45 protein-coding genes are annotated in these 52,806 nt (G+C 62.9%); 28 read left to right on the plus strand and 17 right to left on the minus strand.

What is annotated here, in order from left to right; all coding sequences use genetic code 11:
- Window positions 1-839: 839 nt before the first annotated feature.
- The 4 genes from rpsT to NKI66_RS27095 all read right to left on the minus strand — a co-directional run bounded on the left by rpsT (window position 840) and on the right by NKI66_RS27095 (window position 4,321).
- The gene (rpsT, locus tag NKI66_RS27080; RefSeq protein WP_013533694.1) at window positions 840-1,106 is read right to left on the minus strand and encodes a 30S ribosomal protein S20; all 267 of its coding nucleotides are present in this window, start codon (window positions 1,104-1,106) and stop codon (window positions 840-842) included.
- A 182-nt stretch (window positions 1,107-1,288) separates the two neighbouring features.
- On the minus strand, window positions 1,289-2,062 hold the full coding sequence (locus NKI66_RS27085) for an enoyl-CoA hydratase (RefSeq protein ID WP_023811385.1): 774 nt from the start codon (window positions 2,060-2,062) through the stop codon (window positions 1,289-1,291).
- A gap of 134 nt (window positions 2,063-2,196) precedes the next feature.
- Window positions 2,197-3,087, minus strand: a complete 891-nt coding sequence (mutM, locus tag NKI66_RS27090) for a bifunctional DNA-formamidopyrimidine glycosylase/DNA-(apurinic or apyrimidinic site) lyase (RefSeq protein ID WP_023811384.1) — start codon at window positions 3,085-3,087, stop codon at window positions 2,197-2,199.
- Window positions 3,080-4,321, minus strand: a complete 1,242-nt coding sequence (locus tag NKI66_RS27095) for a phosphopentomutase (protein ID WP_023811383.1) — start codon at window positions 4,319-4,321, stop codon at window positions 3,080-3,082. Before NKI66_RS27095 ends, mutM begins: the two co-directional genes overlap by 8 nt.
- 232 nt (window positions 4,322-4,553) lie before the next feature.
- Here NKI66_RS27095 and NKI66_RS27100 point away from each other — a divergent pair, with 232 nt between their 5' ends.
- Window positions 4,554-5,483 carry a phosphate/phosphite/phosphonate ABC transporter substrate-binding protein gene (locus NKI66_RS27100; protein ID WP_023811382.1) on the plus strand — a complete coding sequence of 310 codons (930 nt, stop codon included), beginning with the start codon at window positions 4,554-4,556 and terminating at the stop codon, window positions 5,481-5,483.
- 30 nt (window positions 5,484-5,513) lie between these two features.
- Here the strand turns inward: NKI66_RS27100 and NKI66_RS27105 are convergent, their stop codons facing one another.
- From NKI66_RS27105 to NKI66_RS27115, 3 genes are all read right to left on the minus strand, one after another.
- Window positions 5,514-6,131 (minus strand): TadE/TadG family type IV pilus assembly protein, encoded by a 618-nt coding sequence (locus NKI66_RS27105; protein WP_023811381.1) that lies wholly within the window; start codon window positions 6,129-6,131, stop codon window positions 5,514-5,516.
- 37 nt (window positions 6,132-6,168) lie between these two features.
- Window positions 6,169-6,750, minus strand: a complete 582-nt coding sequence (locus tag NKI66_RS27110; protein WP_023811380.1) for a TadE/TadG family type IV pilus assembly protein — start codon at window positions 6,748-6,750, stop codon at window positions 6,169-6,171.
- A gap of 137 nt (window positions 6,751-6,887) precedes the next feature.
- On the minus strand, window positions 6,888-7,310 hold the full coding sequence (locus NKI66_RS27115; protein WP_013533687.1) for a pilus assembly protein N-terminal domain-containing protein: 423 nt from the start codon (window positions 7,308-7,310) through the stop codon (window positions 6,888-6,890).
- Between the two features lie 323 nt (window positions 7,311-7,633).
- Here NKI66_RS27115 and NKI66_RS27120 point away from each other — a divergent pair, with 323 nt between their 5' ends.
- The 9 genes from NKI66_RS27120 to NKI66_RS27160 all read left to right on the plus strand — a co-directional run bounded on the left by NKI66_RS27120 (window position 7,634) and on the right by NKI66_RS27160 (window position 16,738).
- Window positions 7,634-7,816 carry a Flp family type IVb pilin gene (locus NKI66_RS27120; protein WP_023811379.1) on the plus strand — a complete coding sequence of 61 codons (183 nt, stop codon included), beginning with the start codon at window positions 7,634-7,636 and terminating at the stop codon, window positions 7,814-7,816.
- Window positions 7,817-7,988: 172 nt separating this feature from the next.
- Window positions 7,989-8,507: an A24 family peptidase gene (locus NKI66_RS27125; RefSeq protein WP_023811378.1), complete on the plus strand. Its 519-nt coding sequence runs from the start codon at window positions 7,989-7,991 to the stop codon at window positions 8,505-8,507.
- Window positions 8,508-8,721: 214 nt separating this feature from the next.
- Window positions 8,722-9,534 carry a Flp pilus assembly protein CpaB gene (gene cpaB / locus NKI66_RS27130; RefSeq protein ID WP_023811377.1) on the plus strand — a complete coding sequence of 271 codons (813 nt, stop codon included), beginning with the start codon at window positions 8,722-8,724 and terminating at the stop codon, window positions 9,532-9,534.
- A complete protein-coding gene (locus NKI66_RS27135) occupies window positions 9,531-11,051 on the plus strand; it encodes a type II and III secretion system protein family protein (protein WP_023811376.1) in 1,521 nt (506 codons plus the stop codon). The genes cpaB and NKI66_RS27135 overlap by 4 nt, the downstream gene beginning before the upstream one ends.
- 14 nt (window positions 11,052-11,065) lie before the next feature.
- Window positions 11,066-11,803, plus strand: coding sequence for a CpaD family pilus assembly protein (locus NKI66_RS27140; RefSeq protein ID WP_023811375.1), 738 nt, complete (start codon window positions 11,066-11,068; stop codon window positions 11,801-11,803).
- Window positions 11,804-11,841: 38 nt separating this feature from the next.
- Window positions 11,842-13,131, plus strand: a complete 1,290-nt coding sequence (locus NKI66_RS27145; protein ID WP_032909185.1) for a CpaE/TadZ family protein — start codon at window positions 11,842-11,844, stop codon at window positions 13,129-13,131.
- A gap of 29 nt (window positions 13,132-13,160) precedes the next feature.
- Complete coding sequence (locus NKI66_RS27150; protein WP_352439645.1) at window positions 13,161-14,663, plus strand: TadA family conjugal transfer-associated ATPase; 1,503 nt, start codon at window positions 13,161-13,163, stop codon at window positions 14,661-14,663.
- 29 nt (window positions 14,664-14,692) lie between these two features.
- The gene (locus NKI66_RS27155) at window positions 14,693-15,706 is read left to right on the plus strand and encodes a type II secretion system F family protein (protein WP_352439644.1); all 1,014 of its coding nucleotides are present in this window, start codon (window positions 14,693-14,695) and stop codon (window positions 15,704-15,706) included.
- A 9-nt stretch (window positions 15,707-15,715) separates the two neighbouring features.
- The gene (locus tag NKI66_RS27160; RefSeq protein WP_023811371.1) at window positions 15,716-16,738 is read left to right on the plus strand and encodes a type II secretion system F family protein; all 1,023 of its coding nucleotides are present in this window, start codon (window positions 15,716-15,718) and stop codon (window positions 16,736-16,738) included.
- An 84-nt stretch (window positions 16,739-16,822) separates the two neighbouring features.
- On the opposite strand, the gene NKI66_RS27165 is transcribed toward NKI66_RS27160, so the two are convergent.
- Window positions 16,823-17,644 (minus strand): tetratricopeptide repeat protein, encoded by an 822-nt coding sequence (locus NKI66_RS27165; protein ID WP_023811370.1) that lies wholly within the window; start codon window positions 17,642-17,644, stop codon window positions 16,823-16,825.
- Window positions 17,645-17,760: 116 nt separating this feature from the next.
- On the opposite strand from NKI66_RS27165, the gene NKI66_RS27170 reads away from it, so the two are divergent.
- From NKI66_RS27170 to pdeM, 5 genes are all read left to right on the plus strand, one after another.
- A complete protein-coding gene (locus NKI66_RS27170) occupies window positions 17,761-19,125 on the plus strand; it encodes a leucyl aminopeptidase family protein (protein ID WP_352719722.1) in 1,365 nt (454 codons plus the stop codon).
- A gap of 72 nt (window positions 19,126-19,197) precedes the next feature.
- Window positions 19,198-19,548, plus strand: a complete 351-nt coding sequence (locus NKI66_RS27175) for a MarR family winged helix-turn-helix transcriptional regulator (protein WP_013533675.1) — start codon at window positions 19,198-19,200, stop codon at window positions 19,546-19,548.
- Between the two features lie 31 nt (window positions 19,549-19,579).
- Complete coding sequence (locus NKI66_RS27180; protein WP_023811368.1) at window positions 19,580-20,440, plus strand: C40 family peptidase; 861 nt, start codon at window positions 19,580-19,582, stop codon at window positions 20,438-20,440.
- Between the two features lie 67 nt (window positions 20,441-20,507).
- On the plus strand, window positions 20,508-23,057 hold the full coding sequence (locus tag NKI66_RS27185; RefSeq protein WP_023811367.1) for a ligase-associated DNA damage response DEXH box helicase: 2,550 nt from the start codon (window positions 20,508-20,510) through the stop codon (window positions 23,055-23,057).
- Entirely contained in the window at window positions 23,054-23,770 is a 717-nt protein-coding gene (gene pdeM / locus NKI66_RS27190; protein WP_023811366.1) for a ligase-associated DNA damage response endonuclease PdeM, read from the plus strand. The genes NKI66_RS27185 and pdeM overlap by 4 nt, the downstream gene beginning before the upstream one ends.
- Window positions 23,771-23,777: 7 nt before the next feature.
- Here pdeM and NKI66_RS27195 read toward each other — a convergent pair whose 3' ends face one another.
- Genes NKI66_RS27195 through NKI66_RS27205 form a run of 3 tightly spaced genes read right to left on the minus strand, consistent with a single transcriptional unit; the run spans window position 23,778 to window position 28,378 of the window.
- Window positions 23,778-24,713, minus strand: coding sequence for a dimethyl sulfoxide reductase anchor subunit family protein (locus NKI66_RS27195; protein WP_023811365.1), 936 nt, complete (start codon window positions 24,711-24,713; stop codon window positions 23,778-23,780).
- A gap of 3 nt (window positions 24,714-24,716) precedes the next feature.
- On the minus strand, window positions 24,717-25,451 hold the full coding sequence (locus NKI66_RS27200; protein ID WP_023811364.1) for a 4Fe-4S dicluster domain-containing protein: 735 nt from the start codon (window positions 25,449-25,451) through the stop codon (window positions 24,717-24,719).
- On the minus strand, window positions 25,448-28,378 hold the full coding sequence (locus NKI66_RS27205) for a molybdopterin oxidoreductase family protein (protein ID WP_031213297.1): 2,931 nt from the start codon (window positions 28,376-28,378) through the stop codon (window positions 25,448-25,450). Before NKI66_RS27205 ends, NKI66_RS27200 begins: the two co-directional genes overlap by 4 nt.
- 278 nt (window positions 28,379-28,656) lie before the next feature.
- Between NKI66_RS27205 and NKI66_RS27210 the strand changes: the two genes are divergently transcribed.
- On the plus strand, window positions 28,657-29,550 hold the full coding sequence (locus NKI66_RS27210) for a LysR substrate-binding domain-containing protein (RefSeq protein WP_023811362.1): 894 nt from the start codon (window positions 28,657-28,659) through the stop codon (window positions 29,548-29,550).
- Between the two features lie 11 nt (window positions 29,551-29,561).
- On the opposite strand, the gene NKI66_RS27215 is transcribed toward NKI66_RS27210, so the two are convergent.
- From NKI66_RS27215 to NKI66_RS27230, 4 genes are all read right to left on the minus strand, one after another.
- Window positions 29,562-30,818: an Hsp70 family protein gene (locus tag NKI66_RS27215; protein WP_023811361.1), complete on the minus strand. Its 1,257-nt coding sequence runs from the start codon at window positions 30,816-30,818 to the stop codon at window positions 29,562-29,564.
- Window positions 30,819-31,088: 270 nt separating this feature from the next.
- The gene (locus tag NKI66_RS27220) at window positions 31,089-31,880 is read right to left on the minus strand and encodes a TIGR02186 family protein (RefSeq protein WP_352719726.1); all 792 of its coding nucleotides are present in this window, start codon (window positions 31,878-31,880) and stop codon (window positions 31,089-31,091) included.
- Window positions 31,880-32,803, minus strand: coding sequence for a sulfite exporter TauE/SafE family protein (locus NKI66_RS27225; RefSeq protein ID WP_023811359.1), 924 nt, complete (start codon window positions 32,801-32,803; stop codon window positions 31,880-31,882). Before NKI66_RS27225 ends, NKI66_RS27220 begins: the two co-directional genes overlap by 1 nt.
- A 192-nt stretch (window positions 32,804-32,995) precedes the next feature.
- Complete coding sequence (locus tag NKI66_RS27230) at window positions 32,996-37,039, minus strand: peptidoglycan-binding protein (RefSeq protein WP_352753542.1); 4,044 nt, start codon at window positions 37,037-37,039, stop codon at window positions 32,996-32,998.
- A gap of 454 nt (window positions 37,040-37,493) precedes the next feature.
- On the opposite strand from NKI66_RS27230, the gene NKI66_RS27235 reads away from it, so the two are divergent.
- From NKI66_RS27235 to NKI66_RS27270, 8 genes are all read left to right on the plus strand, one after another.
- Window positions 37,494-37,952, plus strand: a complete 459-nt coding sequence (locus NKI66_RS27235; RefSeq protein ID WP_013533661.1) for a MerR family transcriptional regulator — start codon at window positions 37,494-37,496, stop codon at window positions 37,950-37,952.
- A 306-nt stretch (window positions 37,953-38,258) separates the two neighbouring features.
- A complete protein-coding gene (locus NKI66_RS27240; RefSeq protein WP_023811356.1) occupies window positions 38,259-40,070 on the plus strand; it encodes an acyl-CoA dehydrogenase in 1,812 nt (603 codons plus the stop codon).
- A 121-nt stretch (window positions 40,071-40,191) separates the two neighbouring features.
- Window positions 40,192-41,361, plus strand: a complete 1,170-nt coding sequence (locus NKI66_RS27245; protein ID WP_023811355.1) for an acyl-CoA dehydrogenase family protein — start codon at window positions 40,192-40,194, stop codon at window positions 41,359-41,361.
- Between the two features lie 33 nt (window positions 41,362-41,394).
- A complete protein-coding gene (locus NKI66_RS27250) occupies window positions 41,395-42,603 on the plus strand; it encodes an acetyl-CoA C-acetyltransferase (RefSeq protein ID WP_127295300.1) in 1,209 nt (402 codons plus the stop codon).
- A 14-nt stretch (window positions 42,604-42,617) separates the two neighbouring features.
- Window positions 42,618-44,837: a 3-hydroxyacyl-CoA dehydrogenase NAD-binding domain-containing protein gene (locus NKI66_RS27255; RefSeq protein WP_352753545.1), complete on the plus strand. Its 2,220-nt coding sequence runs from the start codon at window positions 42,618-42,620 to the stop codon at window positions 44,835-44,837.
- 65 nt (window positions 44,838-44,902) lie between these two features.
- Window positions 44,903-45,457, plus strand: a complete 555-nt coding sequence (locus tag NKI66_RS27260; RefSeq protein ID WP_023811352.1) for a thioesterase family protein — start codon at window positions 44,903-44,905, stop codon at window positions 45,455-45,457.
- A 115-nt stretch (window positions 45,458-45,572) separates the two neighbouring features.
- Entirely contained in the window at window positions 45,573-46,241 is a 669-nt protein-coding gene (locus NKI66_RS27265; protein ID WP_023811351.1) for a S24 family peptidase, read from the plus strand.
- 9 nt (window positions 46,242-46,250) lie between these two features.
- Entirely contained in the window at window positions 46,251-47,096 is an 846-nt protein-coding gene (locus NKI66_RS27270) for a hypothetical protein (protein ID WP_031213292.1), read from the plus strand.
- Here NKI66_RS27270 and NKI66_RS27275 read toward each other — a convergent pair.
- Window positions 47,062-48,708 (minus strand): lysine--tRNA ligase, encoded by a 1,647-nt coding sequence (locus tag NKI66_RS27275; protein WP_023811349.1) that lies wholly within the window; start codon window positions 48,706-48,708, stop codon window positions 47,062-47,064. The genes NKI66_RS27270 and NKI66_RS27275 overlap by 35 nt on opposite strands.
- A gap of 123 nt (window positions 48,709-48,831) precedes the next feature.
- Here NKI66_RS27275 and NKI66_RS27280 point away from each other — a divergent pair, with 123 nt between their 5' ends.
- Window positions 48,832-49,281 carry a tellurite resistance TerB family protein gene (locus NKI66_RS27280; RefSeq protein ID WP_352719733.1) on the plus strand — a complete coding sequence of 150 codons (450 nt, stop codon included), beginning with the start codon at window positions 48,832-48,834 and terminating at the stop codon, window positions 49,279-49,281.
- A 60-nt stretch (window positions 49,282-49,341) separates the two neighbouring features.
- Here NKI66_RS27280 and NKI66_RS27285 read toward each other — a convergent pair whose 3' ends face one another.
- The gene (locus NKI66_RS27285; RefSeq protein WP_023811348.1) at window positions 49,342-50,190 is read right to left on the minus strand and encodes an ABC transporter substrate-binding protein; all 849 of its coding nucleotides are present in this window, start codon (window positions 50,188-50,190) and stop codon (window positions 49,342-49,344) included.
- A 248-nt stretch (window positions 50,191-50,438) separates the two neighbouring features.
- Between NKI66_RS27285 and NKI66_RS27290 the strand changes: the two genes are divergently transcribed.
- From NKI66_RS27290 to NKI66_RS27300, 3 genes are all read left to right on the plus strand, one after another.
- The gene (locus NKI66_RS27290; RefSeq protein ID WP_023811347.1) at window positions 50,439-51,170 is read left to right on the plus strand and encodes a helix-turn-helix transcriptional regulator; all 732 of its coding nucleotides are present in this window, start codon (window positions 50,439-50,441) and stop codon (window positions 51,168-51,170) included.
- Between the two features lie 96 nt (window positions 51,171-51,266).
- Window positions 51,267-51,905 carry an acyl-homoserine-lactone synthase gene (locus NKI66_RS27295; protein ID WP_013533650.1) on the plus strand — a complete coding sequence of 213 codons (639 nt, stop codon included), beginning with the start codon at window positions 51,267-51,269 and terminating at the stop codon, window positions 51,903-51,905.
- Between the two features lie 14 nt (window positions 51,906-51,919).
- Window positions 51,920-52,669: an enoyl-CoA hydratase-related protein gene (locus NKI66_RS27300; protein ID WP_013533649.1), complete on the plus strand. Its 750-nt coding sequence runs from the start codon at window positions 51,920-51,922 to the stop codon at window positions 52,667-52,669.
- Window positions 52,670-52,806: the final 137 nt, after the last annotated feature.

Consider the following 52,806-nt stretch of genomic DNA (forward strand, 5'->3'; position numbering starts at 1 on the left):
TTCTTCCGTACCTGTTTCCACCGGGGATGCGCCTCCTGCATCCGGTTCCGGCGACCTAAGTCTTTGCTACGATGTCCGCTGCCGCCGCCGGCAGATGAACGTCGCCCATTATCTGCGGGAACCGGTGCCGGCCCATGGAAGCCAGTCCGCGTTGGGTATGTCAGGGCAATACAACACCGTCCGGCGAAAGGAGCGCCGGCGCGCCGTCTACCTGCCATGTCTAGTTACGCCAGTCCCCTACCGTATCGAAAAAGACAAACCAAACCCGTCCGCGGACTTGATCCGCGTTGCAAATCCCGCCAATTTAAGCTGGCCGATTCAGGCTTGGGTTAAGAGCCAGAGCCCGTCCCTTTCGATAGATCGACACTACCGAAATCGCTGTGGATAGGGCAAGGCCACGTCTAACGGATTTTTAAGGAATCTGGTTACTGGAGGCGGGTTCGAGTGGCGTGCCGTGACGGCACATTTTAACAAAGCCATTGTGATTCAAACCCTTTTCCGGCGAATATGAAAAACCGGACGCTGAGAGAAATATTCTGAAATAATTCGCTTGACAGCGACTTGTCCCCGATCGGGTCGGCCCGGTGTGGACAAGCTGTGGATCACCATCAGTAAGTGTCTGAAAATTATAAGCTATTTCTGACAGTTAAGAATCATTAAGCTGGCCCTTTTCAAGCATGCCGATCAACAGCAGGCATGCATATGCCGGCAAACTATTCCCAATTGTGAAATCCGCCTAAGACGCCGTTTCCGGACATTCTTTTTAAGTGCTTGCCGGCAAACGAAAAAACCCGGCACAAACGGCCGGGTTCGAAGAACGTCAGTCTAGGCAAGTAATGTCAGGCCGACAGTACCTTGACCCGCTGAGCCAGTCGCGACACCTTGCGGGACGCCGTGTTCTTGTGAATCACGCCCTTGGTCGCGGCGCGCATCAATTCCGGCTCCGCGATCTTGAAGGCAGCCTGTGCGGCAGCCTTGTCGCCGGAGGCAAGCGCCTCTTCGACCTGGCGGATATAGGTGCGGACGCGCGAGCGGCGGTTCTTGTTGATCGCTGCGCGGCGGACGATCTTGCGCGTTGCCTTTTTGGCCGAGGATGTATTGGCCATGATGCCTCTCTTCTGATCTGGTCGGCGCATGCGGAATGCCGCAGGGCGCAAAAAACAAACGGGCAGCCACGGGGCCGCCTCGGTTGGTGCGGCTTATAGTTCAGCTTTTCCGGCGCGTCAACGCTGCCCGGTCTTCTTTTTGGCGGCCAACAGCCATCTTCTTCGCGGCCAAGGGATTGGCGTCAGCGGTTGGTGAAATTCGGCTTCCGCTTCTCGGCAAAGGCCGCCATGCCTTCCTTCTGATCGTCCAGTGCAAACAGCGAGTGAAACAGCCGGCGCTCGAACCGCAATCCCTCGGCAAGCGTCGTCTCGAAGGCGCGGTTGACAGCCTCCTTCGCCATCATCACCGATGGTAGTGAGAAAGCGGCGATCTTGGCTGCGGCCTTCAGCGCCTCCTCGACAAGCTCGCCGGCAGGCACGACCCGCGACACCAGACCAGAACGCTCGGCCTCGGCGGCATCCATCATCCGCCCGGTCAGGCACATGTCCATCGCTTTCGACTTGCCGACGAAGCGGGTCAGCCTTTGTGACCCGCCCATGCCTGGAATGACGCCGAGGGTGATCTCGGGCTGGCCGAATTTTGCCGTGTCGGCGGCGATAATGAAATCGCACATCATCGCCAGCTCGCAGCCGCCGCCGAGTGCATAGCCCGCCACCGCCGCGATAATAGGCTTTCGCGCCCGCGTCAGTTCCTCCCAGCCGACGAAGAAGTCTTGAGCGTAGGCGTCCGCGTAGGAGATGGACTGCATCTCCTTGATATCGGCGCCGGCGGCGAAAGCCTTTTCGGAACCCGTGATGACCATGGCGCCGATATCTGGATCGGCGCTGAACCCGTTCACGGCTGCCACCACTTCGGTCAGAATCTGCGAATTCAGCGCGTTGAGCGCCTGCGGCCTGTTCAGCGTGATCAGCCCAACCTTGCCGTGCGTCTCGGTGATGATCGTCTCATAGGCCATGGCTGCTTCTCCTTGCTCACGCTCGTCTAGAGCGGTTCATCGTTTCACGGAAACGCAGAACCGCTCCCATCTCCTTGTCTCGACGCAATTCTCGACGGAAAACCGTTTCACACTTTTCCTGGAATTGCTCAAACTCACCGCTGACATGTCCGGCAATAAAAGGTCGATCGGCCGCTCTGCACGATCCGTTCGATGTGGCCGCCGCAGCCGGGCTTGGAGCAGGCCTCGCCTTCGCGGTCGTAGACGGCGAAGGCGTGCTGGAAATAGCCCAGCGACCCATCGGTCTGCATATAGTCCCGCAGTGAGGAGCCGCCGGCTGCGATCGCATCCGATATCACCGAACGAATGGCTTGCGCGAGGTGTTCGCTTTGGGCTTGGGCTTTCTTTCCGGGCCTGGCGATCGTGCCCGCCTCGCGCAGCGGCGACAGGCCGGCACGCCACAACGCCTCCGACACATAGATGTTGCCGAGCCCGGCGATCAGCCTCTGGTCGAGAAGCGCTGCCTTCAGTGGTGATCGCCGCCCCTTCATCAATGAGGCGAGCAGCGCACCGTCCAATGTGTTGCCCGTAGGCTCGACGCCAAGTCCAGCCAGCATCGGGTGAACGTCCGGCAGTCCCTCCGCAAACAACATGAAGCCGAAGCGGCGCGGATCATTGAAGATCACGCGGGACCGGGCACCGGTTGGAGACTCGACATGGAAGACGACGTGGTCGTGATTGGAGCTTTTCGAGCGGTCGTGCCGGAAGATGCCGGGCATGTCGCTGCCATCGGCCGTCTCGACGCGGAATGAGCCCGACATGCCGAGATGGCAGATCAGCACGGGCCCGCCTTCCAGGTCCATCGTCAGATACTTGGCCCGGCGGCCGAGTGCCGTGATCGTCTTGCCGGTCAGCCGCTGCGCGAATTTCTCGGGAAATGGAAAGCGCAGATCCGGTCGGCGCGCCTCGACGCGGGCGATGGTGGCGCCTTCCAGAACCGGCTGAAGTCCGCGCCGGACGGTTTCGACTTCCGGCAATTCAGGCATGACCGCCGATCGCCGTATAGAAAGAAGTGCCGTAGCGTCCGGGCGCCAGCCCGAGATGCTCGGCCAGGGTCTCGCCAATGTCGGCGAATGTCGTTCTCAGTCCGATGTCGCCGCCCTTGAGACCCGGTCCAGTGCCGATCACCGGAATGCGCTCGCGCGTGTGATCGGTCCCGCCCCAGGTCGGGTCGTTGCCGTGGTCGGCCGTCAGGATGAGAAGATCGCCCTGCCGCAGCCTCGCAAATGCTTCCGGCAGCCGCAGGTCGAAGGCCTCGAGCGCGGCAGCATAGCCTGCGACATCGCGGCGGTGACCGAATTCGGTGTCGAAGTCGACGAAATTGGCGAAGACGAGGTCACCGTCGCCGGCATCATCGATCGCACCCAGCGCCTCGTCGAACATCGCCATGTTGCCTGCCGCCTTGCGCACTTGCGAAATTCCGCGATGGGCGAAGATGTCGCCGATCTTGCCGACGGCGATGACACGGCTGCCACGCGCCGTCAGCCGGTCGAGCAGGGTCGGTTCCGGCGGAGGCACGGCGTAGTCATGACGGTTGTATGTCCGCTCGAAAGTGGCGGTGGTTTCGCCGACGAACGGCCGCGCGATCACCCGTCCAATCCTCAGCGGGTCAACCAGCCTGCGCACCACCTGGCAGAATTCATAAAGCCGGTCGAGGCCGAAATGGACTTCATGCGCGGCGATTTGCAGGACCGAGTCGACCGACGTGTAGCAGATCGGCTTGCCGGTCCGGATGTGCTCCTCACCGAAGCGCTCGATGATCTCGGTGCCCGGCGCATGGCAATTGCCGAGAATGCCCGGCACCTTGCCTTCACGGATGATCGCCTCGGTCAGTTCGGCCGGAAAGGCCGGAACCGTATCCGGGAAATAGCCCCAGTCGAGGCGCACCGGCAGGCCGGCGATTTCCCAATGGCCGGATGGCGTATCCTTGCCGCTCGAAACCTCCTGTGCGGCGCCGTGAAAGGCAGTTGGGAGCATATCCGCCCCGCTGTTGGCAAATCCCAGTCCCGTCGCGGTTTCGGCAGCCTTGCCAAGCCCGAGTGAGGCCATATGAGGGACAAACAGCGGTCCACTACGAGACCCTTCGCGATCCGCACGGCCCTCCGCACAGGCCTCTGCGATGTGCGCGAATGTGTTGGCGCCGGCGTCACCGTAGCGGTCGGCGTCGGCCGCGCCGCCGATGCCGAAGGAATCCAGGACGAAGAGGAAAGCGCGCGCCATCAAGTTGTTGCCAGTTTGACCGACCAGACATAGGGTTCCGCGACTTCATTGGCAATTCGGAAACCAAACGGCAACGGGCAGGCGTGACAATCAGTGCATATCGCCCAAAAGTGCGCAGCGGTTTTGGGGGCAACGACTTGCCCAAAGCAAGCAGTGCGTCGCCCAAAAGTGCGCAGCGGTTTGGGAATGACGATCTGAGCATCGATCCGGGAAAACAGACGGCGGTTCTGTCATGAGGGTTGCGTTAAAGACATATGCCGCTCTGTTGCTGGGGCCGGGCGCGCTCGTCGGGCTCTGGTCCAACCCGGCGCATGCCGACTGGCGCGATGATATCGGCACGTTTCGCATAGGCATCGTTGCCGAGCCAGGTGCCGGCAACGCCGTTCCGGGGCTGGCTGTGTTGACCGACGCCTACACCAAAGCATTGGGCATGAAGGTCGAGTTTGTCGTTGCCCGCAATTATGCCGCGCTGATCGAGGCGCAGGCCGATTCCCGCATCGAATATGCGATCTATTCGGCCACCGCCTATGCAACGGCCTCGCAGCGCTGCTTATGTATCGAACCGCTTGTCGCTCCGGTCGATTCAGACGGCGCGATCGGCATCCGCTCCGTTCTGCTGACGCGGGACGGCAAGCTGCCCGACCTTGCGGCGATGGACCGCCATCGTATCGCCATGGCGCCTTCGGACAGCGTCGGCGGTTCTCTCCTGCCATTGGCGGCGTTGGCCGCGGAAGGCCGCAAGATCGCGGAAGATGCACCGTTTCTGGCCCGTGCCGATTCGGCCGCGGCGGCCGAGACGATGCTGGTCGACGGCAAGGCTGATGGCCTGTTTGGCTGGGTGACGGCCGCTGCCGACGGCCCGCGAGAACCGTCGGGCACGCAGGCCAGGTTGGAGGCGGCAGGGCTCTCGGTGACGGCGCTTCGTGTCGTGTGGACGTCGGGTCTGCTGAGATACGGCCCGCACGCGGTCCGCAGCGATCTCGACCCGGAAGCCAAGCGTCGACTTGCCGTGTTCCTCACCAACCTCAAGTCGACGACGCCCGATATCTACGCCCTCCTGGAATCGGGACATTCCGGCGGCTTCGCTCGCGTGGCGCCAAAAGACTACGAGATGGCCGCTGCTATCGTGCGCTTCGTTTCGGACCGTGAGCCGCAGCAGTAGCGGCCCTGCGCAGGGCCTAGCTGGTTCTGTTCAACAGTCGCTGCAAGGGATCGTCACGCTTCTGCGGGGGCGCAGATAATAGGTTTCGCCCATGGTTATGTTGCTGAAAGCCGAGGTCAGTCCAAGCTTCTGTTGACTGCTCGCGCTCCACGCGATGGCTGGCGTATAGCCGAGGTTGCTTTCGACGCGAATGAGAAACGTGTTGGCGACTCTGAGCGACGTCGGGATCGTTGTCTCGGTGGTGGCGCCGGCGCCACGGCTGGCGACGCCGGCGACCAATTTGCGTGACCAAACCACCAGTGCCCTCGTCGCATCGGGCGTAACCTGTATCGCCGTGATGGTGATGCTAGGGGGCGAGCGGTTGTAGGGCTGAAGGGTGACGCTGCCGATCTGCATGATGGCGTCGACATCCGCCTTGAGGACGCTTGTCTGCTGGGTGACGAGATCGGCCACCATGCTGCCGATACGGCTGACCTTCTTGCTGGTCTCGATGGCTTGCGACGCTTCCATTGTGAGGAAATACATGATCAGCAGAATTGGCATAATCAACGCGAATTCAACCGCCGCGATGCCACGGCGATCGGACCAGAATCGACTTGCTTTCCGCCAAACTCCCGTAATCATAAGATGTGCCCCCGCACGCATCATGCCCTTGCCCTTTTCTTATACTGCTCGTGCATTCCGCTCAGTTGTCGAACGGCTCGTTCTGCCAGGTCACCGATGCGAAATGCAGGGTCTTGTTGCCGCCCATCGACTGCGCCAGCAGATCGGTCATAACAGGCCACTTGTAGAAGACCCGAAGCATGTTCCTCGACTCCGCCGCACCCGCTGTCACTGAGAACGATTGGGTTGCGGTGCCTTTCGTCAGTACGACATCGCCGTTCTGGATCTTGAAGCCAGCCGTGGCCGCATCGGCGAACGACGTATATTGGCGAAGATCCACCAGCAGTTGATTGGGACAATCCTGGGAAACGATGATCTGCAGTTTCGTGCAGATCATGTCCCTCAAATTGGTTCCGGCAACGTCAGCCGCCCTCAACTGGCCGGTGCGCAGCTTGCGCGCCACATCGTCGGTGACGTTGGCCATCACCTCCTGGCCGGCAAACGAGATGCAGCTTTCCAGAATGGCAAAGACAAGCAGCGCGAAGGGGACTGAAAGGATCGCGAATTCGATTGCCGTGGCGCCGTGCCGGTCACGAAGGAAGCGGGCGAAAAACCTTCGGCGTCCCGCTCTGTGGTCGCCTGCGCAGCCGAATTCCGTGCTCATGTCCAATCCTGCCGATCTCTATGCGGTCTCGGAAGGAGCATTAGCGCAAACCGATTGAGGTCCGGTTTGGATGATCGTTAAAGTCGGCGCAGGCCTCTTAACCAGCCAATAACCGGAACGGCAGTCGGCAACGCCACCTATCGGCTGACGCTCATCTCCGCTTCCGAAGACTTCTCCGCTTCGCTCTTGTACGAGCTTTCGCAATAGGGTGTGCACGACATCGTCTGGATTTCGGCGCGCCGATAGATGCGCACGGACGAGGCGGCTTGCCGCACCACGGTAACCTGCTCGTCGACGATGGGGCTGCCGTCCGTATCGAGCACAACCAGATTGGTGACCCCAAAGCCTTTGCCGGTGAGCACGATCGTTGAAGCGTCCTGCACCGAAGCGTCGGCGATTGCCGGGTTGCCGACCACGATGGTGTCGGCGGGACGCGACAGTTTGACGATCTTGGCCTGGTTCATCGTGACCTCGATGCCGGCGCCGGCCATGGCGGGCGCGACGAAGCTCGAGACGGCAAGAAGCGCGGCAATCAGGATTGACGATCTCGGCTGGGCCATTGAGGCGCTCCACGCAGGCGGACTGATCAACGGAACATGAACGAGATTGGTGAACCAACGGTTAAGCATGCGGTGTCGCCAATGATGCGATGGCAGACAAGGACGCCCGCCGGGCGCTGTCCGGAAGTCCACAAACCCGGGGCGAGAAGGCTCAGTGGTATATTAGCCCCAGGTTAACCACGCAATATGTTCGAACCGGGAAAGGAATCGGTAAGGCTGTTTCTTAAGCCGATCGAAAGAGCTTCTCCCTAGATTGGCAGCATCCGATCAACCATCACAGAAGTTGACGGAAGTGCTGTAACACGTGGAGTAGGAGCTCTCGAATGTCTAATCTCATCGCACGTTTTGTGAAGGACGAATCCGGCGCGACCGCTATCGAATATGGTCTGATCGCCGCTCTCATCGCGCTCGCCATCATCACTGGCGCCGGCACGCTCGGCAATGCGCTCAATGCTAAGTTCACCAACATCGGAACCACCTTGAACGGCACGCCGAGCGGCAGCTGATCGGCCTTATCGCCGAGCATTTGGATTGCGTTCTGGAAAAGGGCCGCCACGTGGTGGCCCTTTTTCTATGCCGCCGCCAGTATAGGTCGTCTTTTCGTTCCTGGCCTCATCAATCGTTAATCGAACATACTTAGATTGAGCCCCGTGAAATCGGACAATAGGCATAGCGCCGATGCTTGAAGCCCTGATCTTCGTCGTCTTTCCGTTCTGCATGCTGTTTGCCGCGATCTCCGACATGCTGTCGATGACGATCGCCAATCGCGTGCCGGTGCTGCTCGTCGTCGTTTTCGCGCTGGTCGCGCCGCTGACGGGTATGGACTGGGCGGTCTATGGCGGACATTTCGCCGCCGGCGCCCTGGTCCTGGCTGTGACGTTCGGCCTGTTTGCAATGGGCGGCATGGGCGGCGGCGACGCCAAGCTTCTGGCCGCCAGCGCGATGTGGATGGGCCTCAATATCAATCTCGTCGAATATTTTGTCGCCTCGACAATCATCGGCGGCCTGCTGACGCTCGCCATCATCCTCTACCGGAAGTCGCTGCTTGCGGCCGTTACCGGCCAAAATCCGTTTCTGCGCCATTTCGCCGACGAGGCAAAAGGTGTCCCCTATGGCGTCGCGCTCGGCCTTGGCGGGTTGCTGACCTATCCGGATTCGCCTTTGATGGTATGGGCGCTTGCCAGGCTGGCGGCTTGAGCACGATCTTATTTTTATTGTCTGTCAGCATTGCCGAAACCCCGTTCTCAACAGGGCCGGCCCGGCCATTTTGGCCGTCCAGACCACATTCCGGCTAATTTATGTAAACCTTAAATTAATCACGATCGTAAGCATTACATTAACCTTGTTTTGACGATTGCCGCTGCAAAGTCCGGCTTGGCTACGTGGTTTGCCAGGGCAAGGGTTCGGACAAATGCCAGCATCGCGATTGATAATTCTGAGCGTGGCGGTGGCCGCGGCGGGTGGCGCTGGCTATGTCGCGAAGAACATGGTGGCACCGCCGCCCCAGGTCGTCGTCGATTCCGGTCCCCAGGCCCCGGCAGTGGCACTCCAGGATGTGCTTGTGCTTTCAGGCGACGTTCCGATGGGCAGCCCGATCCAAAACAACATCGCCTGGCAATCCTGGCCCGCCGACGGCGTCAACGCGAATTTCATCACCCGCACCGCCGAGCCCGAGGCACTGGACAAGCTGAAGAGTTCCGTTGCCCGTGTGGCGATGTATGCCGGAGAACCGCTGCGGCGGTCCAAGCTGATCGGCGAGGGGCAGAGCTTCATGTCGTCGATCCTGCCTTCCGGCATGCGGGCGGTCGCCACGGCCATCTCGGCCGATACGTCGGCCGGCGGCTTCATTCTTCCCAACGATTTCGTCGACGTCATCATGACCCGCAGGGCCGATGCCGCCAGCGGCGCCGCCGGCTTCAACACCGAGACCATCCTCAAGAACATCCGCGTCCTGGCCATCGACCAGACCATTCAGGAGGACGAGGAAGGCAAGAAGACCAGGGTAGGTCAGACTGCAACGCTGGAACTGACGCCCAAGCAGGCGGAGATCATCACCGTCGCCCAACAGATGGCGGATCGCCTGACCCTGGCGCTGCGGGCAGTCGCGGACACGCAGGAAAAGAATCTGGGTGAGGCCGACTATCTCGTTTCCGGCAATGGCCGCAGGGGAACGGTGAGGCTGATCAAGTCGGGCGAAGTTTCCGAAGTGGGAGCAAGGAAATGAGGCTAAGCGGTAAACTGCCGGCAATTGTAGCCGCGGCGTTCGGCCTGCTGCTCGTCGGATCGAATTTGCAAGGCAGCGTCGTCGAGGCAAAGAACGCGCAGGTCACGGCATCGACGGCCACCCAGCGCGTCAAGCTCGGCCTCAACAAGTCTGTGGTCATCGACCTGCCGAGCGATGCCTACGACATTCTCGTTGCCAACCCGGCAGTTGCCGATGCGGTGACCCGCACCGCGCGGCGCATCTATCTGTTCGGCAAGGCGGTCGGCGAGACGAACATTTTTGTCTTCGGCCCGAATGGCGAGCAGATCGTCAGCCTGGACCTGGCTGTCGAACGCGATGTTGCCGGCCTTGAGGATTATATCAGGCGCTTCCTGCCGACGTCCACCATCAAGGTGGAACTGCTCAACGACAACGTCGTCCTGACCGGAACGGTCGACACGCCGCTGGACGCAAAACGCGCGGTCGACCTGGCGACGATCTTCGTTTCGGGTGGTGAAGCGACGACGGGACAATATTCGCAGACGGCGGCCGGCGGTTCGGCCCAGAGCGGTGTCGACATCAACAACCCGGACCAGGAGCGCCGCACCAGCAAGATCGTCAACCTGCTGCAGATCATTGGCGACGACCAGGTCACGCTGAAGGTCACGGTCGCCGAAGTCAGCCGTTCGGTGATGAAGCAACTTGGCGTCAACATGGTCGGCAGCGGTGGCAGCAACGGCATCAGCTACGGCTCGATCAGCGACAACTTCACCGGCCTTGGCAAGCAGCTGTCGAATTCGGGCTTCCAGATCGGCGCGTCGGGGCTGCAGGCCTATATCAACGCCATGGAGCAGTCCGGGGTCATGAAGACCTTGGCCGAGCCGACCCTGACCGCCGTATCAGGCGAGAAGGCGACCTTCAAGGTCGGCGGTGAATACAATATGGTGAGCAGCGTCTCCCAGAACGTATCCTCCGACAACCAGACTGGCCTGAAAACCTACACCCTCGACAAGATCGAGTACGGCATCGGCCTGGAATTCCAGCCGGTGGTGTTGTCTCCCGGCCGCATAAGCCTGAAGGTCAGGACGTCGGTTTCCGAGCCGACAACCGAGGGATCCGTATCGCTCTCCTCGGGCGTGACCAGTCCCGGAATGAATGCCCTGTCGCTGCGCAAGCGTCTTGCCGATACGACGGTGGAACTGCCCTCAGGCGGCTCCATGATGATCGCCGGCCTGGTTCGCGACGATGTCAGGCAAGCCGTCAATGGGTTGCCCGGACTGACAAAGATACCGGTGCTCGGCGCGCTCTTCCGCAGCAGGGACTTCGTGCGCAACGAGACCGAGCTCGTGATCATCATCACGCCCTATCTGGTGAAGCCGGTAGCACGCAACGACCTTGCCAAGCCGGACGACAATTTCAACGCCGCCAGCGATGGCGCCGGCATGTTCCTTGGCCGCGTCAATCGCGTCTACGGCACCATGCAGACAGACAAGCCCAACGGCCGCTACCACGGCGTTGTCGGCTTCATCTACAAGTGAGCGGGGAAGCGGACATGTCTCAGTCAGCATTGAAGGCAAGCACCATCGCGGCAGCGATGCGCTTTGGCCGCTCGCGGGTCTGCCGGGGAGCCGTTCCTGTCCTGGCGGTTGCGGTGGCGGCTCTGCTGGCCGGCTGCGCCCAGCGCGACAGCATCACGGTCGGCGCCATTCCGGACGATTACCGCACCAACCATCCGATCGTGATCGCCGAGAAGAATCAAAAGATCGACCTCCCGGTTGGTGCCGGTGACCGCGGCATGACCGGCTCTCAGCGCGATACACTTCTTGGCTTCCTCGATGGCTATGACAGAAGTGCCGCCCCGACGCTGACGATCCAGGTCCCGAGCGGATCGGCCAACGAGGTCGCCGCGACCGCGGCGGCCCGTGATTTCGCCCGGCTCGCGATCGCCAGCGGCGTCAAGCGCAACCGGCTTGTCGTCACCTCTTACCAGGCCGCCTCGAGCGAGATATCCTCGCCGGTCCGCGTCGCTTATGTTGCGGTGAGGGCGCAGACCGACAAATGCGGACGCTGGCCAGCCGACCTCGTCGATACGTCGGAGAATAAGCACTATGCCGACTTCGGCTGCTCCTATCAGAACAATCTTGCCGCCCAGATGGCCAACCCGGCCGATCTGCTCGGCCCGCGCAAGCCGTCCACAATCGATGCTGAAAATCGCGGCGCGGTGATCGATGTCTACCGTGCAAGAGGCCTTTCGGATGAGTTCCTGGGCAATTCGGAAGTAGACTACTAAGCCGCCAGTCTCGGATAGAACAGGCCACGGGAAAGAGCATGACGATGAGCAACCTTGCCTACGACGCCCCGGTGGATGGCAGCGATACCTCGCAGCAGGACATCGCCGCGATGCAGGCGTTGCGGCCGATCCCGCGCATCTCGATCCAGGCATTCTGCGAGACCGAGGGTGTCGCCAACCCGGTCGAGCGCGCCGGCGAGGACCGCCGCATGACGAAGGCGCATCTCAAGGTCCATATGGGCGGCGTCCCCACCGCCATCGAATTCTACCAATCGGCGCCGACGCCCAACCTGATCCTGCTGGAATCGCGCAGCGAGCCCAAGCAATTGCTGGAACAACTCGCCCAGCTTTCGGAATATTGCGATCCGACGTCGAAGGTGGTGGTGATCGGCCACTACAATGATGTCGGCCTTTACCGCGAGCTCATCCGCAACGGCATTTCCGAATATGTGATCGCGCCGGTCTCGATGGCCGACATCGTCAGCGTGGTGTCGTCGATTTTTATCGATCCGGAAGCCGAGCCGCTCGGCCGCTCGATCGCCTTCGTCGGCGCCAAGGGCGGTGTCGGCTCCTCGACGATCGCCCACAATGTGGCTTGGGCGATGTCCTCCCTGTTCAAATCCGAAGTGGTCGTCGCCGATCTCGATCTGGCTTTCGGCACCGCCAACATGAATTTCGACCAGGATCCGGCGCAAGGCATCGCCGAGGCGGTGTTTTCACCGGAACGCATCGATGAAGTCTATCTCGACCGGCTGCTGACCCAGTGCGCCGAGCATCTGTCGCTGCTGGCAGCACCTTCGACGCTCGAACGGGTCTATGATTTCGATCCCGAGGCCTTCGTTCAGCTCATCGACACCGCCCAGCGCAGCGTGCCGCTTCTGGTGCTAGACGTCCCCCATGCCTGGACGGGCTGGACCAAGAACACCCTGGTCAAGGCCGACGAGATCGTCATCACCGCGACACCGGAACTTGCCAATCTGCGCAACACCAAGAACCTCGTCGATATGCTCAAGCGGCTTCGTCCCAATGATCCGCCGCCCAAGCTGATCATCAACCAGGCCGGCGTGCCGAAGCGCCCGGAGATTTCGCCGTCCGACTTCGCCGAGCCGCTCGGCTTGTCGCCAATGTCGGTCATTGCTTTTGATCCGTTGCTGTTCGGCAATGCCGCCAACAACGGACGCATGCTTGGCGAAATGGATGCCAAGAACCCGGTCGTCGCGATGATCAACGAAATGGCGCATGTGCTGACCGGGCGCAGCGAAATCAAGATCAAGAAGAAGGCCGGGCTCGGCAGCCTGCTCGGCAAGCTCTCGCGCAACAAGAAGTGACGCTTCAGCAGTGGAATCGGTAGTCGATCATGTTTGGTAAAAGAGGCAGCGACGACGGCAACCGGTTCACGCCGGAATTTCGCCAGCCAGCACCGGCGCCCGTTGCGCCGCCGGCTGCAGGTTCCATGGACACGGCGGTTCTGACCCGGCCCGCGGCGGCGCCAAGCGCGCCTGTCGCACCGCCGGCGCGCCGTGCGGTCGAGGCACCGCCATTGGCGCCTGAGCCGAAGCGGGCACAGCGCGAAAAGAGCGAAACTTATTACGATACCAAGAGCCAGGTCTTCTCCGCGCTCATCGACACCATCGATCTGTCGCAGCTTTCCAAGCTTGATCCTGAAAGCGCGCGCGAGGAAATCCGCGATATCGTCAACGACATCATCGCGATCAAGAACTTCGCAATGACGATCGCCGAGCAGGAAGAGCTGCTCGAGGACATCTGCAACGACGTGCTCGGTTATGGGCCGCTCGAGCCGCTGCTCGCCCGCGACGACATCGCAGACATCATGGTCAACGGCTCCAGGAACGTCTACATCGAAGTCAACGGCAAGGTCGAACAGACCGGCATCCGCTTTCGTGACAACCAGCAGCTCCTCAACATCTGCCAGCGCATCGTCAGCCAGGTTGGCCGCCGCGTCGACGAATCCAGCCCGATCTGCGACGCGCGCCTTCCCGACGGCTCCCGCGTCAACGTCATCGCGCCGCCACTCTCCATCGATGGCGCCACGCTCACCATCCGCAAATTCAAGAAGGACAAGCTGACGCTCGATCAATTGGTCAAGTTCGGCGCCATCTCGCCGCAGGGCGCCGAAGTCCTCAAGATCATCAGCCGTGTTCGCTGCAACATCGTGATCTCGGGCGGCACCGGTTCGGGCAAGACGACGCTGCTCAATTGCTTGACCAACTATATCGACCGCGAGGAGCGCGTCATCACCTGCGAAGACTCGGCCGAGCTGCAATTGCAGCAGCCGCATGTGGTACGCCTCGAAACCCGCCCGCCCAATCTGGAGGGCGAGGGTGAGGTGACGATGCGTGACCTGGTCAAGAACTGTCTGCGCATGCGGCCCGAGCGCATCATCGTCGGCGAAGTGCGTGGACCCGAAGTGTTCGATCTGCTGCAGGCGATGAACACCGGCCATGACGGCTCGATGGGCACGATCCACTCGAACAGCCCGCGCGAATGCCTGAACCGTATCGAATCCATGATTGCCATGGGCGGTTATTCGCTGCCGCAAAAGACAGTGCGCGAAATCGTCGTCGGCTCCATCGACGTGATCATCCAGGCGGCGCGCTTGCGCGACGGATCGCGCCGCATCACCCACATCACCGAGGTGATCGGGATGGAAGGCGACGTCATCATCACGCAGGACATCGTCCTCTACAACATCAAGGGCGAGGACGCCAACGGCCGGCTGCTGGGTGAGCACGTATCGACCGGCATCGGCCGTCCGCATTTCTGGGAGCGTGCACGCTATTACGGCGAGGAGCAGCGTCTCGCCATTGCGCTCGAGGCGATGGAGAAACGCGCTGACTGACGTATGCTGGGGTGTAAGGGTTCGGGCCAATGTTTGGAATTGACGGCACAGTACTGGCGTTTGTCGTGCTCGCCGGCTTCAGCGCCGGCGCCGTCGCCTATGCATTTCTGTTCACCCGGATCAGCAACGAGAAACAGGCCGGCAAGCGGCTCGAAACGATCAGGACCGCCGAGACGGATCGCTCCGTCGTCAAGGCCTCGCGCGACCGCGTGGCGGAAGCCACCAAGCGGCGCAAATCGGTTCAGGATTCTCTCAACGAACTCGACGCCAAGCAGAAAACCAAGGACAGCCGCGTCAAGAAACCGCCGCTGAAAGCCCAGCTTCGTCAGGCCGGCCTCAAGACCACCATCGAGCGTTTCTATATATATTCCGCAATATGCGGCATCGTTTTGACGATGGTCGCCTTTGTGGCCGGAGCCCCGCTGATCGCCTTGCCGGGCGTGCTGTTGGCCGGGGGGCTGGGCCTGCCGCGCTGGTTCGTCACGTTTCGTCGCGCCCGCCGGGTCAAGGCATTCCTCAACGAATTTCCAAACGCGCTCGACATCATCGTGCGCGCGGTCAAATCCGGCCTGCCGCTGAACGACGCCGTGCGCTTGATCGCCAACGAATCGCCCGAACCCGTGAAGACCGAGTTTCGCCGCATCGTCGATTCACAGCAGATGGGCCTCTCTATCCCCGACGCGACCTTGCGCATGCCCGAAACCATGCCTTGCACCGAGGCAAGCTTCTTCGGCATCGTTATCCAGATTCAATCGCAGGCCGGCGGCAATCTCTCCGAGGCGCTGGGCAATCTTTCGCGCGTGCTTCGCGATCGCAAGAAGATGAAAGCCAAGGTCGCGGCGCTGTCGATGGAAGCGAAGGCGTCCGCCGCGATCATCGGTGCGCTGCCCTTCATCGTCGCCTTTCTCGTCTACCTGTCGAGCCCGGCCTACCTGATGCCGCTCTTCAACACCAGCGTCGGAAACCTGATCCTTGGTTGCTCTGCGGTCTGGATGTCGATCGGCATCCTGGTGATGCGCAAGATGATGAACTTCGAAGTCTAGGATGCTGGCATGACCGAGCAAGTCATCAAGACCCTGACGGATCCGAGCTTCCTGATCGCGATGCTGGTCGCGATAGCGGTGTTTGCGACCGTCCTCACCTTGCTGCCGGCGTTTGGCGGAAACCAGCTCAAGTCACGCATGAAATCCGTTGCGCTGGAACGCGACGAACTGCGTGCGCAACAGCGCGCCCGGCTTGCGGTCGAGGCCGACCGCCGTCGCAAGGGCTTGCGCGAGGAACAGTCGATCGGCATGCGCAACATTGTCGACCGGCTGGATCTGAGACGCGCGCTCGCCGATGAGAGCACATTGCAGAAACTCAAGGTGGCCGGTTTTCGTGGACAGAATCCGCTGACGCGGTTCCTTTTCTTCCGTCTCGTGCTTCCTTTTGTCGGTTTCGCGCTGGCCGCAATCTACATCTTCGTGCTCGGAGGGCTGCCCGACAAGCCACTGGTCATCAGGCTGTTCGTCTGCGTCCTCGTTGCTTACGGCGGCTTCTACGCACCGGTCATCTACGTCAACAACCGCGCCACCAAGCGCAAGCAGTCGATCCAGATGGCATGGCCGGATGGGCTCGATCTGATGCTGATCTGCGTCGAATCGGGCATGTCGGTGGAAGCGGCACTGCGCAAGGTCGCCGACGAGATCGGTGCGCAATCGGTGGCGCTGGCGGAAGAATTCATCCTCACCAACGCCGAGCTTTCCTATCTGCCGGAGCGCAAGCAGGCCTACGAGAACCTGGCAAGCCGCACCGGCCTGGATTCGGTCAAGTCGGTGTCGCAGGCGCTCGTCCAGGCCGAGCGTTACGGCACGCCGGTGGCGCATGCACTGCGCGTGCTTGCCGCCGAAAGCCGCGACATGCGCATGAATGCGGCCGAGAAGAAGGCGGCCGCCCTGCCGCCAAAACTTACCGTGCCGATGATCCTGTTTTTCCTGCCGGTGCTCTTCGCCATCATTTTGGGTCCCGCCGGCATTCAGGTCAGCCAACGCGGTATCTTCGGCGATCATGCGGCGCCGGCAACAAACGCCCAGTAGCGGCGAGGTAAATTCCTGCATTCCCTCAAACGAAGAAGCCGCGCATGCAGCGCGGCTTCTTCGTTGGGCATCGGGATTGTGGTCTCAGTTGGTCGCGGATTTCGGCTTGTCCTGGTCCTTGAGCTGGCTCCAGGCATTCTGCTGGGCCAACATCTGCCTGAGATAGGCGACGTTTGCCTGCGCCTGTTCGGGCGAGAGCTCCTGCGAGGCGATCTTCTCGGCCTCGTCGAACCGGCCTTGCAGGCCGACGACCAGTGCCAGGTTCTGGCGGACGCGGCTGTCCGCGTTCGGCTGTTGCGCGGCCGAGCGCATGTAGGTTTCGGCGGTGCGCAGGTCACCTTCCAGCACATACGACATGCCAAGATTGGAGAGCACGGAAGGCTCGTTCGGCTTGAGGTCGAGCGCCTTGCGGTAAAGCCTGCGCGCATCGTCCTTCTGACCGGTCTGGTCGAGAATGGCCGCTTCGGCCGACACCAGCTTCCAGTCGGGATATTCCGGTGTCTGAGCGCGGCGCACGGCGTCGAGCGCCGCCTCGAACTGGCCATTGGCGGCCAGCGCCTTGCCATAGGAGGCAAGCACGTCACGATCCTTGGGCAAAGCGATGGCGAGCTTGCGCATCACGGCCAGCGACTGATCGGCGTCGCCATCCATCTGCAATGCCGCCGCATAGTTCGTCGCTATCCGCTTGTCGTTGGGGTTCTTCGCGTAGGATTGGCCAAGTGCGCCGGTGGCATTGTGCAGTTCGCCGGCCGACATGCTTTCCAGCGGTTTGCCGCTGGTGCGTGCGATAGAGCCGGTGGAGAGCTTGTCGGTTCCGCAACCGGCGACGCCCGCCGTCAGCGCCAGCACAAGAGCCGTGGTGATGAGCCGTTTTCCCCTGGCATTCATCCTGCGGTTGGTCGGCATGGCACCCTAAGCCTCCATTCATGCGCGGCCATTGCGTGGCCGTCTTCCCTCCCGCAGAAATATTCTGTTAACCCTAACGGACGGTTAAGAACGGCGACTCACACGGAGAACATCGCATGCCTGTCGAACTCGTCGGGAAGACATTGCCGGGCGCGCTGCCGGTCCATCTGGTCGCCAGGGACGGTCTGGACGCGGCCGGCCTTGCGCCGGCCGCTGTCGCCTGGGCCAGGGCCAACGGCTTTTCCGGCGAGGCAGGCAGGACGCTGGTCGTGCCCAGCGAAAACGGGGCGCTCGGCGGCGCCTTGTTCGGCGTCGGCGATGGCGAAGGCGCGCTCGCCCTCGGCGCACTGTCGAAGGCCTTGCCGGAAGGCGACTGGCATTTCGCCTCGGCGCCGGTCGAGCCCGAACTCGCGGCCACCGCACTGGTGCTCGGCGGCTATGTCTTCACCCGTTACGGCAAGAAGTCAGGCAGGGCGCTACGCTTCGGCCTGCCGGCAGGCGTCGATGCCGGGCGCGTTCGCCGCATTGCCGATGGCGTCTTCCTGACACGCGATCTGGTCAACACGCCGACCAGCGATATGGGCCCGGAAGATTTGGAGGAGGCGGTGCGGACCCTGGCTGCCAGGCACAAGGCCGAAGTCTCGGTGGTCAAGGGTGACGATCTCCTCGACCGGAATTTCCCGATGATCCATGCTGTCGGCCGTGCGTCGGCCGGCGCGCCGCGCCTTATCGATATGCAGTGGGGGCAGCAAGGGGCGCCGAAGGTAACGCTGGTCGGCAAGGGCGTCTGCTTCGACACGGGCGGTCTCGACATCAAGCCATCGTCCGGCATGCTGCTGATGAAAAAGGACATGGGCGGTGCCGCCAATGTCCTTGGCCTTGCCTCGATGATCATGGCTGCCGGGCTGAATGTGCGGCTGCGCGTGCTCATTCCCGCGGTCGAAAATTCGATTGCCGGCAACGCCTTCCGGCCTGGCGACGTGCTGGTGAGCCGCAAGGGCATCACTGTCGAGATCGGCAACACGGATGCCGAGGGACGGCTGGTGCTGGCCGATGCGCTGGCGCTGGCCGACGAGGAGGAGCCGCAGCTTCTGGTCGACATGGCGACGCTGACCGGGGCTGCCCGTGTCGCGCTCGGCCCCGATCTGCCGCCGTTCTACACCGGCGACGAAATGCTGGCATCCGATCTTGCGGCGGCTTCCGTCGCGGTCGAGGATCCGCTGTGGCGCATGCCGCTGTGGCAGCCCTACGATGCAAAACTGTCGTCGAAGATCGCCGACATCAACAATGTCACCCCGGATGGTTTCGCCGGCTCGATCACCGCGGCGCTGTTCCTCAAGCGCTTCGTCGAAAAAACCGCGGGCTGGGCGCATTTCGACATCTTCGCCTGGAACCCGGCTGACCGTCCGCATGGCCCCGCCGGCGGTGAGGCACAAGGCATCCGCGCGCTGGAGCGGATCATCGCGAAACGCTACGGCTGACGGTTGCAGGCGAGAGACGGCAATCGCTTTGACTGAAACGGAACCGAAACAATTTGCCGTCATGCTGGCGCGATGTCGATTGCGATGCGCCCGAGCCAGGCCTTGCGACTGTGGCAGCAGGTGATGCTGTCGCAGGTGCGCGACGACGCGCCCGATCTGACCATGCGCCAGACGGCAATCCTGTTCACCATCTATCTCGACCCGCCGCCGCACACCGTGCGCGGGCTCGCCGCGCGCCTCAATGTCACCAAGCCCGTGATCACCCGCGCGCTCGACACGATGGGCGCTTTGAAACTCGTCTCGCGCCATCGCGACGAACTCGACAAGCGCAATGTTCTGATCAGGCGCACGGTCGAGGGCGCGCTCTTTGTCGAGCGCTTCGGCGATGGTATCATCGCCAAGGCGCTCGAACTGCCGATGTGAGCGGATTACCTTTTCAGCATAGGTGCTCGATTTGACTGCCAGGGATGCCCGCCTTCACGCTTTTCGTTCCGACCTCGCCGATGCAAGGCTGAAGGGCGAGGTCGCCGCCGACCGCTTCGTCGCCGGCCGGCCGGCGCGGGTCATCGCGTCAGTGGCCGATATGCGCAAGGCGCCGCGGCCTGCTGCCGGCGTCAACACGCAAGCGCTGTTCGGCGACGATGTTCTGGTCTTCGATGTCGCTGAAGGCTGGGCCTGGGTCCAGGCCGAACGCGACGGCTATGTCGGCTATGTCGCCGACACGATGCTCGGGGGCCGGGATCACGCGGCCACTCACATCGTCTGCGTGCCGCGCACCTTCCTTTACCCCGGGCCGGATCTGCGCTTTCCGATCGCCGGACAATTGTCGATGGGATCGACGGTGACAGTGACGGAGGCCGCCGAGACGCGCGGTACGCACTATGCGGTCCTGCCTTCCGGCGAGGCGCTGATCGCAGGTCACCTGCGGCCGCTCAGTGAAGCTGCCTCCGACTATGTCGCGGTTGCCGAGGCGTTTCTAGGAACACCTTATCTCTGGGGCGGTACTTCCGGTTTCGGCATCGACTGTTCGGGGCTGGTGCAACTGGCGATGCGCATGGCCGGCAGAGACGTGCTGCGCGATTCCGATATGCAGGCGGCGACACTTGGCGAGCCGCTGGAACCGGCACCTGATTTGTCCGGGTTGCGACGTGGCGATCTGGTGTTCTGGAAGGGCCATGTCGCCGTCATGACCGATGCCGACACGATGATCCACGCCAACGGCCACACCATGCTGGTGTCGCACGAGAGACTGAAAGACGCCGTCGCGCGCATCGGCTATCTCTATGGCAGCCCGACAGGGTTTCGGCGGCCTTAGGGAAGAACGATCCCCTTTTGTTCCGATTCTTCTTGGCGATTGACTGCCGTCGCGCTACCTCTGGCAGGTGACAGAGCAGCCGCGCCTTGCCGAACAGAATGCCGCCGTGGCCCTGCCCGAACCATTCATCAGATGGTTTGGCGAGAAAGGCTGGTCGCCGCGCGCCCATCAGATCGAACTTCTGGCGAAAGCCCAGGCCGGGCAATCAGTCCTGCTGATTGCGCCGACCGGTGCCGGCAAGACGCTGGCCGGGTTCCTGCCTTCGCTGACCGAACTGGCCAACCGGCCCAAGAGAAAGCCGGGCCAGGCGCGTCGCGGTATCCACACGCTCTACATCTCACCGCTGAAGGCGCTTGCCGTCGATATTGAGCGCAATCTCGGCAAGCCGGTGGAAGAGATCGGCCTGCCCGTCACCATCGAAACGCGCACCGGCGACACGCCGGCGCACAAGCGCCAGCGCCAGAAGCTGGTGCCGCCCGACATCCTGCTGACCACGCCCGAGCAACTGGCGCTGCTGATAGCGGCAGGCGATGCAAAACGTTTCTTCGAAGATCTGCGCTACGTCGTGCTCGACGAACTGCACTCGCTGGTGACGTCGAAACGCGGACATCTGCTGGCGCTCGGTCTGGCGCGGTTGCGCAGCTTTGTCCCTGGTCTGCAAACCATCGGGCTGTCGGCGACGGTGGCCGAGCCGGACGAGTTGCGGCGCTGGCTGGTCAGCCAGAATCCGCCCAAGGGTTCGACAGGCCATGACATGGCGGAACTGATCGTCGTCACCGGGGGCGCGAAACCGGAGATTTCCATCCTCGATTCCGAAGAGCGGGTGCCATGGGCGGGACATTCGGCGCGCTACGCCACGCCGGAAATCTATCGCGAGATCAAGCGCCACAAGACGACCCTGTTGTTCGTCAACACGCGCAGCCAGGCGGAGCTGCTGTTCCAGGAATTGTGGCGGGTCAACGAGGATACGTTGCCGATCGCGCTGCATCACGGTTCGCTCGACGTCGCCCAGCGTCGGCGCGTCGAAAAGGCGATGGGGGAAAACGCACTGCGCGCCATCGTCGCCACCTCGACGCTCGACCTCGGCATCGACTGGGGCGATGTCGATCTGGTTGTGCATGTCGGTGCGCCGAAGGGGGCGAGCCGGCTGGCGCAACGCATCGGCCGCGCCAACCACCGCATGGACGAGCCGTCCAAGGCGATCCTCATCCCGGCCAACCGCTTTGAGGTGCTGGAATGCCGGGCCGCCCTCGACGCCAACTATCTCGGCGCGCAGGACACGCCTCCCTTGATCGATGGCGGTCTCGACGTGCTGGCGCAACATGTACTCGGCTGCGCCTGCGGCGCGCCGTTCCGTGCCGATGATCTGTTCGAGGAAGTGCGAACGGCAGCACCCTATGTCAGCCTCGACCGGCCGACTTTCGACCGCGTCATCGATTTTGTCGCCACCGGCGGCTATGCGCTCAAGAATTACGAGCGCTACGCCCGCATACGCCTGAACAAGGATGGATTCTGGCGGGTGTCCAATCCGCGCGTCGCCCAGCAATACAGGCTGAATGTCGGCACCATCATCGAGGTTCCGGCGCTGAATGTGCGCTATATCAAGGCCGGCGGCAAAGGTGCGGCTTCGCGCGGCGGCCGGGTTCTCGGCAAGATCGAGGAGGCCTTCCTCGAAACGTTGACGCATGGCGACACCTTCATGTTCGCCGGCAAGGTTCTGCGCTTCGAAGGCATCCGCGAGAATGAATGCTTCGTGTCGAACGCGCCCGGCAGCGATGCCAAGGTGCCTTACTATGGCGGCGGCAAGTTCCCGCTTTCGACCTATCTCGCCGAACAGGTCCGCATCATGCTGGACGACTCGCAGCGATGGAAGAAGCTGCCCGAGCAGGTCGCCGACTGGCTGCGATTCCAGGCCGACAAATCGGTGCTGCCCAAACGCGATGACCTGCTGATCGAGACTTTTCCACGAGGCAACCGCCATTATCTGGTGGCTTATCCGTTCGAGGGCAGGCTGGCGCACCAGACGCTCGGCATGCTCCTCACCCGCCGTCTCGACAGGGCAGGAGCCAGGCCGCTCGGCTTTGTCGCCACCGATTATGCGCTGGCGATATGGTCATTGGGCGACATGGGCGCGATGTTCAAAGCCAGGAAGCCTTCGCTTGGCGCGCTTTTCGACCAGGATATGCTGGGCGATGACCTCGAAGCCTGGCTGGCCGACAGCTGGCTTCTCAAGCGCACTTTCCGCAATTGTGCACTGATTTCGGGATTGATCGAGAAACGCCACCCCGGCCAGGAAAAGAGCGGCCGCCAGGTCACGGTCTCGACCGACCTGATCTACGATGTGCTGCGCAGCCATGAACCGGACCACATTCTGCTGCAGGCAACACGCGCCGACGCAGCGACCGGTCTGCTCGATGTCAGCAGACTTGCCGACATGCTCTCGCGCATCCAGGGTCGAATCGTGCATAAGGCACTCGAACAGATATCGCCGCTCGCCGTGCCGATCATGCTCGAGATCGGCAAGATGCCGGTCCATGGCGAAGCCGATGAAACGCTTTTGATGGATGCGGCGACATTGGTCGAGGAGGCCATGGGGCCGGGAATGAGTGTGGAATGAAATTTTCGCTGGCGCGCATATCGCTGATCGCCGAGGCCGATCTCGTCGGCATCGCCGGCGAGCGCGCTGTCTGCGACCCGCGCGGCGTGCTCTATTTTCCGGATCTGCGGCTTCTGGCCGTGTCCGATCTGCATCTGGAAAAGGGTTCGTCGCTGGCACGGCGCGGCACGTTGATCCCGCCCTACGACACCGGTGCGACCTTGCTGCGGCTTCAGGCGGTGATATCAGACTACCAGCCTTCGATCGTCATCAGCCTGGGCGACAGCTTTCACGATGGCGGCGGCGCCCAACGTATGCACGCAAGTTTCCGCGAGCGGCTGGAAGCGCTGATATCAGGCCGGCAATGGTTCTGGGTCACCGGCAATCACGACCCGGAAGCGCCAGCCGATCTGCCCGGCGAAACGGTGCGTGAACTTGCTATAGGCTCGCTGCTGTTCCGGCATGAGCCGTCGAAGCAGCGTGTCGAAGGCGAAATAGCGGGCCATCTGCATCCCTGCGCCCGCATAGTCCAGCAGGGCCGCTCGGTGCGGCGCCGCTGCTTTGCCGGCGATGGCGGCCGCATGATCATGCCCGCCTTCGGCGCCTATACCGGCTCGCTCAACGTGCTCGACCGCGCCTATGCCGGGCTGTTCCGGCTGGACACGCTGATGGCTTATATGCTGGGCGCCCAACGCATCTTTGCCATTTCCGGCTCGATGCTGCGGCCGGGCTAAACAAACCTTACCTGCCATAGTAGAGCGTAACCGTGTGCTTCGCTTCGGCGAAGAACAGCCAACGTTCGACCAGCATGCCGGCGAACTGGATTGCAGCAGCAAGTACCGACAGCAACGCTGCCAGCGGCCATGGCAGGGCGAACACAATGGCGAGCAGCCCCAAGGGCAACACGAAAGCCAGAACCTGCGTGATCTGGCGCAGCCGCGCGCTGTGCTTGCGCGCGATGCGAAAACCCATTTCCTTGAGCAGGTAGTTCTCCTCGGTATGCGGCCATTCAAGTGACCGCACCGTGCCGCCAGCCAGCCCGGTCGCGGTGTTGGCGTTGGTCGAGATTTCCAGCCGGTCGTTGTAGCGCCAGGTCGCGAGCTTCCAGCCCCAGCCGAGCAAGGTGAGCAGCGCGGAAGCCACCAGAAGAATTTTCGAGCCGAGAGCAAACCCCTGCAAAAGCGCGTTCAGCAGCACGCTGCCGGTCATCGCCGAAAAGATGAGGTAGCCGGGCAGGGTGAAGCGGCTATGCCATTGGGCGATCGGCTTCAGCGACGCATAGATCATGCCGGTGGTGCAGACGGTAATGATTGCGCCGATGGCGGCCAGAGATCCGGCGATGCCGGCCCAGCCATCTGTCTTGCCGAGAAACACCCAGCCGATGCCGAACAGCCCCGCCGGAATGAAGGTGATGACCGAGGCGACGCCCTCGCGCGACAGCCAGGAACTGCGCCACTGCGAGAACGCCCGCCAGGCGCGTTCGGGGCGGCCGAGATGACCCGTTGAGGACAACAGGCCGGCCACGATCAGGCCGAGTGCCAGCCCCATGCCGATGAAGCCCAGCCAGAAATCGGGCGGGATGATCTGGAAGCCTCCGAGCACGCCCAGCAGCGCGAGCAGGCCATAGCCCGCACCGGTGGCGGTGGTGAAGAAGACGACGGAGAAGGCTGGATGCATGGGTCAGTTCGAAAGCATGCGGTCGACCCAGCCGAGGAAACCGCCTTCGGCCCGCACCGGTTCGAGGGCGGGCGCGGCCACCGAGGCGGCGCGCGTGGTGTGGGCGCGCGGCGGCAAATATTTGTTGGTCGGGCGATAGCCGAGCTCAGGCATCAGGTCGACGCCGCCACGCTCCGCCACCAGTTGCGAAACCGCCGACAGGGGATCGCCGAGATCGCCGAAATGGCGGGCACTGGTCGGGCAAGCGGCGACGCAGGCCGGCACGCGGTCCTCTTCGGCCAGATTGTCATTGTAGATGCGGTCGACGCACAGCGTGCACTTCTTCATCACCCCGACATCAGTATCGAATTCGCGCGCGCCATACGGGCAGGCCCAACTGCACAATTTGCAGCCGATGCATTTGTCCTCGTCGATCAGCACGATGCCGTCCGAGGCCCGCTTGTAGGACGCGCCGGTCGGGCAGACGGTGACGCAGGCCGGCGTCTCGCAATGCAGGCAGGAGCGCGGAAAATTGACGGTGCGCCCGCCCATCTCGGTCGTGTGCTCGTAAGCGTGCACGCGGTTGAACCAGACGCCGTCGACATGGCCGCCATAAGGGTCGATGTCGGTCAGCGGTGCCATGTGGCCGCCGGTGTTCCATTCCTTGCAGGCGGTGACACAGGCCTGGCAGCCGACGCAGGTATCGAGGTCGATCACAAGGCCGAGTTTCTTGCCGCTTTGGCTTGGCAGACAGGTCATTCGGTCGCCTCTCTCGCCCGGCGGAATTCAGCGCCGAAAGTCAGTCTGTCGGGTGAGGGTTCGAAATGCGGTGGCTGCTGGAAACGCTCGAATTGCGGCTCGGTGAAGCCGGCTTCTTCGGCCGCGCATTTGACGATGCGCACGCGTAAATCGAACCATGCCGCCTGGCCGGTCACAGGATCGGAGTTCGAATAGCGTTTGCCCTGAGCGTCAGCCGAGGTCTGGTCGCCGATGATATGGTTGAGCAGGAAGCCGCGGTTGCTCTCGGCCGCGTCGTCCTTCAGCCCCCAGCTGCCGCGCCTTTTGCCGATGGCGTTCCAGGTCCAGACCGTGCTTTCGTTGACCCCGTCGATCAGCTTGATCTGCCCCTTCACCCTGCCGTTGATGCTTTCGATCCACACCCAGTCGTCATCGACAAGGCCAAGGCCGGCTGCCGTCCGGTGATGCACGAACAGCCGGTTCTGGCTGGTGATCTGCCGCAGCCACGCATTCTGCGAGCCCCAGGAATGGTACATGTGCATCGGCCGCTGCGTCAGGGCATGCAGCGGATATTTTTCGAGATCGACGGCCGCTTCCTCGAAGGGCATGTGCCAGAAGGGCAGCGGGTCCATGTAGGTCTCGATGCGCTGGCGATCGCCCTTTGGTGGCAAGACAGAGCCATGCCCACGCGCGGCGAGCCTGAAGCGCTGCAGCGGCTCGGAATAGAGCTGGAAAACGATCGGTTCGGCTTTCGGGATAAAACCCATCTGCACCGCGAAATCGAGATAGGAGCGGTTGGCCATCTTGTAGTAGCGCTGGTCATCCGCGAAATCGTGGTGCCAGAAGCCGCCATTGTCGATGTAGCGCTGCAACTGGTCGGGATTGGCCTCGCCCCTGCCGGTCGAGGTCCCGTCCTTGCCGCGCCAGCCGGCGAGCGGGCCGATGCCTGATGTGCGCTCATGGTTGACGATGTAGTCGGCGTAGTCGGCATACTTGGCCGAGCCGTCGCCGTTGATGAAACCGGGCAGGCCGAGCCGGGCGCCAAGTTCGATCAGCACCGACTGGAACGGCCGGACGTCGCGGTCAGGCTCGACGACGGGATGGCGGATGGCGTCGCCCGGTCCATCGGCATGGCTGATCGGCCGGTCGAGCAGGCTGATGCAGTCGTGGCGCTCGAGATAGGTGGTGTCGGGCAGCACGAGGTCGGCGAACGGCACGGTCTCGGAATAATAGGCATCGGAATAGATGATGAAGGGGATCTTGTAGTTGCCCGCTTCGTCGCTGTCGGTCAGCATGGCAATGGTCTCGACGGTGTTCATCGAGGAATTCCACGCCATGTTCGACATGTACATCATCAGCGTGTCGATCTTGTAGGGATCGCCGGCCCAGGCATTGCGGATAACCGTGTGCATCAGGCCGTGCGCGGCCAGCGGCGCGTCCCAGGAATAAGCCTTGTCGATACGAAGCGGTGTGCCGGCCTCATCAACCAGCAAATCGTCCGGCCCACAGACGAAACCGAGTGGCATGCCGTCAAGCGGCGTCATCGGCTTGACGGTCTTGCCGGCTGGCTTGGGACCGGGCGGAGCGGAGCGGGGGTAGGGCGGCTTGAAACGGAAACCGCCGGGAACATCCACCGTGCCCAGCAACACCTGGAGGAGATGGATGGCGCGGCAGGTGTGAAAGCCGTTCGAATGGGCCGAGATGCCGCGCATGGCGTGCATCGAGACAGGCCGCCCCTTGATCGTCTCGTGCCGGCGCCCGGCCCAATCGGTCCAGGCGATCGGCAGTTCGATCGTCTGTTCGAAGGCGACATGCGCAAGTTCGGCGGCGATCCTGCGGATCGTATCGGCGGCAATGCCGCAGCGCTCGGCGACCGCGTCCGGCGCATAGCTCTCATCGAGGTAGCGGTCGGCGATGAGCTGGAACACCGGGACGCAGTGGCGCCCGCCGATCGTGAAGCTGCCCGTCAGTGCCGGCTTCGCACTGGCATCGGTGGCGCCGACAGGCGTCTTCGCAACCCTGTCCCACGCCAGGGGATTTCCGTCGGCGTCGCGCACGAACAGCCCGTCATCGGCGGCACCCGGCTCCTGCATGACGAGAACATGGGCATTGGTGTAGCGCAGCAGATAATCGAGATCGACGCGGCCCGCCTTGAGCAATTCGTGGATGAGGGCGAACACGAACAGCCCATCGGTGCCGGGCCGAACGCCGATCCAGTCGTCTGCAATGGCATTGTAGCCGGTGCGGCACGGATTGATCGAGACGACCTTGGCGCCGCGCGCCTTGAGTTTGCCGAGGCCGATCTTGATCGGGTTGGAATCATGGTCTTCGGCGACCCCGAACAGCATGAAATACCGGGTGTTGTCCCAGTCGGGCTCGCCGAACTCCCAGAACGAACCGCCGATCGTGTAGAGGCCGCCCGCCGCCATGTTGACCGAGCAGAAGCCGCCATGGGCGGCAAAGTTCGGCGTGCCGAACTGGCTCGCCCACCAGCCGGTCAAGGATTGGGATTGATCGCGGCCGGTGAAGAAGGCGAGTTTCCTGGGGTCGGTCCGGCGGATGGCCGAGAGCCGTTCAGTGGCGATCGAAAACGCCTCCTCCCACTCGATCTCGCGGAACTCCCCCGAGCCGCGCGGCCCGCTGCGCAGCAAGGGCTTCTTGAGCCTAGCCGGGCTGTAGTGCTGCATGATGCCGGAGCTGCCCTTGCCGCAGATCACGCCGCGATTGACCGGGTGGTCCTTGTTGCCGTTGATGTAGCGGACCTTGCCATCCTTGATGTGCACATCGATGCCGCAGCGGCAGGCGCACATGTAGCAGGTCGTCTTGGCGATGCTGTCGGAAACATCAGGCGAGGTGTCGACGCCGTCGCCTTCATCGGGCGCGCGCGTGTCGGCAAGCGGGCGTTGCGATGGTGCCGAATTCGCGCCGCGCGGCGGTCCCTGCATCATGATCCGGTGGCGCCTGTACGACCCATGGACTTGGCCCGCGTCTTCGGTCCGGGGCCGCGCATGTAATGCTCTTCCGGGTGGTAGCGATCGCCGGCCAGCCGCCGTCTTATGCCGCGGGTCCAATGCGCAAGCAGGGATCTGAACCGCCCGACCATTCTGCTCTCTGCGATCTCTCGGCGAATTTTTTCTAACTTCGTTCGAAAACTTAGAATAAAGCTATCGATCTGTCTAATCAGTTGTTCTTGTAAATTCGATCGATATTGGTTCTTAATGCAGACATGACCCTGGACCAGTTGCGGATTTTCGTCGCCGTCGCCGAGCGCGGCCATATGACCAAGGCGGCGGAACTGCTGGGCATTTCGCAGTCGGCCGCATCGGCCGCCATCCGGGCGCTTGAAGAACAGCACGGCGTCCATCTGTTCAACCGCGTCGGCCGCAACATCGAGCTTGCCCAGACCGGCCACCGGTTCCTGCCGGAGGCCAAGGCCGTGCTCGAGCGGGCCGCCGCCGCGCGCAATGTGCTGGAGCATGTCTCACAGACCGTCACCGGCAGCCTCTCGATCGCCGCCAGCCAGACCATCGCCAGCTACTGGCTGCCGCGCCGGCTGGCTTCCTTCCACGAAGCCTATCCGGCCGTCAGGCTGAGCGTCTCCATCGGCAACACCAGGCAGGTCGAGGCCAATGTCCTCGATGGCGCGGCCGATCTCGGCCTGGTCGAAGGCCGGACCGAGTCCGACATACTGCGCCGCACCAAGGTCGACGTCGACAGGCTGATGCTGGTGGTTGCCAGCGCGCATCCGGAGATCCCCGAAGTCGCGCCCGGCCGCCCTGACATCAAGGGCCTGCGCTGGATCATCCGCGAGGGTGGTTCGGGTACGCGCGAGGTGCTGGAGGATCTGGCGCGCCACGAAGGGATTTCGCTCGCCGACCTCCAGATATTCCTGGTGCTGCCGAGTAATGAGGCTATCCGCCAGGCGGTCGAGGCAGGAGCCGGCGCCACCATCATTTCGGAGCTTGTCGTGGCCCGCGCCGTGGCCGAAGGCAGTCTGAGATCGGTGCCGCTCGAACTGCCGAAACGCGACTTCGCCATGATCACTCATCGCGATCGCCAGGCAAGCCTGGCCCAGATGGCGCTCAAGGCGCATCTGGGTACGTCAGCAGACCATGGGTGAGGCAGGCCGGATCAGCCGAACTTCCGCTGGGCGTCCAGCGCCAGGCCAAGTCCGACTGAGCCGAACATGTCGCCCTCGATGACGGACGCCTGCGGCACCAGCGACAGGATTTCTCGCCTTGCCAGCGGGATCGCGGTCGATCCGCCGGTCAGGAACACCGCGGTAATATCGGATGGCTTCACCTCAGCGTCCCGGATGGTCTGCGCCACCGTCGCCGTGATCCGCTCGATGTCCCGGGCAATCGTGGCATCCAGCCCGTTGCGCGTGATTTCGGCGGCGAACTCCGCACCCGGCAGCTTCACCGCGACATCTGCGGACGATCTGTCGGTCAGCTGTATCTTGGCCTTCTCGACAAGAGCCGCCAGCGCATGTCCGTAGCGGTGCTCGACGATGTGGATGAAGCGGTCGACCAGGTCGGCGCGCTCGGCCTCGTAACGGATCTGGCGCAGATGCGTCATCGCCCTGGCGGTGTAGACCAGGTTGATGCGCTGCCATGTCGCGAGGTCGATGAAATAGCTTGCCGGCAGATTGCGCTTGCCGTCCTTGGTTGGCGTCAAATAGCCGAGCTGCGGCATCACATGGGCGATGCTCAGCTGCCGATCGAAATCCGTGCCGCCGATATGGACGCCGCGGCTGGCCAGGATGTCGTCCTTGCGGTCGAGCGACCGGGAGCGCTGCGGCGAGACGCGCACGATCGAGAAGTCCGACGTGCCGCCGCCCATATCGATGATCAGCGCCAGTTCCTCGCGCGTCACCTTCTGCTCGTAGTCGAGCGCCGCCGCGATCGGCTCGAACTGGAAAGCGATGTGCTTGAAGCCCTGGGCACGCGCGGCGTTCTCGAGTTCGCTTTGCGCCTTCGCGTCGGCCTCGGCATCGTCATCGACGAATTGCACCGGCCGGCCAAGCACGACGGTCTCGACCGTATCGCCGGCATCTGCTTCCAGCCTCTTCTTGAGATGGCCGAGGAACATGCCGACGATCTCCATGAAGCCGATCGACCGCGATTTGATGCGGGTCTTTTCATGGGCCAGCGAACTGCCGAGCACGCTCTTCAGAGAGCGCATCAGCCGGCCTTCGATGCTGTCGGTGTAGTTGGCGATGGCGTGGCGGCCGAAGCAGGTGCGGTTGTCCTCGAAGTTGAAGAACACGGCACTGGGCAGCGTGACCTGGCCGTCCTCAAGCACGACGAGGCGCGGCTGCCCGTTGCGGACCACGCCAACGGTGGAGTTCGAAGTCCCGAAGTCGATGCCGCCGAAGGCTGGTCGCATGACAAGTTCCTGTATTTGTCGTCGGCGAGCCAAGAGGCGCCATGAGAAATCGCGCGCTGTCCGGGGACGGCTGCTCTGCCGAACCGAATTGTTTGTGTCTGCCATTTGGCTGGGGAGCGCGGTCTACCGCATGCCTCGGCAAAGGGAAACCACTTTTCGGGAAAAGTTCTGAAGTGCGTCGCGTTTGAGCGGATTCACGCGACGCACTTCAGGTCTTTGGTTCGATGCATGTCGTCTCCCAAAACCGGGGCCACTTTTGGGCGACATGCATTAATCCCGCCGGAAGATCAGCCTTCCGAGCCAGCCGGTCAGCATGGCCAGCGATATCGCGAAGACGCCATAGAGGAAGGAGTAATTGTGCGCGACACGGAAGATCGACTGCTCGAAACCGGATTTGCGGATTTCGAGCTGGGCCGAGCTTTCCTTGATGAACAGGCCGCTCTTGAACAGGAACGCGCGGGCTTTATGGGTTCCAACTGGCACATTCGGTGCCAGCCTGACGGTGGCGCGGAAAAGGTTCTGCGACAAAAATTGCACGCCGCCGACATTCTCGCTGTAGAGGCCGGTCGCCGACTTGCGCTCCCGCAGTGCCGCCGTGAACTCCTCGATCGTCGCCGGGCTGTCGCCGGCATCGGCGGGCTGCATGTAGAGATTGGAGGCGCCGAGCGACAGCTGCTTGTAGCTGTTGGGTTCGGTGATGTCCTGCAGCGGCCGCGTCGTCGCCACCGAATAGGAGACCGGCACGTTCTCGAAGGTCTCGGAGTCCAGATTGACCCAGACGCCGAGCACCCTGTCCTTGCGGCGCACCACCACCGGTTTGGGCGGACCTTCGAGCACGACGATGACGTCGTAGCGGCCCTGGCGCGCGACGAGTGGATCCGGGTTTTCCAGCGAACCGAAGATGGTCAGGTCAGCCCCGGAAAAGCCGGCGGTGATCGAGACGTTGTCGGTGGAGAGACCGATCTGGATGCCTTCGGTCAGCGGGACCTGTGCCTTCGCCGGCACGGCGGCCGCAAGCAGCGTCAGGAGAATGGCGGTTGCGAATGTGTTGCGAGCCTTCATCAGTTGAGGCCTGCGGCAGACAGCGAATAGAGGTTGGGCGGGGTGACGAAAAGATCGATCGCCAATCGTATCGCCACCGCCAGCACCAGCAGCGCCAGCAAGGCCCTGAGCTGCTCGCCGCGCAGCCTCTGGCCTGCCTTGGCGCCGTACTGCGCACCGGCAACGCCGCCCGCCATCAGCAGGAAGGCCAGCACGACATCGACCGTCTGGTTGGTGGTGGCGTGGACCAGCGTCGTATAGGCGGAGGTGAAGATGATCTGGAACAGCGAGGTGCCGATGACGACGTTGGTCGGCACTTTCAGCAGATAGATCAGTGCCGGCACCATGATGAAGCCGCCGCCGACGCCCATGATCGACGACAGGAAGCCGATGCCGGCGCCAAGGCCAAGTACGGGGATGACGCTGACGAACAGTTTTGACGCCCTGAACCGCATCTTCAGCGGCAAGCGGTGGATCCAGTTGTGCTGGCCGGATTTCTTCAGCACCGGCGCCGCACCGCTGCGCGTGGCGCGCAGCGCATTGACGCTTTCGACCAGCATCAGCCCGCCGACGGTGCCGAGCAGCACGACGTAGAGCAGCGAGATGAACAGGTCGAGCTGGCCGAGGCGGCGCAGGAAGGCGAAGACGTAGATGCCGCCGGTGGAGCCGACAATGCCGCCGGCCAGCAACACCCCGCCGAGCTTGAAATCGAGCGTACCCCGCTTCATGTGCGAAAGGACGCCGGAGACGGAGGAGGCGATGACCTGGTTGGCGCCGGTGGCGACAGCGATCGCCGGGGGTATGTTGTAGAAGATCAACAGCGGCGTGATGAGGAAGCCGCCGCCGACGCCGAACATGCCCGACAGGAAACCCACCGCCGCGCCCATGGCCAGCAGGACGAAGATATTGACGGAAATTTCCGCGATCGGGAGATAGATGCCCACCCGTCAGTCTCGATCAGTTCTGCCTGTCGGCGAATGCAACCGTTGCGGGCATCTTGGACCGACAAGCCAATTCGTTCTTGCGCCGGAGGTGCTGCGAAGTCAAACCACGCTACGCCGCCGAAACAAAAAACATCTCAATCAGTTAACAGGCGAATGTGTGGCAGAGGCGTCGTGGAAACGACGCCTCTGCCGTTATTTGCGCGCCAGCAGCGCCTTGACCAGTTTTTCATCGACTTCGCCGGTCGCCGGCATCTTGTTGTCGGTCTGGAAAGCCATGATCGCGGTCTTCGTCTTCTGGCCCATCTTGCCGTCGGCGCCGCCGGCGTCGTAGCCGTTCTTGTTGAGAATGCGCTGGATGTTCTGGACGGCTTTCTTCATGTCGATGCTGGCTGTCGTCTGCGGTGTGCCGTCCTGCCAGGATTCGGGAATGTCGGCCGAATTGGCCGCCGCATCCAGCGGCTTGGCCTTCCACAGTTCGGTCGCGGCGCGGGCGCGTTCGAGTTGCTCGGGCCGCAGCGCATTGGCGATCTCGTCACGCTTGGCCGCCGCATCCTTGTCGCCGGTCTTGGCGACGAGCGCGAACCATTTGTAGGATTCCTCGAGGTTCTGCTTCATGCCGACGCCCTTGGCGGCGAGGATGCCGAGGTTGAACTGGCTGTCCTTGACGCCGACGTCGGCCGCCGCCTGGAACCAGTGCGCGGCCGATTCATTGTCGGTCACGCCGTCTGCCGCCATGGCGAACAGGACGGCCAGATTGTGCATGCCGCTGGCGTTACCCTGTGCTGCGGCAAGCTGGTACCAGGTCTTCGCTTTCTTGATGTCGCGCGCGACGCCGATGCCCTTTTCGTAGAAATTTCCGATGCGGTATTCGGCCGGCGCGAAGCCGAGTTCCGCCGATTTCTCGTACCATTTGGCCGCTGCCGCCATGTCTTCCTTGACGCCGCGCGACTCGGCATAGCGCGAGCCGATTTCGAACAGCGCCTTGGCGTCGCCGCCGGCGGCGGCATCACGCAAGGCGGGCGGGCCGGCGTCAGCGGGAATGTCGAACTTTGCCGTCGTCGCCGGCGAAGCGTCCACCGGCGGAACCGCGCCCGTGGTGTCCTTGGCGATGGTCGGCTCTGCCGCCATAGGCTGGATGCCGGTGTCGGTATCGGCAGCTTCCGGGGCGACCGGAACGGTCGAGGGCGGCGCAGCCGGGGCTGTTGTCTCGGACACCGCTGGGTTCGCATCGGCCGATGTGGCCAAGGCGACGGGCGCCGGAACCGGCTCGGCGGTCGGCGCGGCACCCATCGACGGCTCGGCGCCTGACGGCGTGGCAATCATGCTTTGCGCGGCCATGTCGTCCTTGGTTGCCGGTGCGGACGGCTCGGCCTGTCTGACGGCATGGTCCGGCGCGCTTTCCACTGCCGCGGGCTGCGCGTCCGTCTTTGGCTGGCTCGCGGCATCGAGCGAGGCGGTCTGCACCGGCTGCGAGGCGACGATCGGCGCGACATCGTTGCTCGCCACCTGGGCCGGATCAGCGAAGAAGGCCTTGCCCAGTTGCAGAGCGCCCAGCGCCAGCAGGATCGCGGTTGTCCCCATCAGGATTGGCTTGCGCCGTGCCTTGAGCAGGTCGCCGATCCGCAGCGCCTTCACCGGTCCGGTCACCGTCGACTGGCGCTTCAGCGCATCGGCCTCGGCGGCCGCGGCCGGCGCCGCGCGCCGGGCCGCGGCGATGAAATCCGATTTGGCGGCATCGGTGTCGCTGGGCTTGGCCGGCTGGCCGCGCTCGTCACGCACGCGCTTCATGATGGCATTGAGGTCAGGTGCGCCGGAGCCGGGCTCCAGCGGCCGGTTGGCCATTTTCGGATCGAGCGGCTCGTCGAGATCGACGCTCGGGATCGGGGCACTCGGCGCCGAGCCGGCCAGTGGCGGCATGTCCGCCTCCTTCTTGCCCTTGAAGGCGCGAGCCAGGCCACCGAACAACGACTTGCGGCCGCCTGCCTGTTCGCCTTTCTCGGCGATCGTGTCCGAACCGAGCGCGGCCATGGCAGCCGCCGCCGCAGCCTCGGCCGGCGTGCGCGTGCCGATACCAATACCCAGGTCGCCACGCGTACCCAGGTCGCCACGCGCACTCGGCTCGTTGCGCAGGATGGCGGCGGCACGGCCATCGAGATCGGCCATGTCCCCGGTCAATGGCAGGGGCTGATCGATATCCATCGACGGCGCGTCGACAGCCATCTTGGGCCGCCGGGCGCCGCGCCAGTTGCTCGGCTCGGCCGGTGCCGCATCCAGCAATTCGCTCATCGCCTCGACCGGCTCGCCGGGTTCGAGCGAACCTAGCCGGTCGACGATCTTGAGCAACGTGTCGTGGATGGCCTCGAACGTTCTCGAATTGCGCTCGTCGGAGCGCCGCGTCAGCGTTTCAAGTGTCTTCAAATCCTGGGCGAGGCCGGAAACCGCGGTCGTATTGGCGCTCGAACCGGCCAGCGATTGCACTGCGTTCTCGGCCGCTTCGCGCGCCGCGCCAAGGATGGAATCGCGGGTTCCTGCGAGCGACTTTTCAATTTCGTTGAGACGCGGGCTGATGTCCTCGAATTCCGGCAGCGGGGTGCTGGGCTTGGAAAGATGAGCGGACAGGCCGGCAACCTGTGCTTCCAGGCTGCGGATCAGCGCCGGATCGATGCCGGCGACCTGTGCGGCCGACGCGTCCAGCCGGCTTGAAATGTCTTCGAGCCGGCTCTCCAGGCCGCGGATCGCGGCTTCGCCCGCGGGATCGGGCACACGCGTTTCCATACGCTTGGCGAGCGCCGTAAAGCGGGCATCGATGGCTTCCATGATGCCGGCGCTGTCGACCTGCGGCATGCGCTGGTCGAGCCTGTCGGCAACCTCGTCCAGTCTGCGCTCGAGATCGCGGAACAGCATGTTGCCCTGTTCGATGGCGTCACCCTGGCGGCGTTCCATCATGCTCGACAGCACGTCGAAGCGCTGCTCCAGCCCATGGAAGATGTAGTCGGCGTCAGGCATGGCGGGCGCCTGGTCGATCTTGTCGGCGATGAGTGCGATCTGCTTGGCCAGGCGCTCCATCGCCTGCTCGGGCAGATTGGCGCGACCGCCGAGCTCGTCGACCCGACCGGACAGCGTGCTCAGCCGGTCCATGACCGCGTTGCCTGGACGATCCTGCGCCACTTCCTCGATCTGGCTGGCAAGCGAGTCGATCCGCCTCTCGATGCGCTCGAAAGCCTCGTGGTCGAATGAATTGGCTTGCGCCGCGACCGTGGATGCGACGATGGCGCGGGAGATCTCGTCCAGCCGCTCGTCGATCATGCCAAGTGTGTCGCTGCCGCGATTGTCCTGCTGGCTGGCGAAATGGTCGACAGCGCCGGCAAGCGTGCGCACCTTCTCCTCCAGCGAGCGCAGCGACAACGATTCCGGCAAATTGTTGACGGCATTGCTGATCTGCTCCAGCCGGGCGGTCAGAGCGGACAGGCCCGGGTCGTCCGAGCGCTTGCGCTGGTCGGCGTCGACGCGGTCTTCGAACGCCGTCCAGCGGCGATCGAAATCGTCCCAGCGGCGGTCGACCTTCTGCACACTCTCTTCGCGTGCCAGCGTTTCGAGTGCGGCTTTGACCTGTTCAAGCTCGAGCCGCAGCATGTTGACGCTTCTGTCGTCGCTCTTCTCGGCCAGGGTCTGGATGGCGCCCGAAAGCCGCTCGAACTCAAGGCCGAGTTCAGCACTGCCCTTGGCCGAAGCACCGGGCCTTGCGCCTGACTGGAATGCCCGCTCGATGTCCTTGCGCAGCGCTTCGAATTCCCGCTGCAGACCTGCGGTCATCTGGTGGCGCAGTTCCTCGCGCATGCCGCGCAATTCGCCGGCGATCTTGCCGACCATGGCAACGCCATCCTCCTGGCCGCGCACGCGATCGATATCGCGGGCAATGGCCTGGTAATTCTGCTCGAAAGCGGCGGCTCCCTGCAGCGGGCTCTTCGGACGCGGCGCGGGCTGCGGGTCCTCATACCAGCGCTGCTGGCCAGAGGGCCGGGCGGCGGGATAGCGCGCGTCGGCACCATATTGGCGGGGATCGGGTTGGCGCAGATCTGGTTGGCGGGGATCGGGACGTGCCATCGGATCCTCGCGCGTCCGCTCCAGCCGCTGCTCCAGCGTCTCCAGCGACTGGTTCAACTGCTCGAGCGTGGTCTGCGGCCTGCGCTGCCTGCCGGCATTGAGTGTATCGAGATAGGACCGCTTGCTGTTCATCGGTGCGTCCGTCTTTCAGAATGGCTGGCTCGCGGCCAGTTCCCCCAGGTCCCTATCGGAACGAAGGCGACCGGCGGCGATGCCGCGGCGGAAGACGAGCTTCCCGGGCTCTCGCCCGCGCTCCGAAAAACCGTGAAAAATTCGATACAGGATAAACACGGGTAGCCGACGCGCCCACATTTCCCCCAACGTGGTAAACAACGCGTTAACCAAACTTAAGAAATTGAAAGGATGTCGGCTGCTGGCCTGACGGTGCGGCATAAAGGGCGGCGCGCAGAACGCCCTTGCGTCATCATGCGGCAATCGGTATAGAATTGACGTAAACGTAAAAGGCGCATTGAGCGCATGTTTGCGATTTGTTTGTTGAAACCACGACTGGAAGCAGGCCCCCGCTTCCAGTCAGGCGACGCACGGTCCGGGACCGCGACGCCACCAGACGGGGAAGCCAGTGACCATGAAGCTTATCTCGGCCGGCGAGACCGCGGCCAATACCAATATGTCTGCCGAAGCCGGCGAGGACCTCGTCCGCATCGGCGAGATGGCGAAGAAATATGGAGTGACGCTGCGCACGCTGCGTTTCTACGAAGACAAAGGCCTGCTCAACCCGCAGCGTGACGGGTCGACCCGTCTCTACACGCGCCGCGACAAGGCCCGCCTCAAGCTGATCCTGCTTGGCCGCAAGGTCGGGTTCTCGCTGCGTGACGTCAAGCAGATGATGGATCTCTACGATCCGACCGGTTCAAACACCAAGCAGCTCAAGCTCGCGCTGGACAAGTCGGAAAAGCAGCTTGCCCGCCTGCAGAAGCAAAGGGCGCTGATCGACGACGCCATCAACGAGCTGAGCGGCTCGATGTCGGCGGTGCGCCAGATGCTGAGCGAGCGTTCGGCGCCGCAGGCGAGCGCCGCCAGCTAAAGCAATTCCGTCAGGAGTTGCGCCAGACACCAAGTCGTCCGCTGATTGTCCGAGTTCTGTCGAGCCGCGTGGCCTGCCACGCGGCTTTCGTTGTCCTGGCCCACTCTTATGGCCTTTCGGCGCTGGCTTGCGCAACGTCGCGCCGCTACGCTCATTGCTCCAGTGGGCGGGGAATCTTGTCGCATCGAAAAAATTGACGTTTACGCAAACGTCAATTTTTGCTATCCCACTCCCAATATGGGTCCGCATGCCGCCCTGGCTTGTCTTCGGGGTATTCGGACCGGGTTTGCAGGGTGGAGAAAAAGCATGCCGACATACAGGGCTCCGGTACAGGATACGCTGTTCGTGCTCAACGAGGTTCTGGGTTACCAGCGTTATTCGAACCTTCCCGGATTTGCCGATGCCACGCCCGATGTACTCGAGGCGATCCTCGCCGAAGGCGCCAAGCTCGCCGAAAACGTCATGCATCCGCTGAACCGTGTCGGCGACATGGAAGGCTGTGTGCGTCACGACGATGGCTCGGTGACCACGCCGAAAGGCTTCAAGGAGGCCTTCGACCAGTATCGTGAGGGCGGCTGGATGGGATTGGCCGCACCCGTCGAGTTCGGCGGCCAGGGCCTGCCCTATGCCGTGCACACCGCTGTCGCCGAATATATGGTCTCGGCCAATATGTCCTTGATGATGTATCCGGGCCTGACGCAGGGTGCGATCGCCGCGATCATCACCCACGGCACCGACGAGCAGAAGGCGACATGGTTGCCGAGGATGATCGAGGGTGCCTGGACCGGCACCATGAACCTGACCGAGCCGCATTGCGGCACGGATCTCGGCCTGTTGCGCACCAAGGCGGTGCCGAACGGCGATGGCACCTATAAAATTTCAGGCCAGAAGATCTTCATCTCGGCCGGCGAACACGACATGTCGGACAACATCGTCCATCTGGTTCTGGCCCGCATCGAGGGCGCGCCGGAAGGCGTCAAGGGCATCTCGCTGTTCATCGTGCCGAAGCTCAAGCTCGACCCGTCGGGCAATCCGGGCACCAGGAACACCGTCTCCTGCGGCTCGATCGAGGAGAAGATGGGCATCCATGGCAATTCGACCTGCGTCATGAACTATGACGAGGCTGAGGGCACGCTGCTCGGCGAGGCCAATGGCGGCCTGAAGGCGATGTTCACGATGATGAACGAGGCGCGCCTTGGTGTGGGCCTGCAAGGGCTTTCGCTGTCGGAGATCGCCTACCAGAACGCTGTCGGCTACGCCAAGGACCGTTTGCAGGGCCGCTCATTGTCGGGGCCGAAGGCGCCGGACAAGAAGGCCGACCCGATCATCGTCCATCCCGACATCCGCCGCAGCCTGATGACCATGAAAGCCTTCAACGAGGCCGGCCGCGCGCTGGCGCTGTGGACGGCGATCAAGTCCGATATTGCCCACCGCTCCGGCGACGATAAGGACCGCCAGGCCGCCGACGATTACACCGGCCTGATGACACCGGTGGTCAAGGGCGTGCTCACGGACAAAGGGTTCGACCACGCCGTCATGGCGCAGCAGGTGTTCGGCGGTCACGGCTACATAGAAGAGCATGGCATGAGCCAGTTCGTGCGCGATGCCCGCATCGCCATGATCTATGAAGGCGCCAACGGCATCCAGGCGCTCGACCTCGTCGGCCGCAAGCTCGGCCTGAATGGCGGCCGCGCCGTGCAGGCCTTCTTCAAGGAGGTCGGTGAGTTCTGCGAGGAGAACCGCTCCGACGAGAAGATGGCGCCATTCACCAAGGCGCTGAAGAAAGGTCTCAACGATTTGCAGGCGGCGACCATGTGGCTGGTGCAGAACGGCATGGCCAAGCCCGACAATGCCGGTGCGGCCTCGACCGACTACATGCATCTCTTCGGCCTGGTTGCTCTGGGCTATATGTGGGCGCAGATGGCCAAGGTGGCACTTGGCAAGACTGACGCCAATGGCGCGCAATCCTCTTATGAAAACAACGTGGCTTTCTACGACAACAAGGTCGTGACGGGGCGCTTCTTCATGGAGCGGATCATGCCGGAGACGTCGGCGCATCTCGCCCGCATTTCGAGCGGCGCCGACACATTGATGGCACTGCCGGCGGAAGCGTTCTAAAGATGACCTGCGTCCCCCTCCCTCTCGAGGGGAGGGTGGCCCGAAGGGCCGGGAGGGGTCGTTGCGGCAGTGCGCCGGCTTCAGTTTCGATGATGCATCTCGGGAGGAGTATCATACCAGCATGACCAACCCAGCTGAAATCCTTGGCCTTCCGAAGCCCGCCTGGGCGGCGGACGAGGTCGGCATGCTCTACGACATGGCGCATCGCTTCATGTCGGAGGAGATCGCGCCGCGCTACGACGAGTTCGAGAAGAACGAGATGGTCGATCGCGAAAGCTGGCTGAAGGCAGGTTCCGCCGGCCTGCTCTGCGCCTCGATGCCGGAGGAATATGGCGGTTCCGGCGGCACATTCGCGCATGAGAGCGCTATCATCGAGGCCATCGGCCATGTCGGTGTCGACGGGTTCGGCATCGGCCTGCACAATTCGATCGTCGCCCCTTATATCCTCCACTACGGCTCCGAGGAGCAGAAAAAGAAATGGCTGCCGAAACTGGCGACCGGCGAGCTGATCGGCGCCATCGCCATGACCGAGCCCGGCGCCGGCTCCGACCTGCAGGGCGTCAAGACGCGGGCGCAGAAGGATGGCAACCAGTACAAGATCAACGGTTCCAAGACCTTCATCACCAATGGGCAGCTTGCGAACTTCATCATCGTCGTCACCAAGACCGATCCGGAGAAGGGCGCCAAGGGCACCTCGCTGATCGTCGTCGAGACCGACGAGGTCGAAGGTTTTCAGCGCGGCCGTAACCTCGACAAGATCGGGCTCAAGGCCAACGACACGTCGGAGCTGTTCTTCAACGACATGCGCGTGCCGACCTCCAACCTGCTCGGCCACGAGGAAGGGCAGGGCTTCGTCCAGCTGATGCAGCAACTGCCGCAGGAGCGACTGCAGATCGGCACCGGCGCCATTGCGATGATCGAGCGGGCGCTGGCGCTGACTATTCGTTACGTCAAGGAGCGCAAGGCGTTCGGCAAGGCGATCATCGATTTCCAGAACACCCAGTTCAAGCTGGCCGAACTCAAGACCGAGGCCACCATCGGCCGCGTCTTCTACAATGATTGCGTCACCCGCCACATCGCCGGCGGCCTCGATCCTGTGACCGCGTCGATGGCCAAGTACTGGCTCAGCGACCTGCAGGGAAAAGTAGTCGACGAATGCCTTCAACTGCATGGCGGCTATGGCTACATGAATGAATATCCGATCGCCCGCATGTTCCGCGACGCTCGCGTCCAGCGCATCTACGGCGGCACCAATGAGATCATGAAATTGCTGATCGGCCGCTCTCTCTGAGGGCAACGACCGGCAAACCCAAGGAGCAAGCAAATGGCTGAAGCTTATGTCTATGACGCTGTGCGCACACCGCGCGGCAAGGGCAAGAAGGACGGATCGCTGCACGAGGTGCCGGCGGTGCGGCTTGCCGCCAAGACGCTCGAGGCGCTGCGCGACCGCAATGGGCTCGACACCGGCAATGTCGATGACATCATCTTCGGCTGCGTCGATCCGGTCGGCGAAGCCGGCTCGGTCATTCCGCGCGCCGCCGCCTTCGAGGCCGGCTACGACACCAAGGCGCCCGGCATGCAGATCTCACGCTTCTGCGCTTCCGGGCTCGACGCCATCAATTTCGGCGCCGCCAAGATCGCGCAGGGCGCCGATGAGATCGTCATTGCCGGCGGCGTCGAATCGATGTCGCGTGTCGGCATGGGCGCCTCGGGCGGCGCCTGGTTCATGGATCCTTCGGTCGGCCTGCCCGGCTGGTTCGTGCCGCAAGGCATCTCGGCCGACCTGATCGCCACCAAATACGGCTTCAGCAGAGACGACGTCGACGCCTATGCGGTCGAGAGCCAGAAGCGCGCCGCCAAATCCTGGGCCGATGGCCGCTTCAAGAATTCCGTCGTCCCGATCAAGGACCAGAACGGCCTGACCATCCTCGACCATGACGAACATATGCGCCCGTCCACCGACATGCAGTCGCTGGCCTCGCTCAACCCGTCCTTCGTCATGCCAGGCGAAATGGGCGGCTTCGATGCCGTCGCCGTGCAGAAGCATCCCGAGGTGGAAGAGGTCAATCACGTCCATCATGCCGGCAATTCCTCCGGCATCGTCGATGGCGCCGCCGCCGTGCTGCTCGGTTCGAAGAAGGCGGGCAAGGCGATGGGGCTGAAGCCGCGCGCCCGCATCCGCACCTTCGCCAACATCGGCTCCGAGCCGGTGCTGATGCTGACCGGCCCGGTCGACGTCACCGAGAAGCTGTTGAAGCGCGCCAAGATGAAGCTCTCGGACATCGACCTGTTCGAGCTCAACGAAGCCTTCGCTTCGGTGGTGCTGCGCTACATGCAGGCGTTCGACATCGATCACGACAAGATCAACGTCAATGGCGGTGCTATCGCTATGGGTCATCCGCTCGGCGCCACCGGCGCGATGATCTTCGGCACGGTGCTGGACGAACTCGAGCGCCGCGATCTCAACACCGCTCTGGTGACGCTGTGCATCGGCGCCGGCATGGGAACCGCAACCATCATCGAACGCGTCTGACGGGGAGAGAAACGATGAGCTACACCAATTTCACCCTCGACATCGACGCCGACGGCATTGCGCTGGTCACCTGGGACATGCCTGGCCGCTCGATGAACGTTTTCACCGAAGAGGCGATGCGGGAATTGAACGCCATTGTCGACAAGGTGGCTGGTGATGCCGCCATCAAGGGCGCCGTGATCACTTCCGGCAAGGACACCTTCTCCGGCGGTGCCGACATCACCCTGCTGCAGAAGATGCTGACGACCTTCGCCGCGGAAAAGGGCATGGACGCCGAAAAGGCGACCAAGGCGCTGTTCGACAATGCCGGCATGATGACCGGCCTGTTTCGCAAGCTGGAAACTTGCGGAAAGCCGTGGGTGTCGGCGATCAACGGCACCTGCATGGGCGGCGCCTTCGAATTGTCGCTCGCCTGCCACGGCCGTGTCGCCGCCGACAGCGACAAGGTGAAGATGGCGCTTCCGGAGGTGAAGATCGGCATCTTCCCGGGCGCCGGCGGCACCCAGCGCGTGCCGCGGCTGACCGATCAGCAGCAGGCGCTGCAGATGCTGACCTCCGGCCAGACACTGTCGCCGCAGAAGGCCAAGTCTATGGGCCTGATCCATGAGATCGCCGAGCCGGTCAGATTGGTCGAGACCGCCAAGGCGATGATCAGGAACGGCCTGAAGCCGGTCGCTCCTTGGGACGAGAAGGGTTTCAAGCTGCCCGGCGGCCCGATCTACTCGGTGGCGGGCGCCAATCTGTGGCCACCGGCCATCGCCATCCTGCGTCGCGAGACCTACGGCAACTATCCCGCCGCCGCCGCGATCCTCAAATGCGTCTATGAAGGCCTGCTGGTGCCGTTCGACACCGCCTTGCGCATCGAGCAGCGCTATTTCACCGAGATCATGCAGACCAGGGAAGCGGCGGCGATGATCCGCTCGTTGTTTGTGTCGCTGCAGGAACTGAACAAGGGCGCCCGCCGCCCGGCCGGCGTGCCCGAAACCAAGTTCAAGAAGGTCGGCATTCTCGGGGCCGGCTTCATGGGCGCGGGCATCGCCTATGTCACCGCCAAGGCCGGCGTCCCGGTGGTGCTGCTCGACCGTGATCTGGAGTCGGCTACCAAGGGCAAGGCGCATTCCGACGGCCTGATCTCGGATCAGGTTAAGAAGGGCCGCGCCAAGCCGGAGGACAAGGACAAACTGCTGTCGCTGATCACGCCGACGGCGGACTATGCCGACCTTGCCGGCTGCGATCTGGTGGTCGAGGCCGTTTTCGAGGATTCGAGCGTGAAGAAGAGCGCCACCGAACAGGCGGAAGCCGTGCTGAAGCCATCGGCGATCTTCGCGTCGAACACCTCCACCATCCCGATCTCGTCGCTGGCCAAGAATTCGGCGCGGCCGAAGAATTTCATCGGCATCCATTTCTTCTCGCCGGTCGACAAGATGATGCTGGTCGAGATTATTTTGGGCAAGAAGACCGGCGACAAGGCGCTGGCCACCGCGATCGACTTCGTTCGCGCCATCAAGAAGACGCCGATCGTCGTCAACGACACGCGCGGCTTCTACGTCAATCGCTGCGTGCTGCGCTACATGTCGGAAGCCTACAAGATGCTGATCGAGGGCGTTCCCGCGCCGATGATCGAGAACGCGGCGAAGGCAGCCGGCATGCCGGTCGGCCCCCTGGCGCTGACCGACGAGACCGCCATCGACCTTGCCCAGAAGATCATGAAGCAGACCATCAGGGATTTGGGCGACAAGGCGGTCGATCCCAAGCAGATGGCGCTGATCAACACCATGGTCGACGATCACGGCCGCTTCGGCCGCAAGAACGGCAAGGGTTTTTACGATTACCCGGCAAAGCCCGCCAAGAAGAAGCTGTGGCCGGGCCTTAGGGATCTCTATCCGCAGCTTGCACCCGAGAAGGTCGATTATGGGGAACTGCAGCAGCGGCTGCTGGTCACCATCGCGCTGGAAGCGGCGCGGGTGATGGAAGAAGGCATCGTCACCGACCCGCGCGAGGCCGATGTCGGCTCGATCCTCGCTTTCGGCTTCGCTCCCTACACCGGCGGTGCGCTGTCCTACATCGACGGCATCGGCGCCAAGGCGTTCGTCAAGATCGCCAAGAACCTGCAGAAGAAATACGGCGCCGAGTTCAAGGCGCCCAAGCTGCTGCTCGACATGGCCGAGAAGGGCGAGAGCTTCTACCAGCGCTTCGATCCCTATGCGAAAGGCGACGTGAAGCAGGCAGCCTGACGCATGAGCAAAATCAAGCGTCTTGCAGCGTCCTTTGCGCGTCCAAGAGGACGCGCGGCGCTGTAATGTATGTCTGGGCGCGCATGGTGCGCATGATGGCCACGGCACGCAGCCGTGGCCCCTATGTGATGGGCGGCGAAGGCCGGCTGGCTTTCCGCTGCCTGCCGACCGACATCGATTTCAACATCCATCTCAACAATGCGCGCTACATGATGCTGGCCGATCTCGGCCGCATCGACCTGTTTGTTCGTGCAGGCCTCATCACGCTGGCAAGGAAGAATGGCTGGGCGCCGATGATGGGCGGACTGCAGGCGGTCTATGCACGCGAGATCAGGCTGTGGCGCCGCTTCGAAGTGGTGTCCTCGATCGAGACCTGGGAAGGCACCCAGGTTGTCGGCAAGCACCGCTTCGTCCTCGACAATGGCGAGACGGCCGCGTTGATCCTGACGACGGCCGGCGTCTACGATCGCAAGGCTCGCAACTTCCTTGAGATTGACGAGGTCGTTGCGGCACTTGGTCGTGCCGTGAACCCGCGGCCACCGACGCAAACGGAGCGGATTTTCATGACATCGCACCAGGGTCTGCGCAGCTTGGCCAAGGGCGTCGATCGATCCCGGTAATCGGACTTTCCGCGATCGACGGGAACGTTTGCAACCACTCCACGACCGGTGGACAAAACGACATTCCAAGACTAGAAGGGAAAGGTATTTTTTCCTGCACCGAAGGAGAGCGAGCATGCTCTCGCACGACCGAGTCTGGGCTGCCATCGATGCTCTTGCCAAGCGCTATTCGCTTTCGGCCTCGGGTTTGGCCAAGCGTGCGGGGCTCGATTCCACTGCCTTCAACAAGTCGAAGCGTTTGTCGTCGGATGGCCGGCCGCGCTGGCCCTCGACCGAATCACTGGCCAAGATCATCGAGGCAACGGGCGCCTCACTCGACGAATTCACCGGTCTGATCGAAGGCCGGCCCGGGATAAGCAATGGTGCTTCGACCAGCCATGCCGCTTCGGTCGCCCGCAGAAGCTCCGTGCCGTTGCTCGGCTTTGCCCAAGCCGGCGCCGGCGGCTTCTTCGACGATGCCGGCTTTCCAGTCGGGCAGGGTTGGGATCTGGTCGAACTGCCGGCGCAATCGACCGAGAGCTCCTACGCGCTGCAGGTGCAGGGCGATTCCATGCTGCCGCTCTACCGCAATGGCGACGTCCTCATCGTCGAACCGGGCGCCGTCACCCGCAAGGGCGATCGCGTCGTTGTCAAGACCACATCAGGCGAGGTGATGGCCAAGGTGCTCGAGCGCCAGAGCCTCAAGTCGATTGCGCTGGTCTCGCTCAATCCCGATCATCCCGACCGCGACATTCCCATGCGCGATGTCGAGTGGGTGGCGCGGATTGTCTGGGCAAGCCAATAGGTCAAGCTGGTGCGGCTTCTCCATCATGCGCTGGCGGTTCTGATGGTCCCTGTGATGGCGGCCATGGTCGTCACCGGCGGTCGCACGTTGAAAGGAAGTGAAAGCGTCATTGCCGTGGACCAGCTTGATCCGGGCGCCGATACGATGGCGCAGCAGGCTGCCGGGACGGTGCCGCAGGAGCCGGCCACCTCAGCCATCGCAGCTCCACAGCCGCCGAAGCCGCATTCAAGGGCAATCGATCCCGAAATCGTCGCGCCGCCGGAACTGCCCGCCGACGGGCTTGAACGGGTCGAGCCGCGCGAGCCGTTGAGCAAGCTCGCGCTGGCTGTGCCACCCAAGCCGAAAATGCCTGACGATTGGAACGGCACAAAGCTGTTCCAGCCGGTTGCGCCGGCCGCCGGCCTGATCGAGGCAAAGGGTTACTCGGTCGCGGTTTCCGGCATCGATATCGTCAGGCAGGACGAGACCTGCAGCGAGGACGGCAAGCCCTGGCCGTGCGGCGTCCGGGCGCGGACGGCGTTCCGCGCCTTCCTGCGCGGCCGCGCGGTGGTCTGCACGGTGCCGCCGCAGGGTGGCCGCGACCTGATCGCAGCCGAGTGCCGGATCGGCAAGCAGGATGTCGGTCAGTGGCTGGTCGAAAATGGCTGGGCGCGCGCCGCCAAGGGTGGGCCCTATGTCGAGGCCGGCGACAAGGCACGCACGGCGAAGAAGGGCATTTTTGGGTCGGCGCCGAACCTTTCCGGCCTGCCGGCGATGCCGGCCGCACCGAGCCCGGCGCCTCAGGCGCCGAGTTCGATCCTGGAAGAGGCCGACGGCGTGCTCAAGCCAGCTGACCAGCCAGCGCCCGCTCAATGAGCGCACGTGTCTCGGCAACGCCATAGAGTGCTGCGAACGAGCCGAAGCGCGGGCCGCGCTCCTGGCCGATCAGCACCTGGTAGATCATCTGGAAGAAGGCGCCCGATACGCCGGGGCCGCCTTCCGGGCTCTGCTTGGAATGATCCTGATAGCGCTCGATCCTGCGTGCGACATTGAGCGAGGCGTTCTGGATCGCTTCGCCGCTGGCGTCCGCCGGCAGCGCGCCAAGCGCTTCGTCGAGGGCTGCCAGCGCCTCGCGCTCGACCTCGTCGGCGGGCCGGAAGGTTTTCGTCGGCTTCACGAAATCGTCGAAATAGCGGATCGCATGGCCGACCAGCCGGTCGAGCTCGGGATGCGTCTTTGGCGTCACGCCTTGCGTATGACGTGAAATGAACCCCCACAGCACATCCTTGTTCTGCGCGTTGGAGGCGCTGACCAGATTGAGCAGCAGCGAGAACGGCACCGGCATGTCGATCGCGGGCGGGTTGCCGTCATGCATGTGCCAGACCGGATTGCCCAGCCGTTCCTTCCAGTCCTGCCGGGGATAGGCGGCGAGGAACGTATAGTATTCGTCCACGGCCCGCGGGATGACGTCGAAATACAGCTTCTTGGCCTGCCGCGGCCGCTGGTACATGTAGAGCCCGAGGCTTTCGGTCGGCGCATAGGTCAGCCACTCGTCGATGGTCAGCCCGTTACCTTTCGACTTCGAGATCTTCTGGCCGTTCTCGTCGAGGAACAGTTCGTAGACGAAATGCTCCGGCGCCCGTCCGCCCAGAATGTTGCAGATGCGGTCGTAGACCACCGCATTGGTCTGGTGGTCCTTGCCGAACATTTCGAAATCGACGCCAAGCGCTGCCCAGCGCATGCCGAAATCCGGCTTCCACTGCAGCTTCACGCGGCCGCCGGTGATCGAAAGCGTGGTCTCGGTGCCCTCGTCGTCGAAGGTGATGGTGCCGGCCTTGGCGTCGACATGCTTCATCGGCACGTAAAGCACCCGGCCGCTCTTCGGCGAGATCGGCAGGAACGGGCTGTAGGTCGCCTGCCGCTCGGGCCCGAGCGTCGGCAGCATCACCGCCATGATCTGCTCATAGCGTTCGGCGGCGCGCAGCAGCATCGCATCGAAACGGCCGGCTTTGTAGTATTGCGTCGCGCTGGCGAACTCGTAGTCGAAGCCGAACGTGTCGAGGAAGCGGCAAAGCATCGCGTTGTTGTGGTCGGCGAAGCTCGCATAGTCGCCGCCGAAGGGGTTGGGGACCGACGACAGCGGCTTGTGCAGATGCGGCTCGAGCGCGGCGCGGTCCGGCACACTGTCGGGTATCTTGCGCATGCCGTCCATATCGTCGGAAAAGCACAGCAGCTTGGTCGCGACCTTGTCCTGCGTCAGGACGCGGAAGGCATGGCGCACCATCGAGGTGCGCGCCACCTCGCCGAACGTGCCGATATGCGGCAGGCCGGACGGCCCGTAGCCGGTCTCGAACAGGACTGTTTGCGGGAAGTCGGCGCCTTTGTAGCGCTCGATGATCTTTTTGGCCTCCTCGAACGGCCACGCCTTGCTTTCGGTCGCGGCCGCCAGTAGCTCGGGGTTGAGATCGATGATGTTTGATCCCGCCATGTCACAGTTTTCCAAATCATTTGCCGGCCCGAAGGCGGGCCGCAGCAAGGGTTTTTCAACCGGTCTCTAGGCGTGCAGCGCCGGAGCGTCAACGCGTGCGGCGCTTTTTCCTTGCGGTGCAGAATGGGCGTTCCTAACTTCGAGGTCCGGTTCGAGGAGAAAAAATTGCCGACACCTCATGAAGCCCTGATCTATCTGATGGTCATCACCTCGGCCTCCGACCGCGACATGACCGATGTCGAACTGGCGCGGATCGGCGAGGTCGTCCGCTCCTGGCCGGTGTTCGAGGACTTCAACCACGACAGGCTGGTCGGCGTCGCCCAGGACTGCCAGAAGCGCCTGCACGAAAAGCATGGGCTGGAGGGCGTGCTGGCTGAAGTCGCCGAGGTCTTGCCTGAGCGGCTGCGCGATACCGCCTATGCCGCCGCCTTCGAGGTTGCCGCCGTCGACCTCGAAATGCGCATGGAAGAAGTGCGGGTGCTGCAGCTGATCCGTCGTCAGCTCGATCTCGACACGCTGACGGTTGCTGCCATCGGCCGCGCGGCCAAGGCGCGGCTGCGCACGCTGACCTGAAAGTCCTTGGCCGGGCGCTGTTGAGATGCAGCTCAGGCCGGCAAAGCTGACGGAACCGGATCAGAAAAAACTGACCGGAAAGTAGCGCAGATAAAATTCCGCGAACGTGCCTTTCATCGAAATTTCCTGCAGCGCGTAATCGATCGCGGCGGCCAGCGCCGGATTGTCCGCTTTGGTGGCGATGGCCATGCCAGTGCCCAGATATTCGGGCGCCAGATAGGGCCCGCCGGCAAAGCGGCAGCAGCCCGCCGCGTCCGAGCCGCCCAGCCAGAAAGCCAGGCGCATGCCGTCGCCGAAGGCGGCGTCGACCTTGCCGGCCTTGAGATCGGCATAGAGGTCTTCCGGCCTGTCGAAAGGGATGACCTGAACCGTGCTGAAATAGTCGCGCAGCATGCGCTCATGCGCCGAGCCTGATATCACGCCGACACGCTTGCCGTGCAATTTGTCAAAGATGGGCTCGGTCAGTGCCTTGCTCTTCGGCATGATGAAGCGCGCTGGAAACTGTAGATAGGAGCGCGAGAAGGCGTAGGTCGTGCGCGATTCCGGTGTTGCGGCGATGCCGGCGATGATCGCCTCGCCTTCGTCTTTCCGCAGTGCGCCTTCCAGCTCGGCCCAAGGCAGGGCCTGGATCTGGCATTTTTCGACGATGCCAAGCTCGGCGCAGATGGCGCGTGCCAGATCGATATGGAAGCCGGACAGCTTTCCCGCACCGTCGAGGAAGTTGAAGGGCGGGAAGTCCGTGGTGGTCAGGAATCTCAGCCGGGGCAGCGTCGAAAGGTCTGGTTTGGGCAGCCGCTCCTTGGCATCCCACAGCATCGGAACCTGAGGCGCCGCGGCGCGCGCGCCGTCGGCGAACGACAGCAATCCGATCAGCATCGCAAAGGCGAAGGATCTCCACCGGAACGCCAAGATAAAACTCCGCCACAGTCGTGCTCGCACCGGTTTTGGTACGAAAATGGTACAGGCACAATGGTTTTTGATTTCAACCCGCCGATTTCAGGATATGATTCAACCGGTTTGCAAATCAGCTCCGGCCGCCTCGGTGAGGGAAGCCACAAAATAAGTATGCGATTTGCAATCCGTGGTCGGTGGCGAAGTGTAAATCAGGCACGCATCATTGGCCGCAATGCACGAGGCAACATGGGGTTGATGTTGCGATGGGTCAGTTCGATCGCACGCTGGAATACATAGACCAACTGCAGCACGCCGCAACGGCGGCGGCGGTCTGTGAAAGGCTGCTGGGCATAACATCGGATTTCGGTCTCACCGCACTGATGGCTGGAACCGTACCGCAGCCAGGCACGCCGGCCGGCCAGCAAAAGCAGCATGTGCTTCTCTGCGATTGGCCGGGAGAGTGGCTGGAGCGCTATGTCGCGCGCAACTATGTCGATCATGACCCCGTCGTCAGCCATATGAAACAGTTGCAGGCGCCCTTCCAGTGGCACGAGGCGTCGCAGGGCATCCGCATCGACAAGAGCAGCGGCGAAGTGATGGGCGATGCCGGCGCCTTCAAACTGCGTGATGGATTGGCCTTTCCGTTGATCACGCTCGACGGCCAGATCGTCATGGTGTCGCTCGGCGGCGAGGCCGTGGAATTGTCCGTCGCCGAATTCGGCCAGGTGTCGCTGGTCTCGACCTACGCGGTTGGCCGCGCCATGCAACTCCACACCATGGCGAACAGCACCATCGATCATATCGTGCTGACGCCGCGGGAGCGCGAATGCCTGCAATGGGCCGCCGTCGGCAAGTCCGAATGGGAGATTTCGCAAATCCTCGGCATTTCCGAACACACCTCGGAGAAACATCTTCTTAACGCCAAAAGCAAACTAGGTGCCGTCAACAGGGTGCAGGCCGTCGCGGAAGCGATACGGCGCGGCTACATTAGTTAGGTCGGCCGTGCCGACCTGGAATTTTTGCCTACGCGATCACGCAATTTTCTCATCAAAGCACGGCCGTATCTTCCTCTGAACGCAGGAGACGGCGGAATGCTTTTTTCCCTTACAACCCAGGAATTGATGGAACGTCCCGACCTTTGGGAGGCCGTCCATCGGTTGCGCTACAAGATATTCGTCGAAGAGATGGGGTGGGATGACCTCAGGCGGCCTGACGGGCTCGAACTCGACCAGTTCGATCACGACGAGGCGGTCCATCAGATCGTCATCAGGGGCGGTGAAGTGGCAGGTTATCAGAGGATGTTGCCGACGACGCGGCCACATCTGCTGACCGAGGTCTTGACCGATCTTTCCGAAGGAACGCCGCCATCGGGTCCAAACATCTGGGAATTGACCCGCTACGCGGTGGCTCCCGGTTTTCGTGACGGCCGTCGCGGCGTTTCGACCGTCGGCACCGAACTGATTGCCGGTTTCGTCGAGTGGGGGCTGAAGCGCGGCGTCGACAAGGTGATCATCGAGTTCGAGCCGATGTGGGTGCTGCGCGCCTTGCAACTGCATTTCCTGGCGACCCCGCTGGGCTATCAGCGCACCTATGGCAACCAGCAGGTCGTCGCCACTTTGCTGACCTTCAACGAACACACCCTCGATGTGGTGCGGTCGCGCCGCAATCATTTTGCTCCCGTGCTGGCCAGGGGATATCCCGACATGCTCGGGCAAAGGCGTGCGTCATGAGATCGGAGACAGTCATGAGCACACATCCGCAACCTGAACTTCGCAACCACACGCTGGTGGTCACCGTGTCGTCGAGTGACGGCCGGCCGGTGCTGGACAGGAGGGCCTATGAAAGCCTGGCAAGGACCTTCCATGAAGCCGCCGACAATGAGGAGGTTCGCGTCGTCGTGCTGCGCGGCCTGGCAGGCTGTTTCTGCCTGGGCGGCGACTTCTCCGAATTCCTCGACGCCACCAAGCACCAGAAACTGATCGCCGCCGTCACCGACCTGTTCCGCACGCTGGCGACGTTTCCCAAGCCCATCCTTGCCTGCGTCGATGGCGATGCCGTCGGTGTCGGCTGCACCATCCTGTTCCATTGCGATATGGTGATCGCGTCCGATGAGAGCACGTTCAGGGTGCCGTTCGTCGATTTCGGCCTGGTGCCGGACGCGGCGACCAGCATCCTGGCACCGCAGAAGCTCGGCTATGCCGGTGCCTTCCGCTTCTTCTGCCTCGGCGACACGCTTCGCGCCGAAGATGCCAGGGCGCTCGGCCTGGTCGCGGAGATCGTGCCGGGGGGCACCGTCGAGGAGGCAGCCCTTGGCCGGGCAAGACAACTCGTCAAGAAGCCGGTCGCCGCCTTGCTGCAGACGCGCGGCTTGCTGAAGGGGAACACCGAGGCCCTCTGCGACCGCATCGATCAGGAGATTTCGCTTTTCCAGCAGGCGCTGCAGGACGACACCACGCTGCGGCGATTGCAGCGCATCGCCCGGCTCGCGGCCTGAGCGAAAGCATCAAGGAACGCGCCGCCCCGCCAAAGCCCCCCCGCCCGGCACCCTCAATACAGCTTTCCCCAGAAATCACGCCCCTAGCCGCAGATGTTCTTTTGATTCGTTCCCAAGAATTAGAAATAACCCCCCAA

Origin of the sequence: Mesorhizobium sp. M0518 (genome assembly GCF_040321125.1) — a bacterium.
In the GTDB taxonomy this organism is placed as follows: Bacteria; Pseudomonadota; Alphaproteobacteria; order Rhizobiales; family Rhizobiaceae; genus Mesorhizobium.

What these genes read in the sequence shown, in the direction of transcription:
- NKI66_RS27280 (WP_352719733.1), top strand. Translation starts at nt 48,832, where the DNA reads ATGGGCGTTCCTAACTTCGAGGTCCGGTTCGAGGAGAAAAAATTGCCG.
- NKI66_RS27250 (WP_127295300.1), top strand. Translation starts at nt 41,395, where the DNA reads ATGGCTGAAGCTTATGTCTATGACGCTGTGCGCACACCGCGCGGCAAG.
- NKI66_RS27085 (WP_023811385.1), bottom strand. Translation starts at nt 2,062, where the DNA reads ATGGCCTATGAGACGATCATCACCGAGACGCACGGCAAGGTTGGGCTG.
- NKI66_RS27175 (WP_013533675.1), top strand. Translation starts at nt 19,198, where the DNA reads ATGTCGATTGCGATGCGCCCGAGCCAGGCCTTGCGACTGTGGCAGCAG.
- NKI66_RS27235 (WP_013533661.1), top strand. Translation starts at nt 37,494, where the DNA reads ATGAAGCTTATCTCGGCCGGCGAGACCGCGGCCAATACCAATATGTCT.
- NKI66_RS27105 (WP_023811381.1), bottom strand. Translation starts at nt 6,131, where the DNA reads ATGATGCGTGCGGGGGCACATCTTATGATTACGGGAGTTTGGCGGAAA.
- NKI66_RS27275 (WP_023811349.1), bottom strand. Translation starts at nt 48,708, where the DNA reads ATGGCGGGATCAAACATCATCGATCTCAACCCCGAGCTACTGGCGGCC.
- NKI66_RS27195 (WP_023811365.1), bottom strand. Translation starts at nt 24,713, where the DNA reads ATGCATCCAGCCTTCTCCGTCGTCTTCTTCACCACCGCCACCGGTGCG.
- NKI66_RS27255 (WP_352753545.1), top strand. Translation starts at nt 42,618, where the DNA reads ATGAGCTACACCAATTTCACCCTCGACATCGACGCCGACGGCATTGCG.
- rpsT (WP_013533694.1), bottom strand. Translation starts at nt 1,106, where the DNA reads ATGGCCAATACATCCTCGGCCAAAAAGGCAACGCGCAAGATCGTCCGC.
- NKI66_RS27240 (WP_023811356.1), top strand. Translation starts at nt 38,259, where the DNA reads ATGCCGACATACAGGGCTCCGGTACAGGATACGCTGTTCGTGCTCAAC.
- NKI66_RS27140 (WP_023811375.1), top strand. Translation starts at nt 11,066, where the DNA reads ATGTCTCAGTCAGCATTGAAGGCAAGCACCATCGCGGCAGCGATGCGC.
- NKI66_RS27220 (WP_352719726.1), bottom strand. Translation starts at nt 31,880, where the DNA reads ATGAAGGCTCGCAACACATTCGCAACCGCCATTCTCCTGACGCTGCTT.
- NKI66_RS27200 (WP_023811364.1), bottom strand. Translation starts at nt 25,451, where the DNA reads ATGACCTGTCTGCCAAGCCAAAGCGGCAAGAAACTCGGCCTTGTGATC.
- NKI66_RS27205 (WP_031213297.1), bottom strand. Translation starts at nt 28,378, where the DNA reads ATGATGCAGGGACCGCCGCGCGGCGCGAATTCGGCACCATCGCAACGC.
- NKI66_RS27095 (WP_023811383.1), bottom strand. Translation starts at nt 4,321, where the DNA reads ATGGCGCGCGCTTTCCTCTTCGTCCTGGATTCCTTCGGCATCGGCGGC.
- NKI66_RS27150 (WP_352439645.1), top strand. Translation starts at nt 13,161, where the DNA reads ATGTTTGGTAAAAGAGGCAGCGACGACGGCAACCGGTTCACGCCGGAA.
- NKI66_RS27210 (WP_023811362.1), top strand. Translation starts at nt 28,657, where the DNA reads ATGACCCTGGACCAGTTGCGGATTTTCGTCGCCGTCGCCGAGCGCGGC.
- NKI66_RS27290 (WP_023811347.1), top strand. Translation starts at nt 50,439, where the DNA reads ATGGGTCAGTTCGATCGCACGCTGGAATACATAGACCAACTGCAGCAC.
- NKI66_RS27135 (WP_023811376.1), top strand. Translation starts at nt 9,531, where the DNA reads ATGAGGCTAAGCGGTAAACTGCCGGCAATTGTAGCCGCGGCGTTCGGC.
- NKI66_RS27260 (WP_023811352.1), top strand. Translation starts at nt 44,903, where the DNA reads ATGTATGTCTGGGCGCGCATGGTGCGCATGATGGCCACGGCACGCAGC.
- cpaB (WP_023811377.1), top strand. Translation starts at nt 8,722, where the DNA reads ATGCCAGCATCGCGATTGATAATTCTGAGCGTGGCGGTGGCCGCGGCG.
- NKI66_RS27160 (WP_023811371.1), top strand. Translation starts at nt 15,716, where the DNA reads ATGACCGAGCAAGTCATCAAGACCCTGACGGATCCGAGCTTCCTGATC.
- NKI66_RS27245 (WP_023811355.1), top strand. Translation starts at nt 40,192, where the DNA reads ATGACCAACCCAGCTGAAATCCTTGGCCTTCCGAAGCCCGCCTGGGCG.
- mutM (WP_023811384.1), bottom strand. Translation starts at nt 3,087, where the DNA reads ATGCCTGAATTGCCGGAAGTCGAAACCGTCCGGCGCGGACTTCAGCCG.
- NKI66_RS27265 (WP_023811351.1), top strand. Translation starts at nt 45,573, where the DNA reads ATGCTCTCGCACGACCGAGTCTGGGCTGCCATCGATGCTCTTGCCAAG.
- NKI66_RS27170 (WP_352719722.1), top strand. Translation starts at nt 17,761, where the DNA reads ATGCCTGTCGAACTCGTCGGGAAGACATTGCCGGGCGCGCTGCCGGTC.
- NKI66_RS27145 (WP_032909185.1), top strand. Translation starts at nt 11,842, where the DNA reads ATGACGATGAGCAACCTTGCCTACGACGCCCCGGTGGATGGCAGCGAT.
- NKI66_RS27215 (WP_023811361.1), bottom strand. Translation starts at nt 30,818, where the DNA reads ATGCGACCAGCCTTCGGCGGCATCGACTTCGGGACTTCGAACTCCACC.
- NKI66_RS27300 (WP_013533649.1), top strand. Translation starts at nt 51,920, where the DNA reads ATGAGCACACATCCGCAACCTGAACTTCGCAACCACACGCTGGTGGTC.
- NKI66_RS27120 (WP_023811379.1), top strand. Translation starts at nt 7,634, where the DNA reads ATGTCTAATCTCATCGCACGTTTTGTGAAGGACGAATCCGGCGCGACC.
- NKI66_RS27115 (WP_013533687.1), bottom strand. Translation starts at nt 7,310, where the DNA reads ATGGCCCAGCCGAGATCGTCAATCCTGATTGCCGCGCTTCTTGCCGTC.
- NKI66_RS27230 (WP_352753542.1), bottom strand. Translation starts at nt 37,039, where the DNA reads ATGAACAGCAAGCGGTCCTATCTCGATACACTCAATGCCGGCAGGCAG.
- NKI66_RS27110 (WP_023811380.1), bottom strand. Translation starts at nt 6,750, where the DNA reads ATGAGCACGGAATTCGGCTGCGCAGGCGACCACAGAGCGGGACGCCGA.
- NKI66_RS27100 (WP_023811382.1), top strand. Translation starts at nt 4,554, where the DNA reads ATGAGGGTTGCGTTAAAGACATATGCCGCTCTGTTGCTGGGGCCGGGC.
- pdeM (WP_023811366.1), top strand. Translation starts at nt 23,054, where the DNA reads ATGAAATTTTCGCTGGCGCGCATATCGCTGATCGCCGAGGCCGATCTC.
- NKI66_RS27155 (WP_352439644.1), top strand. Translation starts at nt 14,693, where the DNA reads ATGTTTGGAATTGACGGCACAGTACTGGCGTTTGTCGTGCTCGCCGGC.
- NKI66_RS27165 (WP_023811370.1), bottom strand. Translation starts at nt 17,644, where the DNA reads ATGCCGACCAACCGCAGGATGAATGCCAGGGGAAAACGGCTCATCACC.
- NKI66_RS27125 (WP_023811378.1), top strand. Translation starts at nt 7,989, where the DNA reads ATGCTTGAAGCCCTGATCTTCGTCGTCTTTCCGTTCTGCATGCTGTTT.
- NKI66_RS27295 (WP_013533650.1), top strand. Translation starts at nt 51,267, where the DNA reads ATGCTTTTTTCCCTTACAACCCAGGAATTGATGGAACGTCCCGACCTT.